The organism is Actinomadura rupiterrae (genome assembly GCF_024172125.1).
Lineage (GTDB): Bacteria > Actinomycetota > Actinomycetes > Streptosporangiales > Streptosporangiaceae > Spirillospora > Spirillospora rupiterrae.
In genome coordinates, this window is the sequence record NZ_JAMZEA010000010.1 from 285090 (window position 1) to 341992 (window position 56903).

General features: G+C 72.0%; 52 protein-coding genes and 1 tRNA gene (2 of these 53 cut by a window edge). 27 read left to right on the forward strand and 26 right to left on the reverse strand.

Annotated elements, in window-relative coordinates:
• Nucleotides 1–113 carry the 3' portion of a MarR family winged helix-turn-helix transcriptional regulator gene (locus FHU30_RS33370; RefSeq protein WP_253881392.1) on the forward strand. Its footprint begins 379 nt before the window's first position, so only the last 113 of its 492 coding nucleotides appear in the window; its start codon lies off the left edge, out of view; the stop codon is at nt 111–113.
• Nucleotides 114–129: 16 nt separating this feature from the next.
• Here FHU30_RS33370 and FHU30_RS33375 read toward each other — a convergent pair whose 3' ends face one another.
• Entirely contained in the window at nt 130–1020 is an 891-nt protein-coding gene (locus FHU30_RS33375) for a LysR family transcriptional regulator (RefSeq protein WP_253881394.1), read from the reverse strand.
• Nucleotides 1021–1153: 133 nt separating this feature from the next.
• Here FHU30_RS33375 and FHU30_RS33380 point away from each other — a divergent pair, with 133 nt between their 5' ends.
• Together FHU30_RS33380 and FHU30_RS33385 are read left to right on the forward strand one after the other, a co-directional pair.
• A complete protein-coding gene (locus FHU30_RS33380) occupies nt 1154–1567 on the forward strand; it encodes a nuclear transport factor 2 family protein (RefSeq protein ID WP_253881396.1) in 414 nt (137 codons plus the stop codon).
• A 122-nt stretch (nt 1568–1689) separates the two neighbouring features.
• Nucleotides 1690–4050: an FdhF/YdeP family oxidoreductase gene (locus FHU30_RS33385; RefSeq protein WP_253881399.1), complete on the forward strand. Its 2361-nt coding sequence runs from the start codon at nt 1690–1692 to the stop codon at nt 4048–4050.
• Nucleotides 4051–4147: 97 nt separating this feature from the next.
• Here the strand turns inward: FHU30_RS33385 and FHU30_RS33390 are convergent, their stop codons facing one another.
• Entirely contained in the window at nt 4148–4450 is a 303-nt protein-coding gene (locus FHU30_RS33390) for a hypothetical protein (RefSeq protein ID WP_253881400.1), read from the reverse strand.
• A gap of 161 nt (nt 4451–4611) precedes the next feature.
• Between FHU30_RS33390 and FHU30_RS33395 the strand changes: the two genes are divergently transcribed.
• Entirely contained in the window at nt 4612–5643 is a 1032-nt protein-coding gene (locus tag FHU30_RS33395; RefSeq protein WP_253881402.1) for an RNA polymerase subunit sigma-70, read from the forward strand.
• A 25-nt stretch (nt 5644–5668) separates the two neighbouring features.
• Here the strand turns inward: FHU30_RS33395 and hemE are convergent, their stop codons facing one another.
• Entirely contained in the window at nt 5669–6808 is a 1140-nt protein-coding gene (gene hemE, locus FHU30_RS33400; RefSeq protein ID WP_253881403.1) for a uroporphyrinogen decarboxylase, read from the reverse strand.
• A 130-nt stretch (nt 6809–6938) separates the two neighbouring features.
• Entirely contained in the window at nt 6939–7367 is a 429-nt protein-coding gene (locus tag FHU30_RS33405; RefSeq protein WP_253881405.1) for a MarR family winged helix-turn-helix transcriptional regulator, read from the reverse strand.
• A gap of 128 nt (nt 7368–7495) precedes the next feature.
• Between FHU30_RS33405 and FHU30_RS33410 the strand changes: the two genes are divergently transcribed.
• A complete protein-coding gene (locus FHU30_RS33410; RefSeq protein ID WP_253881406.1) occupies nt 7496–8521 on the forward strand; it encodes an MBL fold metallo-hydrolase in 1026 nt (341 codons plus the stop codon).
• A 1087-nt stretch (nt 8522–9608) separates the two neighbouring features.
• On the opposite strand, the gene FHU30_RS33415 is transcribed toward FHU30_RS33410, so the two are convergent.
• From FHU30_RS33415 to FHU30_RS33425, 3 genes are all read right to left on the reverse strand, one after another.
• Nucleotides 9609–10070 carry a pyridoxamine 5'-phosphate oxidase family protein gene (locus FHU30_RS33415; protein ID WP_253881408.1) on the reverse strand — a complete coding sequence of 154 codons (462 nt, stop codon included), beginning with the start codon at nt 10068–10070 and terminating at the stop codon, nt 9609–9611.
• 160 nt (nt 10071–10230) lie between these two features.
• Entirely contained in the window at nt 10231–11421 is a 1191-nt protein-coding gene (locus tag FHU30_RS33420; protein WP_308211450.1) for a putative PEP-binding protein, read from the reverse strand.
• 112 nt (nt 11422–11533) lie between these two features.
• Entirely contained in the window at nt 11534–13411 is a 1878-nt protein-coding gene (locus FHU30_RS33425; RefSeq protein ID WP_253881412.1) for an FAD/NAD(P)-binding protein, read from the reverse strand.
• 187 nt (nt 13412–13598) lie between these two features.
• Between FHU30_RS33425 and FHU30_RS33430 the strand changes: the two genes are divergently transcribed.
• The gene (locus tag FHU30_RS33430) at nt 13599–14381 is read left to right on the forward strand and encodes a hypothetical protein (protein WP_253881413.1); all 783 of its coding nucleotides are present in this window, start codon (nt 13599–13601) and stop codon (nt 14379–14381) included.
• Between the two features lie 6 nt (nt 14382–14387).
• On the opposite strand, the gene FHU30_RS33435 is transcribed toward FHU30_RS33430, so the two are convergent.
• Nucleotides 14388–14909, reverse strand: a complete 522-nt coding sequence (locus FHU30_RS33435; RefSeq protein ID WP_253881415.1) for a hypothetical protein — start codon at nt 14907–14909, stop codon at nt 14388–14390.
• A 351-nt stretch (nt 14910–15260) separates the two neighbouring features.
• Here FHU30_RS33435 and FHU30_RS33440 point away from each other — a divergent pair, with 351 nt between their 5' ends.
• A complete protein-coding gene (locus tag FHU30_RS33440; protein ID WP_253881417.1) occupies nt 15261–15797 on the forward strand; it encodes a ferritin-like domain-containing protein in 537 nt (178 codons plus the stop codon).
• A gap of 7 nt (nt 15798–15804) precedes the next feature.
• Here FHU30_RS33440 and FHU30_RS33445 read toward each other — a convergent pair whose 3' ends face one another.
• The 4 genes from FHU30_RS33445 to FHU30_RS33460 form a co-directional block, all read right to left on the reverse strand.
• Nucleotides 15805–16200 (reverse strand): DUF3224 domain-containing protein, encoded by a 396-nt coding sequence (locus tag FHU30_RS33445; RefSeq protein WP_253881418.1) that lies wholly within the window; start codon nt 16198–16200, stop codon nt 15805–15807.
• A 68-nt stretch (nt 16201–16268) separates the two neighbouring features.
• Entirely contained in the window at nt 16269–16493 is a 225-nt protein-coding gene (locus FHU30_RS33450; RefSeq protein WP_253881420.1) for a hypothetical protein, read from the reverse strand.
• Entirely contained in the window at nt 16490–16672 is a 183-nt protein-coding gene (locus FHU30_RS33455) for a DUF3073 domain-containing protein (protein WP_253881422.1), read from the reverse strand. The genes FHU30_RS33450 and FHU30_RS33455 overlap by 4 nt, the downstream gene beginning before the upstream one ends.
• A gap of 177 nt (nt 16673–16849) precedes the next feature.
• A complete protein-coding gene (locus tag FHU30_RS33460; protein ID WP_253881424.1) occupies nt 16850–17008 on the reverse strand; it encodes a hypothetical protein in 159 nt (52 codons plus the stop codon).
• A 107-nt stretch (nt 17009–17115) separates the two neighbouring features.
• Between FHU30_RS33460 and FHU30_RS33465 the strand changes: the two genes are divergently transcribed.
• The gene (locus tag FHU30_RS33465) at nt 17116–19101 is read left to right on the forward strand and encodes a WD40 repeat domain-containing serine/threonine protein kinase (RefSeq protein WP_253881426.1); all 1986 of its coding nucleotides are present in this window, start codon (nt 17116–17118) and stop codon (nt 19099–19101) included.
• Between the two features lie 195 nt (nt 19102–19296).
• A complete protein-coding gene (locus tag FHU30_RS33470; RefSeq protein WP_253881428.1) occupies nt 19297–20286 on the forward strand; it encodes an alpha/beta fold hydrolase in 990 nt (329 codons plus the stop codon).
• A gap of 40 nt (nt 20287–20326) precedes the next feature.
• Here FHU30_RS33470 and FHU30_RS33475 read toward each other — a convergent pair whose 3' ends face one another.
• Entirely contained in the window at nt 20327–21304 is a 978-nt protein-coding gene (locus FHU30_RS33475; protein WP_253881430.1) for a hypothetical protein, read from the reverse strand.
• A 164-nt stretch (nt 21305–21468) separates the two neighbouring features.
• Here FHU30_RS33475 and FHU30_RS46500 point away from each other — a divergent pair, with 164 nt between their 5' ends.
• From FHU30_RS46500 to FHU30_RS33490, 3 genes are all read left to right on the forward strand, one after another.
• Nucleotides 21469–22974: a hypothetical protein gene (locus tag FHU30_RS46500; protein ID WP_301323999.1), complete on the forward strand. Its 1506-nt coding sequence runs from the start codon at nt 21469–21471 to the stop codon at nt 22972–22974.
• A gap of 108 nt (nt 22975–23082) precedes the next feature.
• Nucleotides 23083–24882 (forward strand): ricin-type beta-trefoil lectin domain protein, encoded by a 1800-nt coding sequence (locus tag FHU30_RS33485; RefSeq protein WP_253881432.1) that lies wholly within the window; start codon nt 23083–23085, stop codon nt 24880–24882.
• Nucleotides 24883–25049: 167 nt separating this feature from the next.
• The gene (locus tag FHU30_RS33490) at nt 25050–27098 is read left to right on the forward strand and encodes a phosphocholine-specific phospholipase C (protein ID WP_308211447.1); all 2049 of its coding nucleotides are present in this window, start codon (nt 25050–25052) and stop codon (nt 27096–27098) included.
• A 78-nt stretch (nt 27099–27176) separates the two neighbouring features.
• Here FHU30_RS33490 and FHU30_RS33495 read toward each other — a convergent pair whose 3' ends face one another.
• The 3 genes from FHU30_RS33495 to FHU30_RS33505 all read right to left on the reverse strand — a co-directional run bounded on the left by FHU30_RS33495 (nt 27177) and on the right by FHU30_RS33505 (nt 30246).
• Nucleotides 27177–27749: a PadR family transcriptional regulator gene (locus FHU30_RS33495; protein WP_253881436.1), complete on the reverse strand. Its 573-nt coding sequence runs from the start codon at nt 27747–27749 to the stop codon at nt 27177–27179.
• A 43-nt stretch (nt 27750–27792) separates the two neighbouring features.
• Nucleotides 27793–28782 (reverse strand): alpha/beta fold hydrolase, encoded by a 990-nt coding sequence (locus FHU30_RS33500; protein WP_253881437.1) that lies wholly within the window; start codon nt 28780–28782, stop codon nt 27793–27795.
• Nucleotides 28783–28845: 63 nt separating this feature from the next.
• On the reverse strand, nt 28846–30246 hold the full coding sequence (locus FHU30_RS33505) for an FAD-dependent monooxygenase (RefSeq protein ID WP_253881439.1): 1401 nt from the start codon (nt 30244–30246) through the stop codon (nt 28846–28848).
• A gap of 272 nt (nt 30247–30518) precedes the next feature.
• On the opposite strand from FHU30_RS33505, the gene FHU30_RS33510 reads away from it, so the two are divergent.
• From FHU30_RS33510 to FHU30_RS33525, 4 genes are all read left to right on the forward strand, one after another.
• Nucleotides 30519–30857, forward strand: a complete 339-nt coding sequence (locus FHU30_RS33510) for a histone-like nucleoid-structuring protein Lsr2 (protein ID WP_253881441.1) — start codon at nt 30519–30521, stop codon at nt 30855–30857.
• A 354-nt stretch (nt 30858–31211) separates the two neighbouring features.
• Entirely contained in the window at nt 31212–31547 is a 336-nt protein-coding gene (locus FHU30_RS33515) for a YciI family protein (protein WP_253881442.1), read from the forward strand.
• A complete protein-coding gene (locus FHU30_RS33520) occupies nt 31544–32761 on the forward strand; it encodes an RNA polymerase sigma factor (RefSeq protein ID WP_253881444.1) in 1218 nt (405 codons plus the stop codon). Before FHU30_RS33515 ends, FHU30_RS33520 begins: the two co-directional genes overlap by 4 nt.
• Before the next feature lie 114 nt (nt 32762–32875).
• Nucleotides 32876–34294 (forward strand): MFS transporter, encoded by a 1419-nt coding sequence (locus tag FHU30_RS33525; protein ID WP_253881445.1) that lies wholly within the window; start codon nt 32876–32878, stop codon nt 34292–34294.
• A 69-nt stretch (nt 34295–34363) separates the two neighbouring features.
• Here FHU30_RS33525 and FHU30_RS33530 read toward each other — a convergent pair whose 3' ends face one another.
• Nucleotides 34364–35173, reverse strand: a complete 810-nt coding sequence (locus tag FHU30_RS33530) for a CHAP domain-containing protein (RefSeq protein WP_253881447.1) — start codon at nt 35171–35173, stop codon at nt 34364–34366.
• Nucleotides 35174–35437: 264 nt separating this feature from the next.
• Between FHU30_RS33530 and FHU30_RS33535 the strand changes: the two genes are divergently transcribed.
• A complete protein-coding gene (locus FHU30_RS33535) occupies nt 35438–37786 on the forward strand; it encodes an ATP-binding protein (protein WP_253881449.1) in 2349 nt (782 codons plus the stop codon).
• 22 nt (nt 37787–37808) lie between these two features.
• On the opposite strand, the gene FHU30_RS33540 is transcribed toward FHU30_RS33535, so the two are convergent.
• Nucleotides 37809–38447, reverse strand: a complete 639-nt coding sequence (locus tag FHU30_RS33540; RefSeq protein WP_253881451.1) for an MBL fold metallo-hydrolase — start codon at nt 38445–38447, stop codon at nt 37809–37811.
• Between the two features lie 64 nt (nt 38448–38511).
• On the opposite strand from FHU30_RS33540, the gene FHU30_RS33545 reads away from it, so the two are divergent.
• Together FHU30_RS33545 and FHU30_RS33550 are read left to right on the forward strand one after the other, a co-directional pair.
• A complete protein-coding gene (locus FHU30_RS33545; protein WP_253881453.1) occupies nt 38512–38988 on the forward strand; it encodes a MarR family winged helix-turn-helix transcriptional regulator in 477 nt (158 codons plus the stop codon).
• 39 nt (nt 38989–39027) lie between these two features.
• Complete coding sequence (locus FHU30_RS33550; protein WP_253881455.1) at nt 39028–39516, forward strand: MarR family winged helix-turn-helix transcriptional regulator; 489 nt, start codon at nt 39028–39030, stop codon at nt 39514–39516.
• Nucleotides 39517–39904: 388 nt separating this feature from the next.
• Here FHU30_RS33550 and FHU30_RS33555 read toward each other — a convergent pair whose 3' ends face one another.
• The 3 genes from FHU30_RS33555 to FHU30_RS33565 all read right to left on the reverse strand — a co-directional run bounded on the left by FHU30_RS33555 (nt 39905) and on the right by FHU30_RS33565 (nt 41606).
• Entirely contained in the window at nt 39905–40153 is a 249-nt protein-coding gene (locus FHU30_RS33555; RefSeq protein ID WP_253881457.1) for a hypothetical protein, read from the reverse strand.
• A 55-nt stretch (nt 40154–40208) separates the two neighbouring features.
• A complete protein-coding gene (locus FHU30_RS33560) occupies nt 40209–40574 on the reverse strand; it encodes a hypothetical protein (protein WP_253881459.1) in 366 nt (121 codons plus the stop codon).
• Between the two features lie 153 nt (nt 40575–40727).
• Nucleotides 40728–41606, reverse strand: coding sequence for a helix-turn-helix transcriptional regulator (locus FHU30_RS33565; RefSeq protein ID WP_253881461.1), 879 nt, complete (start codon nt 41604–41606; stop codon nt 40728–40730).
• A gap of 126 nt (nt 41607–41732) precedes the next feature.
• On the opposite strand from FHU30_RS33565, the gene FHU30_RS33570 reads away from it, so the two are divergent.
• Nucleotides 41733–43118 carry an MFS transporter gene (locus FHU30_RS33570; RefSeq protein ID WP_253881463.1) on the forward strand — a complete coding sequence of 462 codons (1386 nt, stop codon included), beginning with the start codon at nt 41733–41735 and terminating at the stop codon, nt 43116–43118.
• A 74-nt stretch (nt 43119–43192) separates the two neighbouring features.
• On the opposite strand, the gene FHU30_RS33575 is transcribed toward FHU30_RS33570, so the two are convergent.
• A complete protein-coding gene (locus FHU30_RS33575; RefSeq protein WP_253881465.1) occupies nt 43193–44182 on the reverse strand; it encodes a zinc-dependent alcohol dehydrogenase family protein in 990 nt (329 codons plus the stop codon).
• A gap of 95 nt (nt 44183–44277) precedes the next feature.
• On the opposite strand from FHU30_RS33575, the gene FHU30_RS33580 reads away from it, so the two are divergent.
• Nucleotides 44278–45006 carry a TetR/AcrR family transcriptional regulator gene (locus FHU30_RS33580; protein ID WP_253881467.1) on the forward strand — a complete coding sequence of 243 codons (729 nt, stop codon included), beginning with the start codon at nt 44278–44280 and terminating at the stop codon, nt 45004–45006.
• Nucleotides 45007–45146: 140 nt separating this feature from the next.
• On the opposite strand, the gene FHU30_RS33585 is transcribed toward FHU30_RS33580, so the two are convergent.
• Together FHU30_RS33585 and FHU30_RS33590 are read right to left on the reverse strand one after the other, a co-directional pair.
• A tRNA-Sec gene (locus FHU30_RS33585) sits at nt 45147–45243 on the reverse strand.
• A 19-nt stretch (nt 45244–45262) separates the two neighbouring features.
• A complete protein-coding gene (locus FHU30_RS33590; RefSeq protein ID WP_253881469.1) occupies nt 45263–47059 on the reverse strand; it encodes an AMP-dependent synthetase/ligase in 1797 nt (598 codons plus the stop codon).
• A gap of 263 nt (nt 47060–47322) precedes the next feature.
• Between FHU30_RS33590 and FHU30_RS33595 the strand changes: the two genes are divergently transcribed.
• A complete protein-coding gene (locus FHU30_RS33595) occupies nt 47323–47589 on the forward strand; it encodes a GlsB/YeaQ/YmgE family stress response membrane protein (protein ID WP_253881470.1) in 267 nt (88 codons plus the stop codon).
• A gap of 77 nt (nt 47590–47666) precedes the next feature.
• On the opposite strand, the gene FHU30_RS33600 is transcribed toward FHU30_RS33595, so the two are convergent.
• Both FHU30_RS33600 and FHU30_RS33605 read right to left on the reverse strand, forming a co-directional pair.
• Entirely contained in the window at nt 47667–49562 is a 1896-nt protein-coding gene (locus FHU30_RS33600; RefSeq protein ID WP_253881472.1) for a propionyl-CoA synthetase, read from the reverse strand.
• Nucleotides 49563–50020: 458 nt separating this feature from the next.
• Nucleotides 50021–51499: an MFS transporter gene (locus FHU30_RS33605; RefSeq protein WP_253881474.1), complete on the reverse strand. Its 1479-nt coding sequence runs from the start codon at nt 51497–51499 to the stop codon at nt 50021–50023.
• 557 nt (nt 51500–52056) lie between these two features.
• On the opposite strand from FHU30_RS33605, the gene FHU30_RS33610 reads away from it, so the two are divergent.
• From FHU30_RS33610 to FHU30_RS33630, 5 genes are all read left to right on the forward strand, one after another.
• Nucleotides 52057–52575, forward strand: coding sequence for a MarR family winged helix-turn-helix transcriptional regulator (locus FHU30_RS33610; RefSeq protein ID WP_253881475.1), 519 nt, complete (start codon nt 52057–52059; stop codon nt 52573–52575).
• 142 nt (nt 52576–52717) lie between these two features.
• Nucleotides 52718–54574, forward strand: coding sequence for an L-seryl-tRNA(Sec) selenium transferase (selA, locus tag FHU30_RS33615; protein WP_253881477.1), 1857 nt, complete (start codon nt 52718–52720; stop codon nt 54572–54574).
• Nucleotides 54574–56328, forward strand: coding sequence for a selenocysteine-specific translation elongation factor (selB, locus tag FHU30_RS33620; RefSeq protein ID WP_253881479.1), 1755 nt, complete (start codon nt 54574–54576; stop codon nt 56326–56328). Before selA ends, selB begins: the two co-directional genes overlap by 1 nt.
• Nucleotides 56329–56388: 60 nt before the next feature.
• The gene (locus FHU30_RS33625) at nt 56389–56682 is read left to right on the forward strand and encodes an ArsR/SmtB family transcription factor (RefSeq protein ID WP_253881481.1); all 294 of its coding nucleotides are present in this window, start codon (nt 56389–56391) and stop codon (nt 56680–56682) included.
• Nucleotides 56679–56903, forward strand: the 5' portion of a protein-coding gene (locus FHU30_RS33630) for a VOC family protein (RefSeq protein WP_253881483.1). 165 nt of this gene lie beyond the right edge of the window; 225 of the gene's 390 nt are visible here — the first part of the coding sequence; the start codon lies at nt 56679–56681; its stop codon lies beyond the right edge, outside the window. Before FHU30_RS33625 ends, FHU30_RS33630 begins: the two co-directional genes overlap by 4 nt.

Below are 56903 nucleotides of genomic sequence, written 5' to 3' on the forward strand. Positions count from 1 at the left end.
AGCACGCCCAGCTGGCCGCGCTGCTCCGGCGCCTCACCGCGCACGCCGAGCTGCCCCCGGGCGTCCACCCCGGCCTGCACCGCCGCCAGCGCCGCTCCAGCACGTCCCCCTAGTCTCCCGCGCGACGGGCTAGGAGGCGCTGGCGGCGCAGGCGTCGAGCAGCGCCGTCAGCTGCGGCGAGGGCGGGTCGGGGCGGACGGCCAGATAAGTCTGGAGCGACGGCGTCGGATCGGCCAGAGGACGGAACACCACGCGGGGCGCCGTTTGGATCGCCGCCTGGGACGCGTAGTAGACCGTCCAGCTCGGAGGGCCGGTGGCGATCGCGGCGAGGGTGTCCTGGTCGGTGGTGAACGGCGGGCCCGGCCGCGGCTCGAACCCGGCGGTGCGGCAGGCTTCGACGAGCGTGTCGACCAGGTGGGGATTGTCCGCGCGCGGGACGATGCGCAGCGGCAGTTCGGCCAGGTCGCGCAGGCTGATGCGCTGCTGCGCGGCGAGCGGGTGGCGGACGGGCAGGGCGGCGACCAGGTCATCGTTCCAGACGGGCAGCAGCTCCAGGCCGGGGGAGCGGTCGGCGCCCCGGATGAACGCGGCGTCGAGATGGCGGTCCCGGACCTGGTTCAGGCGGGCGGCCGGCGGCGCGCTGACCAGCTCGACGGCCACCTCCGGCGCTCGTTCGGCCAGCGCGGTCAGGACCGCGTCCAGCCGGACGCCCAGCCCGACGTTCGTGCCGAGCCGCAGCGCCGATCGCCGTTCGCCGCGCAGGGCCGCCATCGCCTCGACCGCGGCCGCCTCGGCGTCCAGCATGGCGCGGGCGTGCGGGAGGAAGGCGTGCCCGGCGGCGGTCAGCGTCACGGCCCGGGTCGTCCGGTCGAACAGGGTCACGCCGAGCTCGCGTTCGAGCCGGCGGACCTGCTGGCTGACCGTCGGCTGGACGATCCGGAGCCGTTCGGCGGCGCGTCCGAAATGCAGCTCCTCAGCGACGGCCAGGAAGTAGCGCACCTGCCGCAGCTCCACCGCCACCGCCCCCGATTCATCACGATTGGTGATGAGTATAGGAGCGGAGTGCTCCTTGGTCGCCGGCGTCTTGCGCGGTGAACTTGTCCCGTGCCGACACGGAGCCGGCATCCGCACAGACCGCAAGGGAGACGGCATCATGACCACCGAGACGCCCAGGGAGCTCGTCCTCCGCTACTTCGCCGCCCTCGCCGACGGAGACCAGGAGGCGATCAAGGACTGCTGGGCCGAGGACGGGTCCGCCTGGTACGGCGGCGACCTGCCGATCTCGGGCACCTGGCAAGGGCGCGAGCAGGTGATCGACGGGTTCCTGGCGACCGCCTTCGCCCACCTCGACCCGGCCGAGGAGATCGGCCTGAAGGTGACCAACGTCTTCGGCGAGGGCGAGCAGGTCCTGGTCGAGTGGGACTCCTGGGCCACCGGTCGCCGGACGGGCCGCCCCTACGACCAGCACAACATCGGGGTCTTCATCGTCCGCGGCGGAAAGATCGCGGCGATGCGCGAGTACGCCGACACCCAGCACTGGGAGCGCGCTCTCGTCAGCCCGGCCTGAGCGCCCGCCCGCGAACGGATTGGTGGTTTCTTTTCGTGCCGGGGGAGGGGGTGTGGGGCTGGAGCGGGTAGGCATCCAGGAATCGCCGGTTGGGGCGGGAATGGACGGAGGACGGGACCTTCGTGGCAACGGACGAGCAGGAACAGCGGCACGAGAACGACACCGGAATCCGGCAGCGGGAAACGGACGCGGAAACGCGGCCGCTTCCGCCGGTCGGCGCGCCGCCGAAAGGGCGGCCGACCTCGGAGCCGTACACGCATCCGGCTGCGGGCTGGGGCGCGGCGATGGCGGTCTCGAAGGTGCTGTTCACCGAGCGCGAGGTGCTGCGCGGCGCTCGCGAGATGTTCAAGATGAACCACGAGGACGGCGGGTTCGACTGCCCCGGCTGCGCCTGGCCCGACACCAAGGACCTCACCCTGGACCTGTGCGAGAACGGCATCAAGCACACCGCGTGGGAGATGACCGGAAAGCGCGTCACCCGCGACTTCTTCGCCCGGCACACCGTCAGCGAGCTTTCGGAATGGCCGGACTACGCCCTGGAAGACCAGGGCCGCCTGACCGAGCCGATGGTCTATGACCGCGCCACCGACCGCTACGTGCCGATCTCCTGGGACGACGCGTTCCAGAAATTCGGCGAGGCCATTCGCGCCATGGAGCATCCCGACCAGTCGGTGTTCTACACCTCGGGGCGATTGGGCAACGAGGCGTCGTTCCTCCTCCAGCTGATGAGCCGCGAGATCGGTACCAACAATCAGCCGGACTGCGCGAACATGTGCACCGAGGCGGGGTCGCGGGCGCTGCACGCGTCGCTCGGCACGGGCAAGGGCACCGTCGACCTGAAGGACTGGGAGAGCGCGGACGCGGTGTTCGTGCTGGGCATCAACGCCGCGTCCAACGCGCCGCGCATGCTGACGACGCTGGCGCAACTGCACCGGGGCGGGAAGCAGATCGTCCACATCAACCCGCTGGTCGAGGCGGGCGCGACGCGGACGATCATCCCGCACGACTTCGTCGCGATGGGCACCTTCCACGCCACCGGGACCAGCACGCTCAACATCCAGCCGCGCGCGGCCGGCGACATGGCCCTGATGCGCGGCATCGCCAAGGCCACGCTGGAACGGGCCGCGACCGACGAGCACGCGATCGACCGGCAGTTCCTGGAGCGCTACACCACCGGGTTCGAGGAGTACCGCGCGGTGGTCGAGCAGACCTCGTGGGACGAGATCGTCCGGCAGTCCGGCGTCGGCAGGCCGGCCATCCTGAAGGCGGCCGGGATCTACCGCGACGCCGACCGGACGATCATCACCTGGGGGCTGGGCGTCAACCAGCACGAGCACGCCGTCGACACGATCCGCGAGATCGTCAACGTGCTGCTGCTGCGCGGCAACATCGGCCGCGAGGGCGCCGGGCCCGCGCCGAACCGCGGCCACAGCAACGTCCAGGGCAACCGCACCTGCGGCATCGACAACGCCCCGACGCCGGAGTTCCTGGACCGGCTCGCCGAGGTCTGCGGCATCGACCCGCCGCGCGAGCCCGGCCTGGACACGGTCGGGACGATCGAGGCGATGCACCGCGGCGATATCCGGGTGTTCCTCAGCATGGGCGGCAACTTCGCGCGCTCGGCGCCCGACCCCCGCTACACCCACGCCGGGCTGCGCAAGGTCGGCCTGACCGTCCAGGTCAGCACCAAGCTGAACCGCAGCCACCTCGTCCACGGCCGGGACGCGCTGATCCTGCCCTGCCTCGGCCGGACCGAGACCGATATGCAGAAGAACGGCAAGCAGCGCATCTCGGTCGAGGACGGCATGTCGATGGTGCACCTGTCGCAGGGCAACCGGCCACCGGCGTCGCCGCAGCTGCGCTCCGAGCCGGCGATCATCGCGGGGCTGGCCCGCGCCGCGCTGCCGGAGTCCACCACGCCCTGGCAGTGGTACACCGAGGACTACGACCGGATCCGCGACACCATGGCCAAGGCCCTGGTCGGCTTCGAGGACTTCAACCGGCGCGTCCGCCTGCCGATGGGGTTCCGCCTCAAGCAGCCCGCGCGCGAGCTGGTCTTCCTCACGCCGTCCGGACGCGCCGAGTTCTCCCGCGCGGCGCTGCCCGACGTCGTCCCGGCGGACGGGCGGCTCGTGCTGGGCGCGATGCGTTCGCACGACCAGTGGAACACCACGATCTACAGCGACAACGACCGCTACCGCGGCATCTCCAACCTGCGGACGCTGGTGTTCATGAACCCCGGCGACATGGCCGCCCGCGGCCTGGACCAGTTCGCGCCGACGGCCATCACCGCGTTCGCCAAGGACGGCACCGAGCGGACGCTGCGGGGCTTCCTCGCGGTCGCGCACGACATGCCCGCCGGGGTCGCCGCGGGCTACATGCCCGAGCTCAACGAGCTGATCGGCATCAGCGACCGCAGCGCCCAGAGCGCCCAGCCGCTCATGAAGCAGCTCAGCGTGACCATCGAGCGCCTGCCCGGCTGACACCGGAACCGAGGCGGCGGAGCGACATCCCGGGACGGCTTCGCCCCGGGATGTCGCTGAGTCCGGCTACACGGATTCGTGGATCGGTCGCGTCGCGTCAGTCACGGCCCGGGACCTGCATCACCGGGCCGACCTCGACACCGCCGCCGACGCGCATCGCCGGGCAGTCCTTGGCCAGCGCGAGCGCCGCGTCCAGGTCCGCGGCGGAGACCACCGAGTAGGCGATCATCCGCGAGCCGCTGCCGCCGACCTCGCCGACCGAGGCGTACTCGGTCACCGCGTTGCCGATGTCCACCAGGGACGAGCCCAGGCCGCCGAACCAGGCCTGCCACTCGGCGGTCGTCCCGGCGTCGGGCGCGTAGTCGGCGGGGACGCGGAAGGAGAAGACGTACTGGGTCATGGTGTGGTCCCGTCTGTGTCCGGGGCGCGTCCCGGCCGGGAGCGCCTCCAAACGGGTAGACGCCGCCGTCCGCGCGGATTGGGCGCTGCGAAACCGCCCAATCCGCGCGTCCTCCGGCGTCTACATCGTCGGACGAGCCGAACGACGAAGGGCGAGGATGCATGCCGACGGCGAAGGACACGACGGACCTGGTCGCCCGGGCCCGGGCGGGCGACCAGGACGCGTTCGGCGACCTGGTCCAGGCCCACTCCCGCGAGCTGCAGGTGCACTGCTACCGCATCCTGGGATCGATGCAGGACGCCGAGGACGCACTCCAGGAGACGCTCGTGTCCGCGTGGCGTAACCTCGGCGACTTCGGCCTGCGGTCCTCGCTCCGGACCTGGCTGTACCAGATCGCCACGAACCGGTGCCTGAGCATGCTGCGCGCCGACGGACGCCGCCCGCGTACTGTCGCCGCCCCGCCGCCCGACGCCGTCCTGCCCGAGCCCAATGGCGTCGGCGATGCGCCGCCCTGGCTGGAGCCCTACCCGGACGTTCTGCTCGACCACCTCGTCGACCAGCGTCCCGGACCGGAGGCCCGCTACGAGACCACCGAGGCCATCTCCCTGGCCTTCATCACCGCGCTGCAGCTCCTGCCGCCGCGGCAGCGCGCCGTCCTGGTGCTGCGGGACGTCCTGGGCTACCGCGCCACCGAGGTCGCGCGGATGCTCGACGCCACCCAGGAATCGGTGCAAAGCGCCCTCAAGCGCGCCCGCGCCACCGTCGACAAGCACCTCGCCGACTCCGGCGGGAACCGCGCATGCCGGCCCGACAACGCCGCCGAGCAACGGCTCGTCGCCCGGCTCACCGATGCTTTGGAGCGCGCCGACCTGGACGCCCTGATCGACCTGCTCGTCAGCGACGTGCGGATCTCCATGCCCCCGGCGATGCTGGAGTACCGCGGCGTCGAGTCGGCGCAGCGCTTCTTCGCCGCCGCCACGTTCCGTCCGGGCCGCGCCTACCGCGTGGTCCCCACCCGCGCGAACGGGCAGCCCGCCGTGGGCGTCTACCTGGCGGACCCCCATGCCGAGGTCTACCGCGCCTACGCCCTGCTGGTCGTCACCCCCGACGGCGACCGCATCGCCGCCCTCACCGGCTTCACCAGCAATGTCATGGCGCGCTTCGGCCTGCCCCGAACCCTCCCGGAAGGCTGAGACGGCCGCTGAGCGTTCCCTTCGGCTACGCCGACCGGCCGGACGGCTCGGGCGACGTCCACCCGCGCACCTGCTCGACCAGGGCGGCGACGTGCTCGGGCGGCGTCGTCTTGACGATGCCGTGGCCGAGGTTGAACACGAACGGGCCGCCGCTCAGCGCGCGCAGGATGCGTTCCGTCTCGGCGTGGAGGGCGGGGCCGCCGGCGACCAACAGTTGCGGGTCGAGGTTGCCCTGCACGCAGCGTCCCAGCTCACCCTGGAGTTTCCGCGCGGCCCATTCGACGGGGACGGTGGCGTCCAGGCCGATGCAGGCGGCGCCGGTGACCTCGGCGAAACCGTCGTACCCGAGCCCGGCGCCCCGCGGGAACGCGATGACTGGGACATCGGGGTACTGCGCCTTCAGCGCCGCGACGATGGCGGCGACCGGCCGGACGCACCAGCGCTCGAACAGCGGCCCGGGAAGGACCCCGGCCCAGGTGTCGAACAGCTGGACGGCCTCGGCGCCCGCCTCGATCTGGCGGCCGAGGAACTGGATGATCGCCGTCGTGAGCAGGTCGATCAGCGGCTGGAACCCGTCCGGGTCGCTCAGCGCCCACTGCTTGACGACCGCGTGCTCGGTGGCGCCTCCGCCGCGTCCTTCGACCATGTAGGTGGCGATCGTCCAGGGCGCGCCGGCGTAGCCGACCAGTGCCGTCTCGTCCGGCAGGGCGCGGGCCAACTGCCGGACGGTCTCGTAGATCGGGGCCAGCTCCTCGTGCAGGCGCGAGACGCTCAGGAACTCGGCGATGTCGGCGGACGACCGGACCGGCGGCGCCAGCACCGGCCCCTCACCGGGCAGGTAGTCCAGGGTCTGGCCGAGCGCGGCGGCGACCTGCGGGAGGTCGGCGAAGACGATGGCGGCGTCGAGCGGGAAGCGGCGGATCGGCTGCAGGGTCACCTCGACGGCGTGCTCGGGCGTCGTGCACAGCCCGACCATGCCCCCGGCGGCCTCGCGGACGCGGTGGTACTCGGGCAGGTACCGTCCCGCCTGCCGCATCAGCCAGACCGGCGGCCGCTCGGTCCGCTCTCCCGCGAGCGCGCGCAGGAGCAGCTTCTCCGGCCTTTTCGGCTGGACACCGCCCGGTACCGGCTGCGGAGTGACGTCGTCCCGGGTCCCGATGTCCACGCTGTTCCGTCCTGGTGAAGGGCCCCGGATGCCGGGACGCACGAAGATTCCAGCCCCCGCTGAGGGGGCGTTTGCGATCGTAGCGGCGCTCTGCCGAGACGCCCCGCCGGGTCACCCCGAGCGAGTCGGGCTACCGCCGGGGGACGGTCCTGACCAGCAGGTCTTGCAGGGTGCGCTGCTGCTCCAGGCTGAGTCCGGCGAGGGGCGACTCCTGCGCGAGGAGTTCGAGGAGCCGGTCGCGGAGGGCGCCGCCCTCGGCGGTGAGGAAAAGGTGCTTGGCGCGCCGGTCGGTGGGGTGCGCGCGGCGCTCGACCAGGCCCTGCTTCTCCAGCTTGTCGATGACGAAGGTGGCGTTGGACGGCTCGCAGCTCATGCGCTCGGCGAGCTCACGCATCGTCATCGGCCCGGTCATCTCCCGCAGCGCGGTCGCCTGCGCCGCGGTGAGCCCGAGCGCCACGGCCCGCTGCCGCACGTGGTCGGCGATCTGGTGGGCCAGGCCGGTCACCAGCCCGCACAGTTCCCGCTCGGCGATGGCCTGCGCGTCCGGCTGCGTCGTCATGGGCCCATCGTAGCAAGTCCATCAAGTCAGAATAACTGCAACTTGAATAATTCTAACTTGATGCTTATGGTCGTCCCACCGCCGCCCGCCAGGCCCGGCGGCGGCCCGACGATCGAGGAGTGGGATCCATGGTGAACGTGACGGCCGACCTGGACGAACGGCTGCGGCGCCCGGGACGGACCGGCTCGGTGCGGCTGGGCGGGACGACGGTGACCTTCGTCCCGGACGGGGCGATCCAGGGCCGTCCGGGCGCCTGGCTCCCGGACAGCACCGACGCCTTCTGGACGGCCCATCCGGAGTACCTGGACGAGTCCGGCCACCTGGTGGCGAGCGTCGGCGGCCTCCTGGTGGAGCACGGTGACCGCGCGCTGCTGATCGACGCGGGATTCGGCCCGCACTCGGTTGCGGCCGACCCGGAAACGCCGAACGGCGCCATGCGCGGAGGCGCGCTGCTCGACAACCTCGCCAAGCTCGGCCGCAGGCCGGAGCAGATCGAGGCGGTTGCCTTCAGCCACCTGCACCTCGACCACCTTGGCTGGGTACCCCAGACCTCCCCGGACACCGGCCTTCCCGTCTTCGCCCGGGCCGAGTACCTGGTGGCCGAACCGGAATGGGCGCAGCGTGCGGCGCTGGAGGCCGCGGGCACGCCCAAGGAGGCCCTCGCCGCGCTGGCCCGGCGCGTCCGGACGGTGTCCGACGGGCAGGAGATCTTCCCCGGCGTGCAGGTCCGGATCACCTCCGGGCACACCGCGGGACACGCCGAGTTCGTCATCACCGGCGGCGGGACCCGCCTGATCGCGTTCGGCGACTCGATGCACTCGCCCGTCCAGGCGGACCACCCGGAATGGTCCTGCGTCTACGACCACGACCCCGCCCGCGCCGCCGACCACCGCCGCCGTCTTCGCCAGCGCGGCGGCCATGGCCACCGGAGCCGCTCTGGCCCGCTCCCTAGCGGACCGGTCCTGAAGGAGCGCAGTTGCGGCACCACAGCGCAACTGCGCTCCCGGACACACGTCAGGCCGGGACGATGTAGAGGTGGCTCATCGCCGAGCGGTGCGTCCTGGCCGACTTGCGGAAGTCAGGCAGGCCGACGGCGGTGCCCTGGACCGCGCTGGTCTGGCCGCGCACCCAGTCGACCCGCACGTAGGCGTTGAAGACCGGGGCGCAGCCCGCGGCCTTGGACACCTTGAAGTGCGGCGTGTACAGCGGGACCACGTAGTGGTGCACCCAGTACGGGACCGTCTTGGTGACGCTCTTGGCGGCGCTGGTCCGGCAGGGCTTGGTACCGGCCTTGTTCCACTGGTTCACGATCAGGGTGAACTTGGCGGTGGTCGAGCCGTTCTTGTCGCAGTGCTTGTCGTTGCGCTCGCACACCTGGAAGTCCACGTCGCCGAACAGGTTGAGCTCGCGGACGCTGGACGGCGCGGCGGTCTTCCCCAGCGCGGGCTGCCGCAGCGTCCGGTGCCTGGCGTCCACGGGCAGGTCGCCGTAGGGCATCTCGGAGGCCATCGGCTGGCCGTTGGCGCCGTTGATGACCGACCTGCTCGCGAACTTCAGCGACCCGCCCACGATCTGGACCGCCGAGGTCTTGGGATAGATCGAGGCGACCCGCGCGTACGTGGTGCACGTGGCGGTCGTGGCCTTACCGGGGTGCACCAGGAACTTGGTGACGATCCAGGCGTCCTCCCACTGCGGGTTCTGCCCCGTCCCCGCGTACAGGTTCTGGCCCATCACCATGTTCTTGCCGCCGCCCGGCCACGTGCAGCGAACCTCGTTGTCCACGAGCGTCCGCACGGTGGCCTTGTTCGCCCGCAACGCCGACACCACATAGCCGGTCTGCTTGGCCGACATCGCCAGCCGCACCGACCCGAGCGCCACGACGTTGTGGTCGATGCCCTTCCCCGGCGGCGGAGGCGGCGGCCCGGTCACCCGCTGCGCCTTGAACGTCGCCGACGTCCCCAAGGCAGCCACCGAATCCGACGACGGCGAAGCGTTGGACGAGGCCGAAGTGGACAGCGCCACCGCCGTCACCCCGGCCAGCACCGTACAAGCCCCCGCCCCGCCCGCCACGAGCGTCACGCGTTTCATGAGTGCCCACACCCTTCGTTGTGAAGGCGCGAGCCTAACCACAACCAACCCCCGCCGACCCCCCGTTTCCTCACCTCCCTGTTGTCAGATTGTTCACGACCCCACAGCCAGCACCTCGACCAGGTGACGGGGCTGCGGGCCGAGCGGCGGTGCTCAGAGGTCCGGCGGGCGCCAGGGGCCCTGGCGGACGATCGAGACGCCGCCGAGGTGCAGGGGCAGGCGGCGGCCGGTGATCTCGCGCGGCACGATCCGGACGAACGAGGCGTGCGGCAGGTCCAGCCAGGACGCCGGGGAGCGCTCGGTCAGGCGCGCGGCTTCGGCCGCGTCGGTGACGATCTCGGCGGGTCCGTGGACCAGGACGCTCCAGCCGGTGCGCAGGGCGGGTTCGGCGTCGTCCGCCTCGAAGGAGAGCTCGCCGTGGCCGCGCGCCGCGTCCAGCTTGTCGCCGGGGGACGAGCGGAACACGACGGTTTCGCCGTCCAGGAAGAAGTTCACCGGCAGCACCAGCGCGCGGCCGTCGCCGGTGGCCCAGGCGACGCGTCCGACCACGACGGTCTCCAGCAGGCGCATGCAGGCGGATCGGCCGAGGATGTCAGGGGAGCCCGAACCGTTCATAGGGCACGTCCTTCTCTCGCAGAATCGGGCCCCGACCCGCCGGACGGCTCGACGCCCAAGGGCGCCTCCATAACACCCGTCCGCCCCGAGCCACCGAAGGGCCGAAGGGCGCAACCCGCAAGGACCTTCGTCCGAGATCCCGGAACTGCGCCCCGGCGCGTCAGGCGGCTGTGCGGGGGACGAGGTGGTGGAGTTCGGCGGTGCACATCATGAGGGCGCGCGCCGGCAGGTGGCGCAGGTAGTGGTCCAGGTCGGCGCCGAGGGAGAACACGTGCACCGGGACTCCGGCGGCGTCGCCGGCCTCGATCGCCTGGCGCAGCGCGGCCAGCACCGCCGGATGCCGGGTCTGGTAGGCGGCGGAGACCAGGTGGTTGCCCCGGTCGGCGGCGAGGTAGAACTGCGTCAGGTCCTTGGTGCCGATGAACAGCTCGCCCGCCCCGGCGGCGCAGAACCCGGCGGACGAATGGACGGCGGCGGGCGTCTCGACGAACACGCCGAGCGCGGTCCCGGCAGAAAGGCCCAGGTGCCGCCGGAGCCGCCGGAACTCGTCCGGGTCGTTGATGAACGGGACGGCGAAGTCCACCCGGTCCGCGTCCGCGCCGAGCTGCTCGCGGACGCGCCGGCGCAGCGCCCGGAAGGCGTCCGGGTAGCGCGGTTCGTGCAGCAGCCAGCGCGCGCCGTGGCGGCCGAGCTCGGGGTTGGGCTCGGCGTCCAGGCGCACGCCGGTCGTGATCCTGACGGCGTCGTCGGAGCGCAGGTCGAGCAGGCGCATCACCAGGCGCTGGCCGGGACGGAGCTCCGCCGCCATCGCGCACAGCTCCGCGGCCACCGCGGCGCCGTAGCGCTCGGCCTCGGCGGCGTCCGCGCGGAGCGCGTCGATCGGGCTGAGCCCGGCGGCGAAGCAGAGGAACTCCTCGCGGATGAAGAACGAGTCCGCCTGCCGGACGCGTGGCGTGAGGGCGTTCGTCGAGCGGACGTCGGCCGCGTCGGCGATCACCACGCAGATCGACTCGACGGCGCCGAGGGCGGCGGCCGGGGCATCAGGCCGTCCTGCGCCGGAATCCACTGCACCGAGGACGACCGATTCGCGGTCGAGGAGAACGGTGACCTCGCCGACGAGCGCGTCCAGTTCGGACGGATCGACCCGGAGGACGGGGATTCCGCGCGACCGGCAGAGCGATTGCATATGGCCCGTCCGGCCGCCTTTCGCGCAGATCACCGCGGAACTGGAAACGATGGCGTCGTACCGTTCGGGACCGAGCGTTTCAGCCACCAGGACGGCGCCGTCGCCCGGTTTCCCGGTGCGATTGCAGGTGCCCCGAACGGCGCGCCGATGCGAACCGACGAGCACGACCCCCGGAATCTCGCGAGCGTTCAAAGGCGTCCTCTCTCCCCATCCCGGTCGGGCGGACCATGATTAGAGAGTGACGTCGGTGAAGGCGGTTGCGCACCTTCTCGAATGCCTATCGCGTTTCCGGCGTCCCATCGAGACCGAGCTGCGCGCGCAGGTCCCGGGGCGTCACCGACAGGTCATTGAGGCGCGCCAGCGCGGCCTTGTTGACGGCGTAACGCAGCGCGCGGACGCTCATCGCGGGCTCGTCATCGGGGGCCAGGACGCGCCGGAGCTCCTGGAGCCGCTCCTCCAGCCGGGCCGCGAGAGCCTCGCGGTCGCGCCGCCGTCGAGCGGCCATCCGGTGCACATCGGCACCAACCGCGCGGTCGAACGCCTCGCGCACCCGCGAGCCCTTCGCGTCCACTGCGTCCACTGCGTCCACCGCGTCCATCGAGCCGGACGGCTCGTCGAAGCAGGACTCCAGCCGGTGCAGCACGGTCGCGGCGACACCCACCGAATGGTTCTTGATCGCGGCGAGGTTGAACGCGAACGCGCCGATCCGGCCGTACCGCACGATCTCGTCCCCCTCGCGGGGGCCGCCGACCACCGAGACCGGTTCGCGGCGCGAGCCGTCCGGGCCGAGCAGGACGCCGCGCTCGTCCACCTCCACGCCGCGTCCGGTGCGCCGGTGCGGCACGGCGGTCCCGCCGCGTACCAGCCCGGCCCACAGCGGCGAGCCGACGCGTTCGTAGTCGGTCTCCCGGCCGAAGTTGGAGATCACCAAGTCCGCCTCGATCGTCCGCGCGGTCCCGGAGGCGGTGGCCACCGTCAGGCGCAGCGTGCCGGACGAAGCGGGGACGATCTCCTCGACCTTCCCGGTGGTGAGGACGACCTGCCCGCCGTCGTCCAGCGCCGGGCCGACGACCTCGGTGATGTAGGGGACGGCCCCCACCCGCAGCGTGGCGAGCAGGCTGCCGTACCCGTCCAGCAGGGCGCGGAGGTCGGTGGACGGGACGCGCGCCAGGAAGGCGGGCAGGTGCGCCTCCCAGGACTTGGCGACGTGCTCGGCCACCACCGCGGGCGCGACGTCGGGATGCGTGCGGGCGACACCGGCGCACACCCGCTCCCACTCGGCCATGAGGCGCCGGACCAGCGCGTCCACGCCTTCGTAGCCGTCCGCGTGCAGTTGCGGCTCGGCCAGCGTGAGGACGCGGTGCCGGTGGTTCGCCGGATACGTGCGCAGCGTCAGGCCCGAGCGGGAGATCATGTGGATCGTCCCGGTATGGCCGTGCCGCAGGAGTAGCGAGGCCGAGTCGTAGGCGCTCAGCAGCGTCCCGACGATGGCGACCTCGGCGTCCTTCCGCAGCGTGAGGATCTGCTCGACGCCCTCCGCCGAGTACGGCCGCCGGACGAACGCGGGGTGGTCGCGCACACCCGCCGCGAACGGAAGGTCCCGTTCCTCCAGACCTGTCGCCAGGACGACGTGGTCGGCCCGAATCGTCGTCCGCCCGTACTCGTCCCCACCGCTGCCCGGCCCGACGGCGTCGAGGACGACATCCACGCATTCATCCCCGACTGCCAAATCGACCACTTCGCCGTCGACCTCGTCCAGCGTCACCCCGGACGCCGCCTCGCGCGCGGCCTCGGCCAACCGGACGGCGAGGTAGTCGGCGTAGAGGCGGCGCGGCGCCGGTCCGGATTCGGTGAAGGCGACGCCGCTCCACTCCGGGGGCCAGCCGGTCCGGTCGGCGTGGTGGTTGGCCCAGTCAACGAAGTCGTCCACGTCCTCCCGGAACATCGACATCCGGCCCGCCTGGATGTTGAAGACGTGGTGCCAGTGGTTGCCCGCCCGGTGGTAGGCCACCCCGGCGCTGCGGTACTCGGGCCGCCGCTCGACGACCGTGACCTGCAGCGGCTCGCGGGCGAACTGTAATAACCGGACGGCGGTGGCGGTGCCGGCGAGGCCCGCCCCGACGATGACCACCCTGCGTGCTCCAGCGAAGCCCATGCTGCCCCCGTCCGCGCCCGACGGTCCGCGGCAGGTTCACCGCCGCCTGAACGTACCCCGGAACCCCACCCGGCTCAATGCACCCGAAGCCCCTGAAATCGCAGTGGACGGCTCGGTGCCCGCTTGCGTTCTCCCGTGATGCCGTACTGTGCCAAGGCCGGGGGATTGTGGTGATCGGAGGTCCGCTGTGACGGCTCGGGGGTCGAGGCTCACTGTGTGCGGCGCGGTCGGGGCGGCGGACTGGGTGGTCGCCGGGGTCGGGCCGTTCGGGTCCGGGGTCGGCGGGCTCGTGCCGCACGGGTTCGAGGCGTACGCGCGGATCCTGCACCCCGCTTATGCGGCCGACCGGAGTCCGGTGACGTGGGCGCAGGTGGCCGCGTGGTCGGGCGGCGTGGTGCATCCGCGGGTGCAGTTCCAGGCGCTGGCCGGGCCCGTCCCGCGCGAGGGCGCCGCCGGACGGCCGTGGGTGGAGGAGCCCGACCCGGGGACGCTGGCTCCGCCGCTGCTGGCCGCGCTGTGCGACATCCTCGTCCGGCACACCACGGCGGCCGGGCGCTGCTGGTTCTGCGTTGCGGACGGGCACGAACCCGCCGACACGGAATCGTCCGCCACGTTCACAGCGGAGGAGCCGGAGCCGCTCGCGCCGGAGATGGCCGAGGAGCCCGAGGCGCTCGCGCCGGAAATGGCCGAGGGCCCCCGAGTGGAGTTGCCCGAACGGACATACCTCCTGCTCGAAGGCCCTCTGGACGCTGCCGGCGACCTCGCGACGCCGCTGCTCCCGCAGTCACCCAACCTGTTCTGGCCCGATGACCGGGCGTGGTGCGTGACGACGGAAACTGATCTGGACTCCACCTACCTCGGGGGGACCGCGGCGCTCATCGCCGAGATCATGGCCGATGAGCGCCTGGAGGCCGTCCCTGTGCAGGTGACCGACCCGGTGTGGGCCGACAGCGACGAGATCAACCGCTGACCCTGCTCAGCAGTGGATCGAGACCGTCGCGGTGCGCTTGCCGACGGTGGCGACGCTCGGCGAGTAGCCGGCCGGCGCGTACAGCGTGGCGACCGCCTCGCCGTGGTACCTGCCGGTCCGGCAGACGAGCGCGGCGTTGCCCTTGGCGGTGCGCGCCCCGGTGCTGCCGAACGCCTTGATCTTGCTTCCGCGGTTGCTGAACAGGCCCACCTTGCCGCGGATCATCCGGAGCGGCTGGGTGCACGTCACGCCGGTGCGGACGTTGATGGTGCCGTGCACGTGCCCGGACTTGTGCGGGATGCCGCCGTGGTCGCCGATGAACCGGATCTCGCAGTGGATGACCCGCGTCCCGCGCGCCAGCGAGCGGGTGGAGAAGTCGACGTTGGCCTTGCCCAGGACCGTGGACCCTGCGGGCGTCGCCGCCTCCGCCGTCGCCATGTTGCCGGCGACCCCCACGACGGCCACGGCCCCGACCACGGCCAGCGTCCGCTTCAGACCTGCCACGGAGCCCCGGTGCTGCTGTCCCATCTGCTGCCTCCATGCGGTTGTCGAACCAAGATCCCCAACGGGGACGAGCGACTTTCGCAGCAGCCGGGAATTGCTGTCAAGAAAACGCGCCGACCCGCAAGTGGCCATGATCGGCCGTTTCCGCGCCAATAACCCCCACCAGCCCCAATCGAACAAATAACAAACCTGTGGCCAATCTCCCAAACCCCCACCTTGACAGCCCGAGCGGGACGAGTGCCGCCGAAAGGAACAGAGGCGGCAGCGGCGCGGGCCGGCGCGGACGCGGGCGCCGGAACTCGTGCGCGGAACGGAGGTGATCATGTGGGGGCGCTGGGTAGTGGAGCGGTATATCCGCTGATCAGAGGAGCGAGCATGTCCGAAAGCGACTTCAGCATCGACGTCGCGGTGATCCGCGAGCGGGCCCGCGCCAAGATGGAGGACGGGCCGGTCACACCCACCTACGGCGGCGACGTCCAGAGGGTCATCGAGATCCTGAACGACGTCCTCGCGACCGAGCTGGTGTGCTGGATGCGCTACTCCCAGAACGCCATCGCCTGCACCGGGATCGACCGCGCCCAGGTCGCCGCGGAATTCCACGAGCATGCCAAAGAGGAACGCGACCACGCCATGCGCGCCGCCGAACGCATCAGCCAGCTCGGCGGCGATCCCGATTTCAACCCCGAAACGCTCGCCCGGCGCTCGCACACCACGTACGCGACGTTCGACGACAACGACCTCAAGAAGATGCTCAAGGAGAACCTCTTCGCCGAGCGGATCGTCATCCAGTCCTACCAGGACATCATCCGCTGGCTCGGCGCCGCCGACCCCACCACCCGCCGGATCATGGAGGACATCCTCGCCGAGGAGGAGGACCACGCCGACGACCTCACCGACCTCCTCGGCGTCTGAAGGATCCTCACAAGGTGTAGATCAGGGTGAGCACCTGGAACCGGCGTTCCATCGCACGGCCTGAGATCCCGGCGAGCTCTCCGGTTCCGGAGTTGGGGACGATGTGACCGTCGCTGCTCTGGACGTCCCCGTCGGCAAGCCCGTGGTGCTGGATGACGAACGTGCCGTGGCGGCCGTCGAGCGTGCCTTCGATGCGTTCGGAGGCCACGTAGCCGCCGCCCGCCGCGCCCTGTGCCGTGAGCACCTCGGTGACGCCCGTGCCGTCGATCGCTCCCTGGTAGCGCTTCCGGATCGTGACCCGGGTCAGCTTCGGGCCGTCGACGGGCTCCTCGTACACCTTCTCCTCGAACTCGACGATCTTGAACTCGGCTTCAATCGTGCGTTCCACCTGCGCGTCGGTCATGCCGATCAAGGGTAGTCCGCTCCCGGCCGGCCCTCACGCCGCGGTCGAGCCCCGGCGGGTGGCGGTCATCATGCCCCCGGCTCGGTCCCGGGCCGGTCGTCGGAGGGGTCGGGCTCGTCCACGGGGACGTCGGGCCCGACGTCGATGCCGTTGATGAAGGCCAGCCGCCGCAGCTCCTCGACGTGGAAGGTGTGGGTCAGCACGCCGTGATCGTCGGAGGAGTCGCGGGCGGCCTGCAACGCGCGGTACTCCTCGGCCAGCCGTTTGCGAAGGAAGTCCCGGAACGCAGTCACGTGTCCGCTCCTGGCGGGACGTGCCGGTCGTCCGGACCGTGGTCGGGATCGGCGGCGCGGGCGGCGGCGTGGCCGAGGCCCAGTTCCCGCCGCAGCCGGTCGAGGTCGGTGCCGCCGCTCTCGTACTTCAGCCGCCGTGCGACCTTCGTCTGCTTGGCCTTGGCGCGACCGCGTCCCACTGAGTCCACCTCCCGGTCGGCCAGGTCGGCGGGCCGCCCTCGCCGGCACCGCCGCTCACCTGACTCCGCTATGAGTTGCGAGTATAGGCAATTAATGATTTCCGCAAGTCATCGACCGGCCGCTGAACGCCCCCGCGGGGCGCGGACGAGCGGGAGATCATCTGCTGGATGGGCGGGTCAGGCGTCGAGGAGGGCGATGCGGATGTCCTTCACGCCGCCGCTGCGGCCGATCGGCTTGATCATCTTCTCCTCGGTGCCGTTGAGCGAGTAGTCGACGGTGTAGGAGTAAGGGCCGTCGGCCTTGGATCCGGTGATCTTGATGCAGTAACGCCACATTCCGCCAACTGGAACGGCTGTGACCGCGCCGATCCCGCGCAAGGCTTCATCCTCGACCCCGGGCCCTGAGAGGATCCCTCCGGGCACTGGCAGATAGCGGTGTCTGTATGGAGGACGCGGTGGACATCGGCACGGTGCTCGGCGGCAAGTACCGCCTGGAACGGCGGCTCGGGCGCGGCGGGATGGGCGAGGTGTGGGCCGGGACGGACGAGGCGCTCGGCCGCCCGGTCGCGGTGAAGATCGTCCTCGCCGGACCGGGCCCGGACCCGGGTCTCCAGGCGCGGCTGCGCCTTGAGGCGCGCACGGCGGCGGTGCTGCAGCATCCCGGCATCACCGTCGTGCACGACGTCGGCGAGCACGACGGGTCGCCGTACTTCGTCATGGAGCTGCTGGACGGACGCGACCTCGCGGCCGTGCTCGCGGAACAGCCCGGCGGCCTGCCCCTCGACCTCGCCGTGGACCTGGTCGCGCAGGTGGCGGACGCGCTGGCGTACGCGCACGAGAACAAGATCGTCCACCGGGACGTCAAGCCGGCGAACATCATGCGGCTCACCCGCGGCGGCGTGAAGCTCTGCGATTTCGGCATCGCCCTCTACACCGAGGCCAGCACCCGGATCACCGTCACCGGCGGCGTGCTGGGCACCCCGGCGTACCTTGCGCCCGAGCTGTGGGAAGGCGAGCCCGCCGGCAGCGGAAGCGACCTCTACGCCCTCGGCGCGACGCTCCACGCGCTGCTCGCAGGCGGTCCGCCCTTCCCCGGTCCGACACCGGCCGCGCTCGTCCGCCAGCACCTGGCCGCCGAACCTCCCCGGCTGCGGACCCTGCGTCCCGAGACACCCGCCGAACTGGACGACCTGGTGTGGCGGCTGCTCGCCAAGTCTCCCGCGGACCGTCCCGAATCAGCCGCCCAGGTGGCCGACCACCTCCAAGCACTCCGCACACGCCTAGCGTCACCCGCCGCCCAACCCGTTCCGCAGCGCGGGCCCTTCGCCAGTACGCCCCCACAACGAGGGCACGTCAGCGTCGCGTCCAAAGCGGAAGCTCCGCGGGCCGCCACCCCAGCGGCACCGGCCCGCCCGTTCGGGACGCGGCTCGCTCAAATCGACACCGGGCACACGGCGCGGATCAGCTCGCTCGTCTTCGGCGAACTCCACGACCGTCCGATCGCGGTCAGCGTCGCCCTCGACCACACGGCCCGCGTCTGGGACCTCACCGACCTCCGCCAGGTCGGGCGCCCGCTCCCCACCGGCCGCTACGGCGAGTGGTGGACGAAGGACTGGGTCGTCGCGCCCCTCGCGCTCGACACGTCCGGGCCCCGGACGGTCGCTGTCATCGTCAACGGCGGTTCGCTGGACGTGTGGGACCTCGCCTCCGGCACCCCCGTGGGCCAGATCAGTACAGGTCACACCAAACCCGTCACCGCCGTCGCGCTGAGCCGGCTCCCCGACGGCCGCCCGATCGCGGTCACCACCAGCCGCGACACGACCGTCCGGCTGTTCGACCTGATGACCGGCGGCCCGCTCGGCCCGCCGCTCGCGGGACACCGGCGGCCGGTGCGGGACGTCGCCGCCGGCGACCTCAACGGCCTCCCCGTCGCCGTCACCGCGGGCGACGACTGGACGGTCCGGATCTGGGACCTGGTCGCCCAGCGGCAGGTGAGCGAGCCCCTCACCCCGCCCGGCCGTGCCAGGATCCTCGCCCCGGCCGACCCGCCGCGGGTCGCGCTCCACCGGGTCCAAGACAGGACGGTCGCGCTCGCCGCGTTCGACAACGCCCTGCACACCTGGGACCTGTTCACCCGCCATCCGATCGGCGACCCGATCGACATCCGCGCGGAAGGCCTGCTCGCGACCGGACGGTCGGGCGGCCGCCCGGTCGCCTTCACCGTCCGGGGCGGCCAGGTGCTCACCTTCGACCTGACGACCCTGCAGCGGACGGGCCGCCCGTTCAAGGGCCACATGGCCGTCGTCTCCGCGCTCGCCTCCGGCGAGATCGCCGGCCATCCCGTCGCCATGACCGCCGCCCCCGACCACACCCTGTCCCTCTGGAGCACCGCCGCCGAAACCCCCACGCTCCCAGCCCAGAACTCCTAGCCCCAACGACGAGACCCCAGAACATCGCGGCGGTCAACCAGGCGGATCCTCGGCCACAATCTGCGCTGCCCGTTGGCCTCGCGCGGCCGGGACGGTCAGCGATCGGTGCGCGGTCGGTCAGCGACCTGGGAGAGGGTTCCGGACGTCGCGATCGAAGGGAAATGTCATGATCAAAACGTCGCCGGGAGGTCCGGCATGAACGTCCTGACGCGCCGCCGGCGCAACGCCTTGGCCGGGATGCTCGTCGGAGCCGGGCTGCTGGCCGCCACGCTCAACGGAGTCCTGGCCGCCCCCGCCGGACGGGCCGCCGCGGCCGATCGTCCACACACCGCGCCGGGTCCGCTGCCGGGGTTCCGCGATGGCTATGTGAGCAACCATGGGATCCGGATTCACTACGTGGTCGGTGGGAGCGGTCCGGCGCTGGTGCTCCTGCATGGCTGGCCAGAGACCTGGTACGCCTGGTCGGGTGTGATGCCGTCGCTGGCACATCACCGGACGGTCATCGCGATCGACCTGCGCGGCTTGGGCGACTCGGCACCGGCGCGTTCCGACGCGCACGCGTACGAGGCGTTGACGCTGGCCACTGACGTGCACGCCGTCGTCCGCCACCTGGGCTTCACCAGCGCGCAGGTCGCCGGACACGACTGGGGCGGGAACGTCGCGATCGCGTACGCGGCCGAGTACCGGTCCGAGGTGAGCCGGCTCGCCGTCATGGAGGCGCCCCCGACCGCCGACTACCTCAAGCTCGTCCAGCAGCAGCCCGGACACCTCTGGTGGGACTGGTTCATCAACGGGCCGCAGTCCGGCGTCGCGGAACGGCTCGTCAACGGCGACCCGCGGGTCTTCTACTCCTCGATCTACAAGGGGGCGCTCGCGCCCGCGGCCGTCAACCGCTACCTCGCGTCGTACGGACGGCCCGCAACCACGCATGCCGGTTTCGAGTACTTCCGGCAGCAGGACGAGGGCGAACCCAAGGTCGACCAGCTCATCGCCGAGCACGGCAAGCTGGCCGTCCCGGTGCTCGGCGTCGGCGGCCAGCGCAGCATGGGAACCCTGGTCGGCCAGGACATGGCGCACGTGGCGACCAACACGTCCACGGCCGTCATTCCCAATGCCGACCACTGGATCCTGGACGAGCAGGGCGCCACCGTCCTGACTCTGCTGAGCACCTTCTTCAACGCCTGACGCAGCCAACGACCTCCACTGCTCAATGGAGGAATACGGCTCAGGCGAGGATGCGGAAGATGCCTATGTCATCGGCGACGGCGCCGGACGGCATGGTCTGGTTCAGTGAGGCTTCTACTCCTACCCAGCCATGGAATGTCCCGCTGTCGTCGATGACCTGGATCATGGGTTTCACGTGCGAGTTGCCCGTGTAGCAGATTTCGTTGCGTCCGTCGGCGAGTTCGGTGTGCCAGTGCCAGAGGGTGTCGCGCCGGTGTCCGGGGACGGTGTTGGCCGGGGATATGTAGTAGGCGGTGTGGATGGATTCGTCGGTCGTGTTGGTTCGGGAGCCCAGGCAGCGCGGGTCTGCGCAGGGGTTCCAGTGGGTTGTCCAAAAGGGCGAGCCGTCGCCCTGGTCGATGTATCCCTGGTAGCCGAGCGTGGTGTCGTAGGACGTCTTCCAGAGGTAGTAGCGGTGGATCATCCGGGCCCAGTCCGCCGCTGCGATGGTGGTGGCGGGTACTCGGGTGCTCCAAGCCGCATTGCTGCCGTTTCCGAAGCCGTGGCTGGCGCCGAAGTTGCTGCCGGCCAGTTCGGCGTTGGCGAGTTTCCCTTTCGCCATTGTGGTGAGCTTCCAGTTCTCGCGGAGCCCATCGGACCAGGCGATGCGGAGGTGTGAACCGGTCACTTTGTAAGTGCCGGTAGCGAATGCGCGAGCGTCCGTCGATTGCCAGCCTCCGGCAGTCAACACATCGCAGTCGCGGGGTGTGCAGTTCTGGGCGAGCACGCCGGTGTCGGCTCGTGTGACGGGCGTGCGCTGCGACCATTGCCAGTACACCTCGGAGACGGTCCCGTCCGGCGCGAAGGTGTCCTGTCCCAGGCGCACCCAGTTCGTTGTCGAACCGGCGTTGAGCCCTCCGAGGGCGATGGCGTAGTTCGCCTTGCCTAGCGGCAGTGCGGCCGCACGCGCCGCCGTTGCCAGGAGCGTCAACGGTGCGAGCACAGCGATGAGCAGCAAGGTGTGAACGATCAGTCGCACTGGGTCATGCTGCCATCCGTGTCGATCGAGCAAGCGAACAGGGGGCGGAGAAGCCGATCGATGGGTGCCCAAACGATCAAAAAACGATCATTTGATCGGAATGTGTTGACTTGATCGTTTGATCGACTTAATTTTTGGGCGCCCCGCTCACGAAGGACGGCTCCATGAGCAAACGATCATTCGTCCGGCACCTCTCCGGCTCGCGAGCGAACCTGTTGTTCGCCGCCGCCCTCGCCGCCATCGCGGCCACGACCTTCACCGCCACCCCGGCGTCCGCCACCGGAAGCACCGTCTACCTGGACTGCTCGCGCTCGACCAACGGCAACGGCACCCAGGCCAGCCCGTACAACGACCTCGCCACCGTCAACGGCCTCACCTTCCAGCCAGGCGACACCCTGGCGCTCGCCTCCGGCAGTACCTGCACCGGCACCCTGGCCCCCAAGGGCAGCGGCACCGCCACCGCGCCGATCAACATCGCGCCCTACGGCACCGGCGCCGCCCCGGTCGTCAACGGCAACGGCGCCGAGAACGCGCTCAGCCTGACGAACCAGGACAACTGGACGATCGGGGCGATCAAGCTCACCAACCCGGCGTCCGCCCTCGCCCAGCGCGAGGGGCTGCTGATCCAGTCCACGGACGGGCGGACCCACAGCGGCTACGACATCAACGGCCTGATCGTCGACAATGTCGCCGGGCAGACCAACAAGGCGACCCAGGCCGCCGCGTTCGCGAACTCCGCCTGCATCCGCACCGGCGCGGTCAACACCGGCTCGGTCCTGAACTCCGTCCACGTCCACAACACGGCCGTCAGCAACTGCGGCGGAGGCGGGATCAAGGTGCGCGTCGGGTCGTCCGCGGCCCGGGGCTCCGGCGTGCTGATCGAGCACAACACCATCAGTGCGGTCGGCGGCGACGGCATCATCGCCTCCTACGCCGAGGCGCCGATGATCCAGTACAACACCGCGGCGAGGCTCGGCACCGGCGCCTACCCCTGGACGGGCGGCAACTTCGCCGGGATCTGGGTGCTCGGCGACCACGACCCGACCATGCAGCACAACGTGGTGTACGGCAGCATCATGTCCGCCTTCGACAGCGAGGCGTTCGACTGCGACTGGGGCAACACCGGCACCTGCCTGGTGCAGTACAACTACACCCACGACAACGCCGGCGGGATCTTCCTCAACTGCGACGGCTGCGGGACGTCCGGCGCGCCCACCGAGATCGTCCGCTACAACGTCTTCCAGCAGGACTGCCGGATGATCAGCAACGGGAACGCGGCGACGCTCCAGTTCTACAACAACGTCGTCTACTGCCCCGGCAAGAAGTTCAACATCAACGTGCCGACCACCAGCACGCTGGAGAACAACATCTGGACGGGCACGTCCGACTCGACCCTGCCGACCGGGTCCGGCATCTCCTGGCTGTGGAACGTCTTCCAGGGCGTCCCGCGCCCGACCACTAACGGCATCGTCGGCGACCCGCAGCTCGTGAACCCCGGCACAGGCGGCGACACCCTCACGTCCGCCGACGGCTACAAGCTCAAGTCGACCTCACCCGCCCTGTCGAACGGCGGCGTCCTGAGCAACAACGGCGGCCGGGACTTCTGGGGCAACGCGGTCTCGTCCACGGCCAAGCCCCACCGCGGTGCCTACAACGGCCCCGGCCTGTAACCGCACCTGCCCGACGGGCGCTACCGCTCATCAACTGTGTAAAGAGTTCTCTCCGCACGAGTTCCATCGCTCACTCCCGTCCCCCCTCGTCCCCATGGGAGCACGCAGATGATCTGGCACCGGCGGCTCATCCACACCGCATGCGCGGCGGCGCTCGCAGCAGCCGCGCTGCCGGCGACGGTCCCCACCCCGGCCGTCGCCGACAGCACGGCGGCCAACACCAACGCCCCGATCGGCGTGAAGCCGATGATGGGCTTCAACGACTGGGCGCGCTTCACCTGCGCCGCCCAGGCCCGGCTGGACGGCACCCGCACCGGCTACTCGTTCCAGCAGTTCATGCAGGACCAGGCGGCGGCCATGAAGGCCACCGGCCTGGTGGCGGCCGGGTACACCAACCTGACCGTGGACGACTGCTGGATGCAGCGCACCAGCGCGGGCTACCTGCACGGCGCGGCCACCTGGGGAGGGTCGAGCCAGCCCGGCTTCGACTACGAACTGACCGGTTACGCGTCCTACCTGCACAGCCTCGGCATGGACGCGGGCCTGTACAGCACCTCCGGCGTCAACACCTGCCAGGGCGTCCCGGCCGGGGTCATGGGGCACGAGCAGGACGACGCCGACTCCCTGGCCGCGTGGGGCATCGACTCCCTCAAGCTGGACAACTGCGGCACCACGCTCAGCAACCGCCAGCAGGAGTTCACCACGATGGCGAAGGCGCTGAACACCGCCACGTCCACCAACCCGCGCAAGATCCTGTTCAACGAGTCGGCCCCGGCCGGTGTCGGGCCGTCCAGCAGCACCAAGTACCAGACGATGGACTGGGTGCGGAGCCTGGGGCAGATGTGGCGGGTCAGCCCCGACATCGCCGTCTGGCACGGCACCAACGCCTCCGCCTGGGACTGGCCGCACGGCGGCGATTACTACGAGGGCGGTGTGCTGCAGAACTTCACCGACACCGTCGCCCTCGCGCGCTACAACGGCGCCGGGAACCACAACGACGCCGACCAGCTGCTCATCGGCGACAACAACCAGCTCACGCCGGCCGAGCAGCGCAGCCAGTTCGCCTTGTGGTCAGCCATGGGCTCCCCGCTGGTGATCAGCACGGACGTGCGGAAGATGGCCGCCGACCCGTCCGCCTACGCCCCGCAATTGGCGATCCTGAAGAACAGCGAAATCATCGCCGTCGACCAGGACACCACGGCGGGCGGCTACCTCGCGTCCCGGCAGGGCGCCGCGAACGGCTCGGGCACCGACGTCGTCGTCAAACCGCTGGCGGACGGATCGCGCGCCGTGGTCGTCCTCAACAAGAACGCCACCGCCGCCACGTACACGCTCAACCTCGCCCGCGCCGGCTTCTCCAACCTCGGCTGCGCCCGCACCGCCAAGAATCTGTGGACGCACACCTCCAGTACGGTCACCGGTTCCCTCACCGTCACCATCGGCTCGCACGATAACGCGATGTACACCATCGCCCCGGGCGGCTGCGGCGGCGCGCTGCCCGTCGGGCAGATCCAGTCCGCCCAGCCCGCCTTCCAGGCGTTCGCCTTCTGCCTGGACGCCTACAACGGCGCCACCAACGGCACCACCGTCGGCCTCTACACCTGCACCGGCAACGACAACCAGCAGTGGCGGCGGCAGAGCAACGGCCAGATCGCCTCGCTCGCCGATCCGGGTCTCTGCGTGTCGGGGGAGAGCACCGGGCTGAAGCTGCGCACTTGTGCCGGCGGCGATCCCAAGCAGATCTGGGCCTACAACCGTGCCGGGCAGCTCAAGGCGAACGGCCTGTGCGCCGACATCTCCGGCGGCGCGCTGAACAACATGAACGCGCCCGTCATCACCTACCCGTGCGGGGACCACCAGCCCAACCAGACCTGGTCCGCGCCTTTCGCTACCCCGCCCGCCGCGTAATGTCTCCGCGCCCTGCGCGCCCTGTGCGCCCTCCGCGTCCGGCTCGTAATGCCGCCGCATCCGGGGCGTCCTCCGCGTCCGGCGCGTCCGCCTCGTGATGCCAACGCGTCCGGCGCGTCCGGACGCGTCCCCAACCCCCCGCTGTACGTGACGAAAGGCGAAGACCGGTGTCGAAGCTGAGCCGCAGGAGATTCATGGCCCTGTCCGCGACCGCCGCCGGGGCGGTCGTCGCCGGCCCGACCGCGCCCGGCTCCCAGGCGCGCGCCGCCGCCGTGGGCACCGGGACGATCGCCGACGTCAAGCACGTGGTGATCCTGATGCAGGAGAACCGGAGCTTCGACCACTACTTCGGGACGCTCAAGGGCGTCCGCGGCTTCGCCGACCGCAGCACGATCCAGCTGGCCGGCGGGTACAGCGTGTTCAACCAGCCGAACGGGTCGGGCCGCCAGTACCCGTGGCAGTTCAGCTCCACCAACCCCGCCGGGGGAGCCGACCCCGAGCGCCTGGCCCAGTGCAACGGCGACCTCGCGCACGGCTGGTCCGACCAGCACAAGGCCTGGAACGGCGGCAAGCTGGACTCGTGGGTGGCCGCCAAGGGCAACGTCCGCACCCTGGGGTACCTCACCCGCGCCGACATCCCGTTCCACTACGCCCTGGCCGACAACTGGACGATCTGCGACGCCTACTTCTGCTCCGGCCTCACCGCCACCGGCCCCAACCGGACGTACCTGTGGAGCGGGATGATCGACCCGGGCGGCACCGCGGGCGGCCCGGCCTACGACGGCGGCGACGAGTCCGGCCTGCACTGGCAGACCTACGCCGAGGCGCTGGAGAGGGCCGGGGTGAGCTGGAAGGTTTACCAGAACGCCGCCGACAACTACGGTGACAATGCCCTGGCGTACTTCACCCAGTTCACCTCGGCCGCGCCCGGCAGCCCGCTCGCGGTGAAGGGCATGGGCTCGGTTCCGAAGGCCACCGGTAAGACGCCCGACGACATCGCCGCCGCGATCCGGTCGGACGTGCAGAAGGGGACGCTGCCCCAGGTCTCCTGGATCGTGTCCGACCAGGCGTCCTCCGAGCATCCCTACGCCACGCCCACTGACGGCGCGCACTTCGTCCACATGGTCATCGACGCGCTCAACGCCGACCCGAACGTCTTCAACTCCACGGTGCTGCTGCTGAACTACGACGAGAACGACGGGTTCTTCGACCACGTCCCGCCGCCCGCGGCGCCGGCCGGGACGGCGGGGGAGTTCTACAACGGCACCAACATCGGCCTCGGCTTCCGCGTCCCGCTGATCGCGATCTCGCCGTGGAGCCGCGGCGGCTGGGTCAGCTCCGAGGTCGCCGACCACACCTCGGTGCTGCGCTTCCTGGAGAAGTGGACGGCGGCCCTCGGCAAGCCCGCCACCTGCCCGAACATCAGCGCGTGGCGCCGCAAGGTCTGCGGCGATCTGACCGGCATGTTCGACTTCGCGAACCCGGTGTTCGGGCTGCCGAGCCTGCCCGACACGTCCGCGACGATCGGCCTGGCGACGTGCAGCCCGCTGCCCAACCCGGCTCCGGTCGACAACAAGCTCCCTCCGCAGGAGAGCGGGACGCGCCCCGCGCGCGCCCTGCCCTACCAGCCCGCCGCCAACCTGGACCACCTGGAGTTCGGCTCCAACGGGGTGACCAAGGTCTGGATCGCGATGGCCAACCAGGGGACGGCGGCCAGGAGCTCGGCGCACTTCGCGGCGTACGCCAACGCCTACCGCACCGGCGGGCCCTGGCAGTACACCGTGGACGCCGGCGCCGCCACCAGCGACTTCTTCAACTGCGGTACCGGTTACGGCAGCGGCAAGTACGACCTGACCGTCGTCGGATCCAACCGGTTCCTCCGCCGCTTCAAGGGCGACGCGACCCAGGCGGGCAAGAACCTCACCGTCACCGCGTCCTACGGGATCAGCAGTTCCACCGGAAAGCTGGCGATCTCGTTCACGATGGCCAACGCCGGGACGGCCGACGTCACGGTCACCATCACCGCCAACGCCTACCGCTCGGACGGTCCGTGGACCTACCGCGTCCCGGCCGGGCAGAGCGTCAAGGACGAGTTCAACGCCGTCACCGTCGCGAACGGCTGGTACGACTTCACCGTGACCGCCGGCTCCGACGCCACCTGGTCGCAGCGTTTCGCCGGCCACCTGGAGACCGGCCAGACCAGCATCAGCGGCTGAACGGCGAGCGCTCCCCGCCGACCCGCCTGCTCCCCGCCGACCCGCCTGCTTCCCGGCATCGGATATCGGATGCCCGTGTCAGGTGGACGGCGGGGAGTTCTCATCGAGCTTTTCCAGGCGTTCGATCGTTTCGTCTATCCAGTCCACCCACGTTTGGGCGTTCATCTCGCCGGCCCGGCGCACCGAGTCCCATATCACGGGATCGGTTTCGTTGACGTTATTCTCCGCCGCGAATTCGGCGATGTAGCCGGGGAGTTCGTTGGCGAGCCGGTCGCGCTGCCGGACGTGCAGGTCGCGCATGACCCGCAGCTGGGTCACGATCTCCTGCGGGCGCCGGGAGCCGGAGAAGAAGAACCGGACGAGGAACGGCACGCGGATCGGGTCCAGCTCGGTGACCAGCTCACCGAGCCACGACCCGAACGCCTCGCGCCCGGCCTCGGTGGCCGAGTACACGCGGCGGTCGGGCCGGCCCTGCTGCGGGAACACCTCGGAGACGACCAGGCCGTCGTCCTCGAGTTGGGCCAATGTGCGGTAGATCTGGCTGAGTTGCGCGGGCCACACGAAATTGATGCTGTTGCGTATCACGGTGGCCAGGTCATAGCCCGTCATCGACTGCCGCAGCAGGAAGCCGAGCAGTGCGAACTTCAGCATCGGGCTCCTTTTCCTCGGCGGACGCCCGAAGGATATCAATCGATCAAGGCAGGTCCGCATGGCGCGCGAACCAGGACGTGAGAAGTCCGGTCACGCGGCCGGGCTGCTCGCGGTGCGGCCAGTGCCGGGCGTCCAGCCGGTGCAGGACGGCCTGCTCGCACATCGCGGCGCTGGGCTCGGCGAGGCTCCGGCTGAACGCGCCGTCCCGTCCACCCCAGATGATCTGCGTCGGCACCCGCACCAGCGGCTCCCGCCGCGAACGCGCGCCGCGCTCCGAGGCGCGTGCGCCGTGCTCCGAGGAGCCGCGCCCGGAGGGGTCGTGCGCCGAGGAGCTTCCAGCGCGTGCCGAGGTGCGTGCGTTGCGCGCTGCGGAGCGTTCGGCGCGGATGGACGCGAGCATCGTCCGGAACATCGCGCGGTACCAGAACAGCGGCCGCTGGACGGTTCCCGGGTGGCGCCAGACGGCGCGGTGCCGTTCCAGGTCGGCGTCGTCCAGGCCCGCCCCGTGCCGCAGCATCGCGGTGAGGACGGCGTGGTCGCGCGCGCCGAGGACCGCCTCGGCCAGCCCGGGGATCTGGAACGCGAGCATGTACCAGCTGCGCAGCATCTGGGACGGCCTGCGCATCAGCGCCTCGGCGAGCACCTGCGGATGCGGGCAGTTGACGACGGTCAGCGACCGCACGAGGTCGGGCCGCTCGGTCGCGAGCGTCCAGGCGACCGCGGCGCCCCAGTCGTGCCCGACCAGGTGCACGGGCGCGAGTTCCTGGCGTTCGATGAGCAGCGCGATGTCCTTGGTCAGGTTCGGCATCGCGTAGTCGGCGACCGCGGTGGGCTTGGACGACAGGCCGTACCCGCGCTGGTCGGGCGCAAGGACGCGGTAGCCCTGCGCGGCGAGCGCGGTCATCTGCCGGTCGAAGCTGAGCCACAGGTCGGGCCAGCCGTGCAGGAACAGGACGGGCGGACCGTCCTCGGGTCCGGCGGTCTCGACGTGAAGCAGGACGTCGTCGACGTCCACGAACTGGGGCTGGAACATGGGGGGTGCTCCTCGCTCTGGTTTCAGGCTGCGCCGGATGCGGGCGGCGCCTGCTCAAGGGGTTCAGGCCGCGCCGAGGACGGCCGCGATGGTCGCCGACAGGGGGCCGGGGTTGCGGTCGCGCAACGGGCGCAGCACCCGCCGCACCACGCGCGGCGACCCGAGCGACGACAGCGGCCGGTGCAGGTTGAGCACGTCGTTGAAGGCCGACGCCACCTCCGGATCCAGGGCCGCCGCGCGCTCCAGGCGGTTGCGGTAGCCCGCGTCGAAGCGCGCCGTCCAGGGCGTCCGGACGCCCTGGGTGCGGCATCCGTAGCGGAGGTCCTCACCGAGCGCCAGGCGCCAGGCCTCCACCGACGTGGCGGCGATCGCCCGCGCCGCGCGCCGCTCGAACCCCGGCCGCCGCGCGCCGCCCTCCTCGGCGAGCAGCCGGCCGAGCCGGCTCGCCGACAGGGCCGCCACGCTCATCCCCTGCCCGTAGATCGGGTTGGACGCGCTGGCGGCGTCGCCGAGCGCCACGAGCCCGGCGGGCATCTCGCTCATCCGGTCGTAATAGCGGCGGACGTTGCGGCGGACGTGGTACTTGCGGACCGGCCCGAGCGGCGTCGAATGGCGCAGCGCCTCGGCGGTCACCGGCGCGGTCATCCGGTCGGCGAACGCGCGCAGCTCCCCGATATCGGACGGTATGGGCGTCCCCTGGCCGGTCGTCCCGAAGGACATGTGCAGCAGGCCGTTCTCGATGCGCAGCACGACGCCGCCGACCGACGAGCCGGAGGTGGCCTGGGCGCCGAGGATGATCAGCCACTCGGGGTCGAAGGACGGGTCGGGCTCGGTGACCAGGCTGGCGTACCGGACGTCGGAGTGGACCACCGACTCCTCGGGCGGCCGGTACCCGATCCGCTCCAGCCACTCCGGCAGCGCCGAGTTGCGCCCGGACGCGTCGACCACCAGATCGGCGCCGACCTCGCCGTCCTCGGTCCGGACACCGGTGACCCTGCGCCGGGTTCCGCTGGTCAGCAGGCCGACCGCGGCGGTCCGGTCGCGCAGGGTGACGTTCGGGATCGCCCGCACGCGCTCCCGGATCGAATGCTCGATCAGGACGCGGCTGGCGCAGAAGCCGCCGGTCCACCACGCGGGGATCCGGATGGTCGTCCCGTTCCGGACCAGGAAGATCGACCGGTCGCCCATCGCCGGGTCGCCCGACCCGGAGGTGATCGCCCCGGCCGCGTCCAGCTCCGCCGACAGCCCGGGGAACAGGCTGACCATCACCTGGCGCCCCGAGCCCAGCAGCCCGTGCGCGTGGTGCGACTGCGGCACGAACCGCCGGTGCTCCGGGCCGTCCGGCAGCTCGTCGCGGTCGACCACGACCACCTCGCCGTAGTGCTCGGACAGGACCCGCGCGGCCAGCAGGCCGCCGATCCCCGCGCCGAGCACCACCGCTCGTCCACTCTCCTCATATGCCATGAGGCATATATAACTTGTACTCTATGAGCCGTCAACCATCCGGGGCGGGGCAGGCACCGGGAGGCGGGCGCCGGGAGGCGGGCGGTCGCAGCCGGGCGCGGTCGCCTCACTTCCCATCCGGATCAGGAGGCGCTTATCGCGGCGGTGCGCGGGTGTGGCATTCCTCTTCGAAGCCGAGAGTCCGGCCGTAACGGCGAAAACATTCCGCCACGATGAAACGAGGAGATTGTGCTGCTGCTAGCATCACGCTGAGTCACAAGCTAGGAGTCACGATGGCACAGAAGGTTGAAGTTCTCCTGGTCGATGACCTGGACGGCGGGAAGGCGGACGAGACCGTCCACTTCTCTCTGGACGGCACCGACTACGAGATCGATTTGAGCGTCGCGAACGGCGACGAGCTTCGTGCCGTTCTTGAGCCGTACGCCGAGAAGGCGCGGAAGGCCGTCCGCGGCGGCGCCCGGCGCGGCCGCCCCGCCCGGACCGTCACCGACCGGGAGCGCACCGCCGAGATCCGCGCCTGGGCCAGGCAGAACGGCTCCCACGTCAACGACCGGGGCCGGATCCCCCGCGAGATCATCGAGCAGTACGAAGCGGCCAACCCCGGTAGATAGCACCCACTGCGGCCCGGCCCTTTATCCCGGGGATTTCGCCGCACCGGGAACGGCCGCACTCCGTTACGGGCGCACTCCGTTACGGCGGCGGCGCCCCGTTACGGCGGCGCTCCGCTACGGCCGAACTCCGTTAACTATGCCCCGGCATCCGAACTGCCAAGGAGTGCCGGGGCAGAGCGGAGGCCAAAGGACTGAGGCGGAGCAGGTCCCAAAGGGGCGGGGGAGCGCGGCGGCTAATGGGCCGGTGCCGTCCCCGCGGCGAAACGGTGTCCGGGACGTCCTTTCGCCGGCGAAATCCAGGCGCCCGAAGCAGGACTCCGGGCGGGGCCGGGATCGTCGGGCATAGTGGGGCGCATGAGGTATGTGCTTCTGATCTGTGACGATGAGTCGGTGTCGCCGTCGATGGAGGAGATCCTGGCGGACCCGGCGCATCAGGCGTACGGGGAGGAGATCGCCCGGCGGGGCGCCGTCAGCGGCGGCGCGCGGCTGCGGCCGGTGGCGGACGCGACCACGGTCCGCGTCCGCGACGGCGAGACGCTGGTGAGCGACGGCCCGTTCGCCGAGACCAAGGACTTCGTCGGCGGCATCGACATCATCGAGTGCGCCGATCTGGACGACGCGATCGCGATCGCGGCGAAGCACCCGTACGCGGGCCGCGGCTGCGTCGAGGTCCGGCCCGTCTGGGAATGACCGCTCCGGAGACCGTCCGCGCCGCGGTCGACGCCGCGTACCGGGACGAGTGGGGCCAGGTGGTCGGCACGCTGATCGGGCTGACCGGCAACTGGGACCTGGCCGAGGACTGCGCGCAGGACGCGTTCGCCGCCGCGCTGGCCACCTGGGGGCGCGACGGCGTCCCGGACCGTCCGGGGGCGTGGCTGACGACCACGGCCCGCAACCGCGCCACGGACCGGCTGCGCCGGGACGCGAACGGCGCGGCGAAACTGCGGCAGCTCGCCGTCCTGGAGCGGGACCCGGCCGGGCCGCCGGCGCAGGAGATCCCGGACGAGCGGCTGCGGCTGATCTTCACCTGCTGCCATCCCGCGCTGCCGTTCCCCGCCCGGGTCGCGCTGACGCTGCGGACGCTCGCGGGGCTGGGCACCGGGGAGATCGCCAAGGCGTTCCTGACCGCCGAGTCGGCGATGGCCCAGCGGCTCGTGCGCGCCAAGCGGAAGATCGTCGAGGCCGGGATCCCGTACCGGGTCCCGCCGGCCGAACTCCTGCCGCAGCGGCTGGCCGCCGTCCTCGCGGTGCTGTACCTGATCTTCAACGCGGGCTACGACGAGGACGACGGGCGCCGGGCCCTCGCCGCCGAGGGCGTCCACCTCGCCCGGACGCTGGTGCGCCTGATGCCGGACGAGCCGGAGGCGCGCGGCCTGCTCGCGCTGATGCTGCTGCTGGAGGCGCGCCGCGCGAGCCGCACCGACGGCGGCGTCCTGGTCACGCTGGAGCACCAGGACCGGTCCCGGTGGGATCGCGCGCTGATCGAAGAGGGCCTCACGACCCTGGACCGGGCGCTGGCGGCGCGGCGCTCCGGGCCGTACCAGGTGCAGGCCGCGATCGCCGCCTGCCACGCCACCGCACCGGACGCCGCGTCCACCGACTGGCCGCAGATCGCCGTCCTGTACGCCGAGCTAGCACGCCTGGCGCCGTCGCCGGTGGTGGAACTCAACCGCGCCGTGGCGATCGCCATGGCCGACGGCATCCCCGCCGGGCTCGCCCTCGTCGACGATCTCACCGCGTCCGGTGAGCTGGACGGCTACCACCTGCTGCCCGCGACCCGCGCCGATCTCCTTCGCCGGGACGGCCGCCTCGCCGAGGCCGCCACGTCCTACAGGGAGGCGCTGGAACTGGCGCCGACCGAAGCCGAGCGCCGCTACCTGAACGGACGCCTTTCCGAGCTCTGACCTGTGCCGACGTCATCCCCTCCGAATTTTTCGACGTTTCTTCACGGCCGGTGTCGATCCCGGGCGGCCTCCTTCGTCGGTGGGACGAAACCCATCGAACGAGAGGTGCAGACGATGTCCAATATGCAAAGCCCGGCGGAAACCGTCGCCGCCGGGCCGTTGACGTCCGAACCCCCGCGCCCGCCGGGCCCGCGTCGCGGTCTGGTGCTGTTCCTGGCGTGCGCCGCAACGGCGATGGTGGGCCTGGACATCGCCATCGTGAACGTGGCCCTGCCCTCGATCCAGCGGGACCTGGCCTTCGGCCCGGGCGGGTTGCAGTGGGTCGTCGTCGCCTACGGCCTGCTGCTCGGCGGGTTCCTGCTGGTCGGCGGACGGACGACCGACCTGCTGGGACGCCGCCGCATCCTGCTCGCCGGACTCGCCCTGTTCACCGCCGCGTCGCTGGCGGCGGGCCTCGCCCGGCACGGCGGCGTGCTGATCGCGGCCCGCGGGCTCCAAGGGCTCGGCGGAGCCCTCACCACCCCGGCGGCCCTGTCGCTGTTGGCGGTCACCTTCCCCGAGGGACGCGAGCGCAACCGGGCGCTCGGAATCTTCGGAGCGGTCGCCGGAGTCGGCGGGACGGTCGGCGTCGTCGCCGGAGGTCTCATCGCCGACGGTCCCGGCTGGCGGTGGGCGTTCTTCATCAACGTCCCCGTCGGTCTCGTGCTGGCGGCCCTCGCTCTCACCGGTCTCGCCGCCGACGGGCCGCGCGGACGCTCCGAGCGGCTCGACCTCGCGGGTGCGGGCACGGTCACCGGAGCATTGCTGCTCTTCGTCTACGCGCTCCACCACGCCTCCACGCACGGATGGACCTCCGGCGGCACGCTGGCGTGGTTCGCGGCGTCCGGCGTGCTGGCGGCGGTGTTCGTGTGGTCGGAGAGGCGTTCACCGGCCCCGCTCGTCCCGCGACGGGCACTGCGGAGCCGCACGCTGGTCGCGGCCAACCTCACCGCGCTGCTCGCCTTCGGCGCGCTGTTCTCCTTCATCTTCCTCGGGTCGCTGCTGATGCAGCAGCGGCTCGGCTACTCGGCGACGCGCACGGGGCTGGCGTGGCTGGCCACCACGGCGTCCTCGTTCGGGGTCTCGTGGGCCGCCGGGCGCCTCGCCGCCGCCGTGGGCGTCCGCCGCCTGCTGGTCACCGGCCTGGTGCTGCTGACCGCCGGGATGCTTTGGCTCACCCGCGTCCCGGTCGGCGCGAGCTACCTCACCGACCTGCTCCCGGCGTTCCTGGTCGCCGGGCTCGGCTTCGGGGTCTGCGCCCCGTCCCTCCAGATCGGCGCGCTGTCGGGCGTCACCGAAGCCGAAGCGGGACTGGCCTCGGGGCTGCTGGAGACCACGCGCGAGATCGGCGGCGCGGCCGGCGTCGCCGCGGTCTCCACCGTCCTGGTCGCCGGGACGGGTCTGGGCGGCTTCCACACCGCGTTCGCCGCCATCGCCGTCCTCGCCGGTCTCGGTGCCGTCGTCGCCGCGACCGGCTTCCGCCGCGACTCCTGAACGCCCGTCCGCCGCGCCGGGCCAGGCAGTGAAGCCCGGCCCGGCGCGGCGGCAGGGCCGGGCTCTCGCTCAGAAGTGGAGCATCCACTGGAAGTCGGTGTCGGCGTCGCTCACGTGCATGTGGGAGCGCGTCCCGTAGGCGAGGGGGTTGTTCCAGTTGTACTCCTCGACGTCGAACGACCCGTCGGAGTAGACGCGGTTCACGTAGGCGACGTGCCCGACCTTGTGGACGTCGTTGACGGCGATGGAACCGACCGTCGCCGTCTTGTCGACCGCCACGCCGACCCTGCGCGCGGCGTCGTCCCACGTGCCCGCGTTGCCCCAGGTCGTCTTCCAGGAGTTGCTGAAGTTCGGGACGCCCAGCCGGCTGGCGACGCGCCAGGCGGCGAAGGCCGTGCAGTTGTTCTGCGCGAAACCGCGCGGGTTGCCGTCATAGTCGTTGACCGGTGTCTGGCCGCCGGACGAGCCGAGGAACTGGTGGGAGGCGTTGTTGTTCTTCAGCGTGGTGTTGAGGTTGCCGGACGCGCCGGGCGCGAAGTCCTGGCTGGCCCCCGCGTAGTTGCTGTTGTAGTAGACGCGCACGGTGTACCCGGTGCGGTTCCACACCGACGCGGCGTTGTTCTTCACGCAAAGGCCCTGCCCGGCGCCGGGGCCCTTGAAGTCGTAGCAGGACGGCTGGACCGTTCCGTAGTCGCCGACCGATCCGGTGAAGTCGGAGACCGAACCGGCCTCGTTGCTGTTGTAGTAGTAACAGAACTCACCGCTGTCGCAGACCCCGTCGCGGGAGGCCGCGGACGCGGGCGAAACGGAAGCCAGCAGGGGAGCGGTCAGCGCCAGGGCCGAACCGGCGAGGGCCAGTGTTCTGCGGGGGAACGGCATGTCTTCCTCTTTCGCGAAGTGAGCGGGGGGCCTACGGGCTCCGCACGCGCTGCTCCTCCCAGGTCGGGGGCGGACCCGTCACGTTCAAGATCCGCCGCGAACCGCCCCCGGGCAACCCCCGTATCTCCCGCCCTTCACGCCGTCCGTCCGGCCGAAGTATCGGCGGTGTCGAAGCGGACGTGTCGGCCGTCCGGAAGGTGCGTGATTGATGGTGGTTCGGGCGAACCGGCTGCGGGCCGGACGGACGGGTGAGACCCTGCGCCTGTGACGCAACGCAGCGCTGATGTGACGCAGTGGGGATGGGTCCGGCCGGTGGCGCGGCATGAGAGCACCGCCTTCGTCGGCCGCGCGGCGGAGCTGGAGGCGGTCGCCCGGGCCGTCACGCGCGCCCGCGTCATCACCCTCACCGGGCCGGGCGGCGTGGGCAAGACCCGGATCGCCCTGCGCGCCGCGCAGCAGCTGGACGGCGAGTTCCCCGACGGCGTGAGCATCGCCGAGCTGAGCGGCCTGCGCGACCCCGAGTTCCTGCCCAACACCGTCGCGTCCGCGGTGGGCCTGCCGGAGAACGCGGCGCAGCACCCGATGGACCAGCTGCTGGAGTACTTCGCCGACCGGCGCGCGCTGCTGGTGCTGGACACCTGCGAGCACCTGGTCGAGGCCTTGGCGGTGTTCGCCGACATCCTGGTGAGCCACTCGGCCGGCCTGGTGCTGATGCTGACCAGCCGGCAGCCCGTGGCGCTGCCGGGGGAGTGCGTGCTGCAGATCCCGCCTATGCCCCGTCCCGGGGCCGGCGCCGACGAGACCACGAGCGACACCGTCGCGCTGTTCGTGGCGCGCGCTCAGGCCGCCCGTCCCTCGTTCGTCCTGTGCGCCGACAACCGCGCCGAGGTCATCGCGGTGTGCCGGCGCCTGGACGGCATCCCGCTGGCCATCGAGCTGGCGGCCGTGCGGCTGCGGACGATGCCGCTGGACCAGATCCTGCGGCGGCTGGACGACCGGTTCCAGGCCCTCGCCGGCGCCCGGCTCGCCCAGGCCCGCCACAAGACGCTCCGCGCGACCATCGAGTGGAGCCACGACCTGTGCACCGAGGACGAGCGGGAGCTGTGGGCGCGGCTGTCGGTGTTCGCCGGCGGCTTCACCCTGGCCGCGGTCGAGGAGGTCTGCGCGGGCGCCGAGCTGGCCGGACTGGACGTGGTCGACCTGCTGATGTCGCTGGTGGACAAGTCGGTCGTGCAGTGCGGCGACGGCGTGGCCGAAGCGCGCTACCACCTGCTGGACAGCATCCGCGAGTACGGCGCCGAACGCCTGGAGGAGGACGGCCGCGTCGAGCTGTACGCGCGGCGCCACCAGGAGTTCTTCGCCCGGATGGCCGTCCGCGCGGGGCAGGAGTGGTTCGGCGACCACCAGGTCGAGTGGGGCGACCGGCTGGCCGCCGACATCGACAACTTCCGCGTCGCGATGGACTTCGCCGCCGCCCACCCCGGGGACGAGGCGGTGCTGCGGATGGTGAACGGGCTGTGGGGGCTCTGGCAGGGCAAGAGCAGGCTCACCGAGGGCCGCCGCTGGATCGACAAGGCGCTGGACGCCGAGTCCGCGCCGACGATCGAGCACGGCAAGGCCGTCTGGCTCAGCGCCTACTACGGAACGCTCCAGTCCGCGCCCGACAGCCGCGAGATGGTCCGCCGCTGCCGGACGGTCGCCGAGCACCTGGACGACGACTTCCTCCGGGCCCGCGCCGCCGCGGCCGAGGCCTTCGCGATGATCATCTGGGGCGGGGACGTCGCGTCCACGATGGACGCCTACCGCGCGGCGCGCGAACAGCTGAGGGCGCGCCACGACCTGTTCCCGCTGGCGGTCGGCTACAGCCAGACTTCCGCGTTCCTGGCCGGCCACGGCGAACCGGCCCGGGCGCTGCGGGAAGTGGAGGAGGGGCTGCGGGAGCTGGCGCACATCCCGCAGGAGCGGTGGGTGCGCAACTACCTGCTCATCATGCAGGTGCTGTGCCTGTGGGCCACCGGGGAGCTGGACCGGGCCCGCGAGCTCAGCGAGACGCTCCTGCTGTCGGCGCTGGAGCAGGGCGAGACGATGGGCGTCGCCGCGGTGGTGGAGTACCTGTCCTGGATCGCCGCCGACAAGGACGAGGACGAGCTCGCGGCCACCCTGCTCGGCGGCGCCGGAGCCCTGTGGCGCCAGGTCGGCACCCGCCTCTGGGGCGAGGAGGGGCTCATCGGCCTGCACACCGCCATCGAGAACCGCCTGATGCTCAAGCTCGGTGGTGAGCGCTTCACCCAGACCTACGGACGCGGCGCCGCGCTTCCGCTCGACCAGCTGATCAACCTGGCCGGGGGACACGCCCCGCACCCGTCCTCCGCGGCCGTCCCCGCCGCGAGGACCGAGGACGGCAGCCCCCTCGGACCGCTCACCCCGCGCGAACGCGAGGTCGCCCGGCTCGTCGCCGAAGGACTGACCAACCGCCAGATCGCCGAATGCCTGGTCATCTCCAAGCGCACCGCCGACGCGCACGTCGAGCACATCCTGAGCAAGCTCGGCTTCAACTCCCGCGTCCAGGTCGCCGCGATGCTCAGCTCGGTCAAGGAAGACCAGCCCTCCTGACGGCCCGGGTCCGGTAGGCCGTTCACAGCGTGAGGGCGTCTCCCGCAGGGACGATCGTCAGCGGAACCCGGGTCAGCCCCTCGGGGCTCAGGAACCGCGCCGCCGACTGCTGGCCGAGGTCGCTGAGCATGAGTTCGTGGATCTGGACGAGCCGGTCGGGCGCCACCTCCCGCACGTAGTCGACCGCCTCGCCGAACTTGGTCCACGGTCCGCTGGTGGGCAGCAGGAGCGTGCCGACCGGCGCGTCCGGGACGTGGTAGGCGTCGCCCGGGTGGTACAGCCCGCCGTCCACCAGGTAACCGACATTGCTGACGCGCGGGATGTCGCGGTGGATCGCCGCATGCAACTCGCCGAACACCGCGACGTCGAAACCGCCCACCTGGAACTCGTCCCCGGCCGCGACCGCGGTGACCTGCCCGCGCCGCGCCGACCAGCGGTCGACGACGCTCGCCGGCCCGTACACCCGCAGCTCGGGACGGGCCTCCAGCTCCCGGGCGAGGAGGTCTTCGTCGAAGTGGTCGAAGTGCTCATGGGTGATCAGGACCGCCTCGGCCGCGGCCACCGCGTCGGCGGCGTCCGGGGTGAGCGTCCCCGGGTCGATGACGATGCGTCCGTCACCCACGAGCGAGACGCAGGCGTGCGCGTGCTTGATGAGCTGCATTCGATCCCCGGCTTCTACAGGAAAATCTGTACAGCTCACCCTACATACTTGCTAGCCTGGCCCGGTGAACAACACGCCTCCGCCCGTGGAGCTGGCCGCCCATCTGCGAGCTGCGGTCTCCGCCCTGGTGCGCAGTACGCGCTCGGTCGACCGGCTTCCCGCCGTCCCGGCGGCCGTCCTGGACCTCCTCGACACCCGCGGCCCGATGACCACCGCCGACCTGGCCGCCGCCCGCGGCGTCCGCCACCAGACGATGGCCGCGACCGTCAAGGAACTGGCCGACGCCCGCCTCATCTCCCCCGCGCCCGACCCGTTCGACGCCCGCAAGAAGGTCCTGACCCTCACCGACGCGGGACATATCGCCCTGGACGCGGACCGCCGGCAGCGCATCGCCGTCCTGGCCGAAACCCTGTCCGCCGTCCTGGACGACAGCGAACGGAACATCCTGGACCAGGCCCTGCCCCTCATCGACCGAATAGCCGAATCCGTGGCCCGCGACCACCCACCCGCCCCCTCCCCGCTCACCGGCCCCTGGCAGTGATGTAACAGCACTTATATAAGTGCTGTTACATTAGCTTCCATGAGCGCTGATCCGACCGAGCACGCCCACTGGCGTCCGCTGTGGCGACTCCAGGACGCCATGGACGCCGACATCGCCCGCCTCTACACCGAGGCCGGGATCGAGGGCCTCAAGCCGAGCTACGTCAAGGAGCTCATCCGCCTCCACCTGCGCGGCCCCATGACCATCGCCGAACTGGCCCGATCGGTGGACCTGACGCATTCCGCCGCGAGCCAGAAGGTGGCCGCGATGCGCGCCGCCGGCTTCGTCACCACCGGCGCCGGCCCGGACGGCCGCAGCAAGCAGGTCATGCTGACCGACCGCACCCGCGCCATCGCCGACCGGCTGGCCGCCGAGTGGCGCGCCACCGAGGACACGGTCGCCGAACTCGAAGCCGAGCTGCCCTACCCGCTCACCCGCGTCGTCGCCGACATCGAGGCCGCCCTGGCCCGCCGCAGCTTCCACGACCGCATCGCCGACCGCCTGACCCAGGACCCCGCGTGGCAGTAACGTCCGCGCTCCTGGACGCCACCCCCTTACGCACCTCGCCGCACTTCCGCCGCCTCTGGCTCGGCCAAACAACATCCGCCCTAGGCACCCAAACAACCCAGGTCGCCGTGCTGTATCAGCTATGGCAGGCGACCAGCAGCCCGATCTGGACGGGTACGGCCGGCCTGGCCCAAGCCGTCCCGCTGATCGCCCTCGGTGGACCGCCGTCCGGCTTCGCGTGCAGCCCCGACGTTGGCTGGCGGGCAGGCGCGTCGGACGCGCCCGGACGGGCGTGGCGCTGGCCTGTCGACGGGGTCGTCTGCGAGGACGCCCGGCACCGGCCAGCCCGCACCCGGCGGAGTGCGGGCCGGCGTCGTCTGCGTCTTGGGCTCCGGCGGCTGCAGCCGCGTCAGTAGAGCGGCGGGACGGGTGAGCCGCCGGGGAACGCCTTGCCGGAGGCGCCGCAGGCGGGGCATCCCGGGTCGATCCAGGGCGGCTGGCTGGGCAGCCCATAGTGGTACCAGGCGGTATGGGAGTCCCTTTCGCGCGTCTCGAAGACCTGCTCCCAGCTCCAGACGCAGCGCCGGCAGTGGAAGCGCCACCTTTCGCTGCTGACATGAACGTCCTCGACGCCCATGGCGTCCTCCGCATCGTCCAAACGTGAATGGATGCGCATGCGGCAGGCAGGGGATGAGCCCGCCGCCGAAGGACGGTCACGTGCGGGAGACGCCCAGGGTGATGAGAACGTCGGTGCCGCGCGTGGCCGGCACCGCGATGGCGGCGCGAGGTTCCGGAAGCGGAACGGACTCGCTGATAAGCGCGCGAGGAAGCCGGGCGCTTCCGGGACGTCCCGGTTCAACCCGGGCAGGCCTCACCGCGGACGCGTCGCCGTGACCGCTAGGACCGTCGTCCTCGTCCCCGCAACCGGGCGAGGCGGTGTGCACGGCCGCCGGCTGGGCCGCCGGCGCGGCGGTGGCGACGTCGGTATGCACGGCCAGCGCCGTGACCAGCGACAGCAGCACGAGCAGCACCAGACCCGACGGCCGGGTGGACGCCTTCGTGAACCGCGCTGCTCGCACCCCACGACAATACATCACTCTGGGTGACGAGGACGCTGCGAATAGTCACCACTATCTCTTGGGTGAGGCCGTAGCTGAACTTGCGGTCGCGCTCGGTCCCAGCGCTGGCACGGGGCAGAGCGATCTCGCAAGGTTCGACGACCTCTCGATCGCCTAGCTGTTCTGGCTCCGGGAGGGCGAGGCGGTCGCTGTCTCGCCGGACGGGCCGTAGGCGAGGTCGAGGAGCGTCATCTTGTCGTGGTCCGGGCTGCCCGGCGGCGCCATGTAGATGACGAGGCGCTGGCCTTGAGCGCGGTTGAGGGTGAGCCCCTCGTGCGAGAGCGTCATCGTGCCGACTTCCGGGTGCCGGAGCGTTTTCTCGCCGACGCCGATCGTGTGCACCTCGTACCGCTCCCAGAGCCGGCCGAAGTCGGGGCTCTTGACGATCAGCTCACCGACGAGCGCGGCGAGATCCGGGGCATCGGGATCGCTGCCGGCGATGGCCCGCAACTGGGCGACGCACGCCTTGGCCTTCTGCTCCCAGTCCACCCAAAGCTCGCGGGCGGCGGGGTGCAGGAAGATGTACCGAACGGTGTTCCGCTGCCGCTCCGGCCAGTCGGCGATGCCGTGGAGCAGCCGCAGCCCGCCGGGATTGGCCGCCAGCAGGTCGTTGGTGCGGCTCACGACGTACGCCGGGTTGGGCCGGAGCGTCTCCAGAAGCTGGGTGACGGTCGGACGGACGCGCCGTGACGGCAGGGGCCGGGGCTCGGGCGCACGCCGCGCCGCGCGCGCCGCCAGCTCGCGCAGGAAGCCGCTCTCCTCCCGGCCGAGGCGGAGCGCCTCGGCCAGCGCCTCGACCACCGAAGGGCTCGGACGGGCCTCCTTGCCTCGTTCCAAACGGATGTAGTAGTCGATGCTCACACCGGCCAGCGCCGCCACCTCCTCCCGGCGCAGACCCGGCGTCCGGCGCGTGCCGGTTCCGGCGGGCAGCCCGACGTCCGCCGGGCGCAGGTTGCCCCGGCGAGCCCGCAGGAACTTCCCGAACTCGGTCATGTCGTCATTGTGCCAGCGTGTGAGCAGGGCTCCGGCCCGGAGCCTGGCCCTGTCGCACCCACCTCTGGCGCACCCCGGAAGATCGCGGTCTGCCTCGTCCTCGCGGGTCTCACCAGCCTGTATGGGGTGACCACTGTTGAACCGGCCCGCGTCGCGCAGGATGCCCGGCACCGCACGGCCGGACCGAAGCTGATCCTGGCGACCACGTTCATGGGCATCTTCCTGCTCAACCTCAGCAGCATGGCGATGAACGTGGCGCTGCCCGGTATCGGGCGGGACCTCGGCGGCAGCACTGCGGGGCTGCAATGGGTGGTGGACGCGTACACGCTGATGTTCGCCGCACTTCTGCTTTCCGCGGGCGCGCTCTCCGACCGCATCGGGGCGAGCCGCGCGTTCGGCGCCGGCGTCGCGGTCTTCACGGTCGCCTCGGCGGCCTGCGGGCTGGCGCCGGGGCTGGGCGAGCTGATCACCGCTCGCCTGGTCCAGGGGAGCGCGGCGGCGATCATGCTGCCGTCCTCGCTGGCCCTGGTCCGGCAGGCCTTCTCGGACGCGGCCGAACGGGCACGGGCCATCGCGCTGTGGACCGTCGGCGGAGCCGTCGCGGTCGCCGCCGGACCGGTGGCCGGCGGGGTGCTGGCCAGCACTCTGAGCTGGCGGGCGATCTTCGCCGTCAACCTGCCCGTCGGCATCGCCACCCTCGCTGTGCTGACCCGCGCGGAGCGCTCGCCGCGCCGTATCGCGCCGCTCGATCCGTACGGCCAGCTCACCGCGGTCGTCGCGCTCGCGGCGCTCACCTTCGCGGTGATCGACGGAGGGGAGAACGGCTTCGGCGAGCCCGTGGTGCTGGGCTGCCTGGGACTCGCCGCAGTGGCGACGGCCGCGTTCATCATGATCGAGGCCCGAACCGCCGCGCCGTTGATCCCGCTCGACCTCTTCCGTTCGCGCACGGTGACGGTTTCGGTCGCGATCGGCTTCGTCGTCAATGCCGCCTTCTACGGGCTGGTGTTCGTGCTGAGCCTGTTCTTTCAGGACGTTCTGGACCTGTCCCCCATGGCCACGGGGCTGATGTTCCTGCCGATGACGGCCGTGATCGCCGGAGCCAACCTGGCCTCGGCCAGGGCTGCGGCACGGTTCGGGCCGCGGTTCCCGATCGCCGTCGGACAGGCGGTCCTCGCGCTGGCGATGTTCGGCCTGCTCTGGATCGACGTCGGCACCGGCAGGCCGGTGATCGCGTCGATGCTCGTCCCGGTCGGCCTCGGCCTGGGCTTCTTCGTGCCTTCCCTGACCGCCGTCCTGCTGAACGACATCGCCGCGGATCGCGCCGGAACGGCCGCCGGGATCCTGAACTCCTTCCGTCAGACGGGCGGCGCGCTCGCCGTGGCCGCCTTCGGAGCCCTGCTCGCGCACGGGGACGAGTTCATGTCAGGCCTGCGGGTCGGCCTGTGCGCCGCGGCAGTGATGCTGACGGCCACCACCGTCGCGTCCCTCACCCTGCCGCGCAGACAGGGCTGACAGGACGGCGACGGAGCTGCCCGGCACGGCACCCGGTCGGCGACCAGGCCTGGAAGCGACCCCGGTGTCCTCTGTCAGTGGCGGACGGTGACGACGATCTTGCCGACCTGGCCGTCCGCCTCCATGTGCCGGTGGGCCTGGGCCATGTCGGGCAGGTCGAAGGTGCGGTCGATCACCGGGGCGAGCGCGCCGGTGCGCAGGCCCGCGGTGATGAAGGCATGGCCGCGGCGCATGCGGTCGGGGTCCCGGACGACGTGGTGGACGCCGTAGCCGTGGACGTTGAGCGGCCAGTTCATCGGCAGCGGCGCCGGACGCGGGTCCAGCCAGCCGTAGACGATCAGCGCGCCGTCGCGGGCCACGTGGTGCGCCAGGTCCGCCAGGCCGGGCCCGCCCACCGGGTCGAACACCACGCGGGCGCCCTGCCCGCCGGTGATGTCCTGGACGCGGCCGGCCAGGTCGTCGGTGTCGGTGGCGATGACCTCGGCCGCGCCGGCGCGCAGCAGTCGCGCGGTCTTGGCGGCCGACCGGGTCACCGCGATCGGGATCGCGCCGATCTGCCCGGCGATCTGGACGGCGGCGGTGCCCACGCTGCTGGACGCGGCGGTGATCAGCACGTGGTCGCCCGGCCGGAGCCCGCCGACCTCCAGCAACGCGCCGTAGGCGGTCAGGTACGACATCCAGACCGCGGCGCCGGTGCGGGCGTCCATCCACTCGGGCCGCGGCAGCAGCGCGTCCGCCGCGACGATCGCGCGGTCGGCGTAGATGCCGCCCTGCGACATGCCCTCACCGATCGACAGCACGCTCACCGCATCGCCCGGCGCGAACCCGGTCACCTCCGGACCGACCGCCTCGACGACGCCTGCCGCCTCGCTGCCCAGCCGCGACCCCGGCAGGGTCGGCTGGTAGTAGTACCCGCCCGCGCGGAACAGCGCCTCGGCCCGGTTCAACCCGATCGCCTCGATGCGGACCCGCACCTCGCCCGGCCCCGGTTCGGCAAGCGGCAGCTTGGCGAACCGGAGCACCTCCGGCCCGCCCACCTGGTCGAACAGCACAACGTTGGCCATCTCGATCCTCATCTCAGTGAGAACGCCGCACGATTTCCGTGCACCGCTCAAGTTTTGTACGCCGCACTCTAATGGAGCGCTGTACGATGTCAACCGTGGGACAGCAGACACTGGGGCGACGGGCGCGGCTGCGGGCCCAGACCACCGCCGAGATCAAAGCGACCGCGCTGCGGCACATGGCCGAGGGCGGCCCCGACGCCATCTCGCTGCGCGCGATCGCCCGCGACATGCAGATGAGCGGCAGCGCCATCTACAGCTACTTCGACACCCGGGACGCCCTGATCACCGAGCTGATCGACGACGTCTACACCGCGCTGGTCGACCACGTGGAGGCCGCCCGCGACGCGCTCCCGCCCGGGGACGTCGCCGGGCGCATCCTGGCCTGGGCCACCGCGCTGCGTGAATGGTCACTGGCCAACCCGCAGGGGTTCCGGCTCATCTACGGCGACCCCGTGGCCGGATACCAGCCCCCGCCCGGCGGCCCCGCACCCGACGCCGCCAAACGGGCCTGCCTCGGACTCGCCGACCTCATCGCCGCGGCCTGGCCGCACGCCCGGGCCGTCCAGGACGCCGACCACACCTGGGCCGAGTTCGCGCCCGCACTGGTCGACACCGTCCGCGCGGCCCACCCCGACCTGCCGCCCGCCGCCCTCGCGCTGGCCCTGCGCGTGTGGGGCCGCATGCACGGCCTGGTCGCCCTTGAGGTCTACGGCCACCTGGGCCCGCAGACCCACGAGCCGGACCGGCTCTACCGCGCCGAGATGCGCGACCTGATCAAATCGCTCGAGATCGCTCCCGCCGACCGGCACAGCGGCCAGGACTGACGCTCCGCGATCCCGCCTCGTCCGGCCGTCCGCCTGGGGCGGGTTCTCGCGGGCCGCGACGCGTTCTCATTTTGTTCTCAGAACCGGGTCGTGGAGATCGTTCCGGGGTGAGGCGGGGAGAGGTGGCGGGGTGTTTGGGCTGGTCGGAGGCGGGTGGGGATCGAACCCACCGTCCCGAGGTACTCGGGACCACCCGTTTTGAAGACGGGGGAGGCCACCAGGCGCTCGTCCGCCTCCGTCCGGGAGCCTAGCGGGATCAGGGGGTGTAGAGGGAGGCGAGCGCGTCGGCGTATTTCGCGTGGACGACGCGGCGGCGGAGTTTGAGGGTGGGCGTGAGCTCCTCGGACTCGGCCGTCCACTCGGCGGGGAGCAGGCGCCACTTCTTGACCTGCTGGACGCGGGCCAGGCGGGTGTTGGCGTCCTCGACGGCGAGCGCGATCTCCTCCAGGACGAGGGGGTGGTCGGCGAGGGCGGCGAGGTCGGTGGTGTCCAGGCCGTGCGCGGCGGCCCAGACGGGGGCGACCTCGCCGTCCAGGGTGATCAGCGCGACGACGTAGGGGCGGCGGTCGCCGAAGGCGAGGGCCTGGCCGACCAGGGGGTGCTCCTTGAGGTGGTTCTCGACCAGGGACGGGGCGATGTTCTCGCCGCCGGCGGTGATGATGATCTCCTTCTTGCGGTCCACGACGCGCAGGAAGCCGTCGGCGTCGAGCGTGCCGATGTCGCCGGTGCGCAGGTAGCCGTCGGGGGTGAACAGGTCGGCGGTGGCCTCGGCGCGGTTGAGGTAGCCGGGGGTGATGGTGGGCCCCTTGACGAGGATCTCGCCGTCGGTGTCCAGCTTGAGGTCGGCGCCGGGGAACGGGCGTCCGACGGTGCCGAGCTTGAAGCAGTCGTCGAGGTTGGCGGTGACGGCGCCGGTGGTCTCGGTCATGCCGTACGCGTCGAAGATCTTCAGGCCGAGGCCGGCGAAGAACCGCGCTACCTCGACGGGCAGCGGCGCGGCGGCGCTGGAGGCCTGGCGGACGCGGTCCAGGCCGAGCAGCGCGCGCATCGGGGTCAGGACGGCGGCGTCGGCGCGGGCGAACGCCTCCTCGATCTCGGGCGTGGGGGAGTTCCCGAACTCCTGGGACGAGATGTAGGCGCGGCCCGCGTCCAGGGCCGCCTCGACGGCCTGCTTCTTGGCCTCGTCCTGCTCGGCGGCGAGGACGGCCTGGATCCCCGCCATGATCTTCTCCCAGACGCGCGGGACGCCGAAGAAGCCGTGCGGCCGCACCTCCCGCAGCACCGTGGTGAGCTGGGACGGATCGGGGCAGAAGTGGACGTGCGCGGCGCGCCGGATCGGCAGGTAGTAGCTCAGCACCCGGTCGGCGATGTGCGCGAACGGCAGGTAGGAGATCGCGGCGTTGTGGTCGGGCAGGACCGACGCGTCCTCCACCATCCGCGTCTCGGCCAGCGCCATCTCGTGGGTGATCAGCACGCCCTTGGGGTGGCCGGTCGTGCCGGAGGTGTAGAGGAGGGTCAGGGTGTCGGACGGCGCGACCGCCCGCCAGCGCGCCTCCACGTCGTCCGGATGCGCGGGGAGGTGGGCGCGGCCGAGCTCCAGGAAGGCGTCCCAGGTGAGGAAGCGGTCGCCGGACGGGCAGGCGGCGGCGTCCACGACGATGACGCGGCGCAGGTCAGGCAGCCGGTCCAGCACGGGCAGCCAGCGGTCGAGCTGGTCGCGGCCGTCCAGCACCGCGTAGCGGGCGCGCGCGTCGGCGGCGATGAAGCCGATCTGGTCGGCGGCCAGGGTCGCGTACACGGTGGTCGGGACGCCGCCGGCGTGCACCGCGCCGAGGTCGGCCAGGACGTGTTCGGACCGGTTCGGCATCATCAGCGCGACCACGTCCCCGGCGTCCAGGCCGAGCGCCGCGAACCCGGCGGCGGCCTCCAGCGCGGCGTCCCGGAACGCCGACCAGCTGCGGGTGCGCCACTCGCCGTCGACGCGGTCGGAGTAGGCGGGCCGGTCGGCGTCCCGTGCGGCGGTGGCGGCCAGCGCCGTGCAGATCGTGGTCATCGCGCCCTCCGATGTCAGTAAGTACTTGCAGGCATGCATCGCACCACGTCCGGCCCGCTCCCGGCAAGATCGGCTCGCGAGGATGCGGCCCGCACCTGCCGGTTCGTCCGTTCTTTTGGCCGACGACACGGATGGCCGTGACCTGCGGCCTGTCCGATCCGTCACGGGTTGATCACGGGTCGTGTCAATGATCCTTTGGTGGGGTATCTGATCGGGGACGGTTCCGTGACCGAGCGGGGCCCTTCCAGACCGGGGGAGCGGACATGACCATCGGGGGCATCTTCACCGCCATCATCTTCGGCGCGATCATCGGTGCGCTGGGCCGCCTCATCGTGCCCGGCAAGCAGAACATGTCGATCTGGCTGACCGTGGGCGTCGGTATCGTCGCGGCCTTCGCCGGAACCGGCCTGTCCCACCTGTTCGGCCTGAACACCAAGGGATGGAACTTCTGGGAGACGCTCTTCCAGATCGCCTTCGCCGTCATCGGGGTGTACCTGGTGGCCGCCTTCTGGCCCAAGAAGTCCTATTAGGACGGTTCGGGCGGGCGGCGCGAAGGGCGCTCAGGCGGGCAGCGCGAAGGCGGTCAGGCGGGCGGCGCGAAGGGCGGTCAGGCGGGGTCGGGGGACGGGCCGCGCAGGACGGGGCGCAGGGTCTCCAGGACCGCGGGGTCCTCGATCGTCGACGGCACCGGGACGTCCCGGCCGTCGGCGATCCCGCGCATCGTGCCGCGCAGGATCTTGCCCGAGCGGGTCTTGGGCAGCGCGGCCACCACCGTGACCTGCTTCAGCGCCGCGACCGGCCCGACCTGCTCGCGGACCATCGCGACCAGCTCGGCGCAGACCGCCTCCGGGGCGTCCGCCACGCCGCTCTTCAGTACCACCAGCCCGCGCGGGACCTGCCCCTTCAGCGCGTCCCGGACGCCGATCACCGCGCACTCGGCCACCGCCGGATGCGCCGCCATGACCTCCTCCATCACGCCCGTCGACAGCCGGTGCCCGGCGACGTTGACCACGTCGTCGGTGCGGCCCATCACCCACACGTAGCCGTCCTCGTCGATCCGGCCGCCGTCGCCGCTGAGGTAGTGGCCCGGGAAGCGGGTGAGGTACGACTCGACGAACCGCGCGTCGTCCTTCCAGAGCGTGGGCAGCGTCCCGGGCGGCAGCGGCAGCCGGACGGCGATGTCGCCCTCCTCGCCGGGAGCGGCGGGCGAGCCGTCCGGGCGCAGCACCCGCACGTCGTACCCCGGCACCGGCACCGACGGCGACCCCGGCTTGATCGGCAGCGGCTCCAGCCCGCGCGGGTTGCACACGATCGGCCAGCCGGTCTCGGTCTGCCACCAGTGGTCCACGACCGGGCGGTCCAGCATCCGCGACGCCCAGTGGTAGGTGTCGGGGTCCAGGCGCTCGCCCGCCAGGAACAGGGTGTCCAGCGCGGCCAGGTCGTGCTCGGCCAGCAGCCGCCCGTCCGGGTCCTCCTTCTTGATCGCGCGGATCGCGGTCGGCGCGGTGAACAGCACCTTCACGCGGTGCTCGGACGCCACCCGCCAGAACGCGCCCGCGTCCGGTGTCCCGACCGGTTTGCCCTCGTACAGGACGGTCGTGCAGCCCGTCAGCAGCGGCGCGTACACGATGTAGGAGTGCCCGACCACCCAGCCCACGTCGGACGCCGCCCAGAACACGTCGCCCGGCCCGACCCCGAACAGGTTCTCCATCGACCAGCGCAGCGCGACCGCGTGCCCGCCGTTGTCGCGCACCACGCCCTTGGGACGTCCCGTCGTCCCGGAGGTGTAGAGGATGTACAGCGGATCGGTCGCGGCGACCGGCACGCACCCGGCCGGTTCGGCCGCGGCGACCGCCTCGTCCCAGTCCACGTCGCGCGGACGCACCAGATCGGCGTGCAGCTGCGGACGCTGCCGGATGACGCACCGGTCCACCTTGTGCGAGGCCAGCTCCAGCGCCTCGTCCAGCAGCGGCTTGTACGCCACCAGCCGGGACCCCTCCACCCCGCACGACGCCGACACCACCGCCTTGGGACGGGCGTGGTCGATCCGCGCCGCCAGCTCCGGCGCGGCGAACCCGCCGAACACCACCGAGTGGACCGCTCCGATCCGGGCGCACGCCAGCATCGCGACCACCGCCTCGGGGATCATCGGCAGGTACACCACGACCCGGTCGCCGCGCTCGACGCCCTGCGCGCGCAGCGCCCCGGCGAACCGGGCGACCAGCTCGGTCAGCTCCCGGTAGGTGTAGGTCCGGACCGTCCCGGTGACGGGGGAGTCGTAGATCAGCGCGGCCTGGTCGCCGCGCCCCTCCTCCACGTGCCGGTCCAGCGCGTTGTCGCAGGTGTTCAGCTCGCCGCCGGTGAACCAGCGGTAGAACGGCGGGGCGCCGTCGTCCAGCACCCGGTCGGGCGGCACCAGCCAGCGGATGTCGCGCGCGGCCAGGCCCCAGAAGCGGGTGGGGTCGGAGATGCTGCGTTCGTACGCCGCGGCGTAGGCGCCCATATCGTCGTCCTCCGGTCGGCTCCCCGGCCCCAATCCGTTGTTTCGGGGCGCACCCCTATAAGGGACGGCCCGGGCGCCTCCCGTCAAGGGCCCCACACCGTCCCGCCAGGGTCATCACTCCCTATGCCGCCCACTCCGGCCGACCCGCGCAACCCACCGGAACCTGTCCAGAACGCCCAGCACCGCCCTGCGCCGCAACGGCGCAGAACGGCGGAACCCCGACATTGGACGCGCGGTGCCCGCCCGGCGGCACGAGCAGGCGGAGATGCGGGACGGGCCGAGCACGTGCTGGCCGACGTCCGGGACGGGCCGAGCGTGTGCCAGCGGACGTGCGGGACGAGCCGAGGGCGTGCTGCGGACGTCCGGGACGAGCCGCGCGCGTGCTGGCGGACGTGCGGGACGGGCCGAGCGCGTGCCGGCGGACGGTCGGGCCGCGCGTCGCGGGCGCGCGGGTGGGGTCAGTCGGCGGTGGTGACGACGGTCGAGGGGGCGGTCTCGTCCGACACGTGGTGGGCGCCGTGCCGCAGGCCGTGGTACAGCGCGACCAGCGCGGCCAGACCCGCGCCTGCAGCCACGATCCAGAAGCACAGTACGTAGGCGTGCAGCGTCGGGATCGGCGTGTGCGGGATGACGCGGCTGGTCAGCACCGACGCGGTGACCGCGCCCGCGATGCTGCCGCCCGCCGTCCGGACCAGCGAGTTGATCCCGGACGCGATGCCGCTCTGGCTCAGCGGGACGTGCTGCACCGCCAGCGTGCCCAGCGCGGCGTACGCCACGCCGAACCCGATGCCCTGGATCGCGCTGAACGCCAGCACGTCGTACACGTGCCCGTTCGAGACCGCCAGCCACACGTAGCTCAGGCCCGCGAACACCGACCCGATCGCCAGGGTGAACGCCGGGCCGAGCCGCGCGGCGATCCGTCCGGCCAGCGCGGAGAACACCAGCATCGTGACCGTGCTGGGCAGCATGTACAGGCCCACGTCCAGCACCGATCCGCCGAGCCCGTACCCGACCTTGTCCTTCGGCGACTGGACGAAGTTGGAGATCAGCGTGAACGCGGCGAACATCGAGAAGCCGAGCAGCACCGACGCGAGGTTCGCGGTCAGCGACTTCGGCCCGGCCAGCAGGCCCAGCCGCACCAGCGGCTCCCGGACGCGCAGCTCCACCGCCACCCACACCGCGCACAGCACCGCGGCGGCGGCGAACAGCCCCAGCACCTTGCCGGACGTCCAGCCCCAGGCGTTGCCCTCGCTGATGCCGAGCAGCAGGCTCACCAGGAACCCGGCCAGCAGCGCCGCGCCGACCAGGTCGGGACGTCCGCCGCCGCGCGCGCCGAGGTCCTTGGCGCTGACGGCGACCAGGACCATCCCGGCGGCGGCGAGACCGGCCGCGATCCAGAACACCGGCCGGTAGGAGTCGGTGTGGTCGGCGATCAGCCCGGTGACGATCATGCCGGCGGTGCCGCCGACGCCCATGGTCGCGCTGACCAGGCCGATCGCGGTGGTCACCTTCTCCCGCGGGAAGGTGTCCCGGATCATCCCGATGGCCAGCGGGATCATCGCCGACGACACGCCCTGCAGCGCCCGTCCGGCCACCAGCACGCCGAGCGAGTCCGACAGCGCGCTCACCACCGAACCGGCCGTGAGCAGCGCCATCGCCAGCAGGATCATCGTCTTCTTGCCGTACATGTCGCCGAACCGCGACAGCAGCGGCGTGGCGACCGCCCCGGCCAGCAGGGAGGCGGTGAACACCCAGGTCACCGTGGTGACCGAGGCGTCGAAGTGCTGCATCAGCCTTGGCAGCAGCGGGATCACCAGGGTCTGCTGCACCGACACCACCATCCCGGCGATGGCGAGTGCGAACAGCACGAGCCCGGTGTGGGCGGCGGGTGCGGAACGCCCGGGCGTACTGGGCGGCGCCGCGGTGGCGCGGGTCATGGGCGTCGTCGGCCTTCCGTACTAGGGGGACGCGGATCCGGGGAACACGGACCGCGCGTCAGGGACTCGGCGCGGGCCACGAGCCTCGCTGGGCTCGGACCGCTTCGGACCTGGTCTCGGGGACTTGGTCCAGGACTTGCTTCGGGACTTGGTTCGGGGCTGGGCTAGGGCTTCGGTTCTGGGGCTGGGGCGAGGCTTCGGTTCGGGGACGTCGTTCGAGCGTGGCTCGGGGCGGGCGGGGGCGGGGTGCGCGGCTTGGGTGGTGCGGGGCGCGGAACGGGCGTCGGGACGGACTGGAGGTCGGGTCGGGGGCTCAGGTCGGGAACTGGAGGGAGGCGGAACCCCGGCGATACGGAGCTCGGCGGGAGCCGGGGGTCCGGCCGGGGTTGTGGCGGGCGGGGGACGGGATTGTGGCCTTCGGGGGCGGGCTTCGGATGGGGCTTCGGGGCGGGGCGGGTCGGGGCGCGGGCCGGGGCGCGGATCGTTTCGAGCCGGGTCGGTCCGACCCGCCGATTATACTTACTTAAGTTAAGCAAGTACGTTGTAAGGTGGGTCACATGACGTCCCCGCAGCGCCCCGCCCCCGCGACCGACGAGATCATGGAGATCGAGCGGGCGCTCACCCGCGTCGCGCACCTGCTCACCCGCGCCCGCCAGCACGACCGCGTCGTCGCGGCGTCCGGCATCGCCGTCGACCGCGCCGCCGTCCCGCTGCTCCGCCTGCTCGCCGAGAACGGCGGCCCGATGCGTCCCAGCGAGATCGCCGCGCGGTTGGTCGTCGAGGCCCCGCACGTCACACGGCAGGTCCAGCGCCTCGAACGCGCCGGTTACGTCGACCGGGTGCCCGACCCTGACGACCGGCGCGCCCAGCGCGTCCGCCTCAGCGACAAGGGCCGGGACGCCGTCGAGTGCATCCGCGCCGTGGGCCGCGCCTGGATGGACGACGCGCTGACCGAATGGTCCCCGGACGAACTCCGCCAGCTCGCCCGGCTCGTCCACCGCATGGTCGACGACTTCGTCGCCCACTCCGAGAAGACCACCCCGGGCAGTCTCGGCGACCCGCCGGCCGCTCCCTGACCGCGCCCGCGCCATCCGGCGGGCGGTTTGGGGGGTTGCGGGTAGAAGGCGCTCTGGACATGAGTTTCAGTGATGTCATTCGTCTCACAGTGTGGGCGCGGCTGACTTCCTAGAGGGGGTCGGCCTGCTTAGGGTGATGCCGGTGGACCCCCGGCCGCACACCCCCTTCGACGACCCTTCCGGCAGCGCCGCCATGCGCACCGGCGACCCGCGCCGCGCCGTTCCGCGGACCGACGCCGTCCTCGCCGACCCGGCGTTGGCGGACGCGCAGGGACGGCTCGGGCGACGGCTCGTGAAGGCCGCCGTCACCGACGCGCAGGAACGCGTCCGCGCGGGGGAGCTGGCCGCTGAAGACCTGGTCGCGCACGTCCTCGCGACGCTGCCCGAGCATGCGACGACCTTGCGGCCCGTCCTGAACGCCACCGGCGTCCTGCTGCACACCAACCTCGGCCGCGCGCCGCTGTCGGCCGCCGCCCGCGACGCCCTCACCGCCGCCGCCGGATGCGCCGACGTCGAGTACGACCTCGCCACCGGACGGCGCGGACCCCGCGGCGCCGGCGCCCTCGCCGCCCTCCGCGACGCCTGCCCGCCCGGCACTGGCGTCCAGATCGTGAACAACAACGCCGCCGCGCTCGCCCTCGCCGCCACCGCCCTCGCCGCCGGCCGCGAGATCATCGTCAGCCGCGGCGAGCTCGTCGAGATCGGCGACGGGTTCCGGCTGCCCGACCTGCTCACCGCCACCGGCGCGCGCCTCCGCGAGGTCGGCACCACCAACCGCACCACGCTCGCCGACTACGCCGAGGCCATCGGCCCGGACACCGGGTTCGTGCTCAAGGTCCACCCGTCCAACTTCACGATCGAGGGTTTCACCTATGCCCCGCCCGTCAACGATCTGGCCGGGCTCGGCGTCCCCTTGATCGTGGACATCGGCTCCGGCCTGCTCGCCCCGCACCCCGCCATCCCCGACGAACCCGACGCCCTCACCACCCTCAAGGACGGTGCGCACCTGGTCACCGCGTCCGCCGACAAGCTCCTCGGCGGCCCCCAGGCCGGGCTCCTGCTCGGCGACACCGACCTGCTGGCGCGCCTGCGCCGCCACCCCCTCTACCGCGCCCTGCGCGTCGACAAGCTCACCCTGGCCGCCCTGGAAGCGACCCTGCGCGGCCCCGTCCCACCCGTCCGCGCCATGCTCGACGCCCGCCCCGACGACCTCCGCCACCGCGCCGAACACCTAGCCGCCGCAGTGGCCACACCTCCACGCCCCGGCTCCAATTCGCCCCAACGCCCGCCCGGCTCCGCCCCCGCGCAGTCCGTCGAAGCCCCCGCGCCCGCGCAGCCCCCCGCGCACGCGGGGCCCGTCGAGCCCCCCGCACCCGCGCAGCCCGTTGAGGCCCCTGCGCCTGCGCAGCCTGCCAAGACCTCTGGGCCCGTCCGGGCCGGTCAGCCCCTCGCACCTGCGGAGCCCGTTGAGGCCCCTGCGCCTGCGCAGCCCGCCAAGACCCTCGGGCCCGCGCAGGTCGGCCAGCCCCTCGCACCCGCGGGGCCCGTCGAGACCCCTGTGCCCACGCAGCCCCCCGCGCACGCGGGGCCTGTCGAGACCCCTGCGCCCACGCAGCCCCCCGCGCACGCGGGGCCTGTCGAGACCCCTGCGCCCGCAGAGTCCTCGGGGCCTGCTCGGCCTCAAGGCGAGGTCGGACGGGACGTCCCGGACGGCTGGGATGTGCGGGTCGTCGCCACGTCCGCCGTGGTCGGGGGAGGGGGCGCGCCCGGCGTCACCTTGCCCAGTTACGCCGTGTCGCTGCCCGCCGCCTGCGAGCCTGTGCTTCGCGCCGCCGGCGTCATCGGACGCCTCGACCACGACCGGCTGCTGCTCGACCTCCGCTCCGTCCACCCCGACGACGACGAGACCCTCCACGCCACCGTGCACGCCGCCCTCACCGCCCCCGCCGCTCCCTTCGGCCCGCCTGCCGTCCCCGGTCCCGCCACGGAAGGGAACTGATGCAGGTCGTCGCCACCGCCGGACACGTCGACCACGGCAAGTCCGCGCTCGTCCGCGCCCTCACCGGCATGGAATCCGACCGGCTCGCCGAGGAGCGCCGCCGCGGCCTCACCCTCGACCTCGGGTTCGCCTGGACCGACCTGCCCTCCGGGGTCCGGCTGGCGCTGGTCGACGTCCCCGGGCACGAGCGCTTCGTCACGACCATGCTCGCCGGCGTCGGACCCGTCCCCGCCGTCCTGCTCGTCGTCGCCGCCGACGAGGGCTGGATGCCGCAGACCGAGGAGCACCTCGCCGCGCTCGACGCCCTCGGCGTCCGGCACGGCGTGCTCGCCGTGACCCGCTCCGACCTCGCCGACCCCCGGCACGCCCTCCGCCAGGCCCGCACCCGTCTCGCCTCCACCGGACTCGCCGGAGCCGAGGCCGTCACGGTCAGCGCCACCACCGGCCAGGGCCTGCCCGACCTGGTCGCCGCCCTCGACCGGCTCGCCGCCCGGCTCCCCGTCCCCGACGCCGCCGCGCCCGTCCGGCTCTGGATCGACCGCGCCTTCACCGTCACCGGCAGCGGCACCGTCGTCACCGGCACCCTGCCCGCCGGGACGATCCGCACCGGCGACGAGCTGCTCCTCATGCCCGCCGGGCGCCGCGTCCGCGTCCGCGCCGTCGAGACCACCCGGCAGCGCACCGACAAGATCAGCGGCGTCGCCCGCGTCGCCCTCAACCTGCGCGGCGTCGCCCGCGAGGACGTCGCCCGCGGCATGGCCCTGGTCAGCCCTGGCGGCTGGACATCCGCGACCACCCTCGACGTCCGCATCCACTTCGGCGAGGCCTCCGGCCGCCTCGCCCGCCAGATGACCCTGCACATCGGGTCCGCCGCCGTCCCCGTCCGGCTCCGCCCCCTCGGCCCCGACACCGCCCGCCTCACCCTCAACCACCGCGTCCCCCTGCACGTCGGCGACACCGCGCTGCTCCGCGATCCCGGACGCCGCGCCGTCGCCGGAGTCAGCGTCCTGGACGTCCGGCCGCCGACCCTCGTCCGCCGCGGCGCCGCGGCCGCCCGCGCCCGCGAGCTCGCCACCTGGCCCGACCGGCCCGACGGCGCGCACGTCCTGCGCCGCCACGGCGTGCTGCGCCGCGACGACCTCACCCTCATGGGCTGCCAGCCGCCGCCCGGCGCCGTCACCCTCGACGACGACTGGCTCGCCGACCCCGCCCACTGGGAGGCCCTGCACCGCCGCCTCGCCGACGAGGTGGACCGGCACGCCACCGACCGGCCTCTCGCCCCCGGCCTGCCCGTCGAGTCCGCCCGGCTCCGGCTCGCCCTGCCCGCCCGCCGCCTGGTCACCGCCCTCGTCCGCCCGCCGCTGCGCCTCGACGCCGGACGCGTCCACGGACCCGGCCTCCCGCCCCCGGTCGTCGCCGCCGTCGACGCCCTGCGCGCCGACCTGTCCGAAACCCCCTTCCAGGCCCCGACCGCCGACCGGCTCACCACCCTCGGCCTGACCCCGCCGATCCTCGCCGTCGCCGAACGCGCCGGAGCCGTCCTCCGCCTCCCCGGCGACATCGTCCTGCTCCCAGGCGCCGACCGCGCCGCCCTCCGCCTCCTGCACGACCTCCCGCAGCCCTTCACCGTCGGCCAGGCCCGCGAAGCCCTCGAAGCGCCACGCCGCGTGACCATCGCCCTCCTCGAACACCTCCACCACCAGGGCCGCACCGAACGCCTCCCCGAAGGCCACCGCGTCCCCGCCACCGGCTGACCAGGACGGACGCCCCACCCCGCCTTGTTAGGCAAGCCGCGACTTGCCTAACATGGAGTGGTGGAGGACGACCTCTTCAAGGCCCTCGCCGACCCGACCCGGCGGCTCATCCTCGACGAGCTGGCCGAACGCGACGGCCAGTCCCTCTTCGAGATCTGCACCCGCCTGATCACCCGGCACGACCTGGCGCTCACCCGCCAGGCCGTCAGCCAGCACCTCGCCGTCCTCGAAGCCGCCGACCTCGTCCGCATCCGCCGCGAGGGCCGCTACAAGTTCCACGACCTGAACACCGGACCGCTGGAGCGCATCGCCACCCGATGGCTCACCCGCCGACCACCGGAGGACACCCCATGAGGATCTACGTCACCAGCGTCTTCGTCGACGAGCAGGCCAAGGCCCTGGCCTTCTACACCGAGACCCTCGGCTTCAGGAAGAAGAACGACATCCCCGCCGGCGGCGCCCGCTGGCTCACCGTCGTCTCCCCGGACGACCCCGACGGCACCGAACTCCTCCTCGAACCCGACAGCCACCCCGCCGCCCAGGCCTACAAGAAGGCCCTCGCCAACGACGGCATC

Bases quoted from the DNA above. Each gene is read 5' to 3' on its own strand.
- FHU30_RS33380 (WP_253881396.1), top strand. From the start codon at position 1,154: ATGACCACCGAGACGCCCAGGGAGCTCGTCCTCCGCTACTTCGCCGCC.
- FHU30_RS33390 (WP_253881400.1), bottom strand. From the start codon at position 4,450: ATGACCCAGTACGTCTTCTCCTTCCGCGTCCCCGCCGACTACGCGCCC.
- FHU30_RS33395 (WP_253881402.1), top strand. From the start codon at position 4,612: ATGCCGACGGCGAAGGACACGACGGACCTGGTCGCCCGGGCCCGGGCG.
- FHU30_RS33405 (WP_253881405.1), bottom strand. From the start codon at position 7,367: ATGACGACGCAGCCGGACGCGCAGGCCATCGCCGAGCGGGAACTGTGC.
- FHU30_RS33410 (WP_253881406.1), top strand. From the start codon at position 7,496: ATGGTGAACGTGACGGCCGACCTGGACGAACGGCTGCGGCGCCCGGGA.
- FHU30_RS33415 (WP_253881408.1), bottom strand. From the start codon at position 10,070: ATGAACGGTTCGGGCTCCCCTGACATCCTCGGCCGATCCGCCTGCATG.
- FHU30_RS33425 (WP_253881412.1), bottom strand. From the start codon at position 13,411: ATGGGCTTCGCTGGAGCACGCAGGGTGGTCATCGTCGGGGCGGGCCTC.
- FHU30_RS33435 (WP_253881415.1), bottom strand. From the start codon at position 14,909: ATGGGACAGCAGCACCGGGGCTCCGTGGCAGGTCTGAAGCGGACGCTG.
- FHU30_RS33440 (WP_253881417.1), top strand. From the start codon at position 15,261: ATGTCCGAAAGCGACTTCAGCATCGACGTCGCGGTGATCCGCGAGCGG.
- FHU30_RS33445 (WP_253881418.1), bottom strand. From the start codon at position 16,200: ATGACCGACGCGCAGGTGGAACGCACGATTGAAGCCGAGTTCAAGATC.
- FHU30_RS33460 (WP_253881424.1), bottom strand. From the start codon at position 17,008: ATGTGGCGTTACTGCATCAAGATCACCGGATCCAAGGCCGACGGCCCT.
- FHU30_RS33465 (WP_253881426.1), top strand. From the start codon at position 17,116: ATGGAGGACGCGGTGGACATCGGCACGGTGCTCGGCGGCAAGTACCGC.
- FHU30_RS33470 (WP_253881428.1), top strand. From the start codon at position 19,297: ATGAACGTCCTGACGCGCCGCCGGCGCAACGCCTTGGCCGGGATGCTC.
- FHU30_RS46500 (WP_301323999.1), top strand. From the start codon at position 21,469: ATGAGCAAACGATCATTCGTCCGGCACCTCTCCGGCTCGCGAGCGAAC.
- FHU30_RS33485 (WP_253881432.1), top strand. From the start codon at position 23,083: ATGATCTGGCACCGGCGGCTCATCCACACCGCATGCGCGGCGGCGCTC.
- FHU30_RS33495 (WP_253881436.1), bottom strand. From the start codon at position 27,749: ATGCTGAAGTTCGCACTGCTCGGCTTCCTGCTGCGGCAGTCGATGACG.
- FHU30_RS33500 (WP_253881437.1), bottom strand. From the start codon at position 28,782: ATGTTCCAGCCCCAGTTCGTGGACGTCGACGACGTCCTGCTTCACGTC.
- FHU30_RS33505 (WP_253881439.1), bottom strand. From the start codon at position 30,246: ATGGCATATGAGGAGAGTGGACGAGCGGTGGTGCTCGGCGCGGGGATC.
- FHU30_RS33510 (WP_253881441.1), top strand. From the start codon at position 30,519: ATGGCACAGAAGGTTGAAGTTCTCCTGGTCGATGACCTGGACGGCGGG.
- FHU30_RS33515 (WP_253881442.1), top strand. From the start codon at position 31,212: ATGAGGTATGTGCTTCTGATCTGTGACGATGAGTCGGTGTCGCCGTCG.
- FHU30_RS33520 (WP_253881444.1), top strand. From the start codon at position 31,544: ATGACCGCTCCGGAGACCGTCCGCGCCGCGGTCGACGCCGCGTACCGG.
- FHU30_RS33525 (WP_253881445.1), top strand. From the start codon at position 32,876: ATGTCCAATATGCAAAGCCCGGCGGAAACCGTCGCCGCCGGGCCGTTG.
- FHU30_RS33530 (WP_253881447.1), bottom strand. From the start codon at position 35,173: ATGCCGTTCCCCCGCAGAACACTGGCCCTCGCCGGTTCGGCCCTGGCG.
- FHU30_RS33540 (WP_253881451.1), bottom strand. From the start codon at position 38,447: ATGCAGCTCATCAAGCACGCGCACGCCTGCGTCTCGCTCGTGGGTGAC.
- FHU30_RS33550 (WP_253881455.1), top strand. From the start codon at position 39,028: ATGAGCGCTGATCCGACCGAGCACGCCCACTGGCGTCCGCTGTGGCGA.
- FHU30_RS33565 (WP_253881461.1), bottom strand. From the start codon at position 41,606: ATGACCGAGTTCGGGAAGTTCCTGCGGGCTCGCCGGGGCAACCTGCGC.
- FHU30_RS33575 (WP_253881465.1), bottom strand. From the start codon at position 44,182: ATGGCCAACGTTGTGCTGTTCGACCAGGTGGGCGGGCCGGAGGTGCTC.
- FHU30_RS33590 (WP_253881469.1), bottom strand. From the start codon at position 47,059: ATGACCACGATCTGCACGGCGCTGGCCGCCACCGCCGCACGGGACGCC.
- FHU30_RS33595 (WP_253881470.1), top strand. From the start codon at position 47,323: ATGACCATCGGGGGCATCTTCACCGCCATCATCTTCGGCGCGATCATC.
- FHU30_RS33600 (WP_253881472.1), bottom strand. From the start codon at position 49,562: ATGGGCGCCTACGCCGCGGCGTACGAACGCAGCATCTCCGACCCCACC.
- FHU30_RS33605 (WP_253881474.1), bottom strand. From the start codon at position 51,499: ATGACCCGCGCCACCGCGGCGCCGCCCAGTACGCCCGGGCGTTCCGCA.
- FHU30_RS33610 (WP_253881475.1), top strand. From the start codon at position 52,057: ATGACGTCCCCGCAGCGCCCCGCCCCCGCGACCGACGAGATCATGGAG.
- selB (WP_253881479.1), top strand. From the start codon at position 54,574: ATGCAGGTCGTCGCCACCGCCGGACACGTCGACCACGGCAAGTCCGCG.